Raw genomic sequence first — 57,671 nt, forward strand, 5'->3', positions numbered from 1 at the left:
ATTAGCTATAACCTGCAATCTGCTCCACTTCAGCCAAACCCTTCATTATAGCATAAAATTATTTTGCAAGAGGTCTAATGTTGTTGAGGGTGTTGGCGACTGCCGTTTGGTCATTTAATTGATAGAATAAGGGCAAAGCTTGGTTATAGTAATCCAGGGCGCTTTTCGGGTCAGCTAAATCGGTGTATAGTTGACCAAAACTGTTAATAATAGCGGCTTCTTCAGCGTTTGCCCCTGCTTGTTTTGATAAGGGTAATGCTTGATTGTAGGAGTCTAGGGCAGATTGAAATTGTCCGAAATGGGCGTAAATTTTACCCATTGAAAGGAGAGTGCGTGTGGCTTGGCCGTAGTTTCTATCTGCACGATAGAGTGCGAGAGCTTCTTCTAACTTTGCCAGTGCAAGTTGTTTAGATTCCACAGTGCTTTGGCTAGAAAGTTGAGTTCCTTTGATAAATGCTACTTCAGCCGCAGAAACTTTGATGCCGGTAGCAATATCCCAGACACGGGCAGTTCTATCCTGACTGGCTGTGAGGATTTGCCGCCCATCGGGGCTAAATTCTGCATGGTTGACCCCATCCTCATGTCCTCGAAATATCGCTAGAAGATTGCCTTTGGCATCCCACAGACGGGCGGTTTGATCCTCACTGGTGGTGAGGATTTGGCGACCGTCGGGACTAAATACTGCGCTGTTGACAGAATTGTCATGATCTCGCAATACTGCTAGGAGATTGCCAGAAATATCCCACAGGCGGGAAAGTCTATCGTTACTGGTGATCAGGATTTGACTACCATCGGGGCTAAATACTGCACTCTCATCATGACTGGAACCTTTATATACATCCTTCTGCCCCCGAAACTCTGCTAGGAGATTGCCTTTGGTATCCCACAGGCGGGCATTTCCGTGGAAATCAATGCCTAGAGTGAGAATTTGGCGACCATCTGGGGTAAAGATTGCACTTTCGACACTGTTCTCATGCCCTCGGAACACAGCCAGGAGATTGCCTTTGGTATCCCACAGACGGGCGGTTTTATCTAAACTGGCGGTGAGGATTTGGCTGCCATCGGGACTAAAGACTGCACTGTTGACATCAATCTCATGTCCTTGGAATATAGCCAAGAGATTACCTTTGGTATCCCACAGACGGGCGGTTTCATCCATACTAGCGGTGAGGATTTGACGACCGTCCGGGCTAAATACTGCACTTTCAACATCATGCTTGTGTCCCTGGAACTCGGTGAGGATATTACCTTTGGTATCCCACAAGTGGGCGGTTTCATCACTAATTGTAAGGATATGGCGACCATCGGGGCTAAATACTGGTTTGGATACACTTTTTTTAGGGACTTGAAACTCGTTGAGGATATTGCCTTTGGTATCCCACAAGCGGACGGTTTTATCGGTGGCGGTAAGAATTTGGCGACCATCCGGGCTAAAGACTGCACGCCTGACTCGATACTTCTCGTCCCGTAACTCTGCCAGTTGAGCGTTATTTTTAGATACGCTTTCCCGAAAAGTTTGCAGCGCTGCCATTTGCTGGGCTTGGGCAGCAATTGCTACTGATACATCCCACAGACGGGCGGTGCCATCAGAACTAGCGGTGAGGATTTGACTACCATCCGGGCTAAATACGGCACTTCTGATACCTCTTTCATGCCCTCGGAACACAGCCAGGAGATTGCCTTTGGTATCCCAGATTCGGGCGATTGGGTCAGTTCCATTTGGAGCCTCAATACAGGCAGTGAGAATTTGGCTACCATCGGGACTAAAAACAGCACTGTGGAGATATCTTTCATGCTCCTGAACTGTGACCAAGAGATTGCCTTTGGTATCCCACAGACGGGCGGTTTTATCTAAACTAACCGTGAGGATTTGACTCCCATCCGGGCTAAATACGGCTGTTGTGACTCTCTCTCTATGCCCCCGAAACTCTGCCAAGAGAGTCCCTTTGAGATCCCACAGGCGGGCGGTTTCATCATCACTGGCAGTGAGGATTTGACTACCATCGGGGCTAAATAGTGCACTTCTGACCCCCTTCTCATGCCCCCGAAACTCTACCAGGAGATTACCTTTGAGATCCCACAGGCGGGCTGTTTTATCGTTACTAGCAGTAAGGATTTGGCTGCCATCAGGACTAAATACCGCACTTGTGGCTATGCCCCCCCATACTTTCTCAGGTGGTTGCAACTCAGCCTTGAGATTACCTTTAAGATCCCACAGGCGGGCGGTATCATCACCACCCCCACCATAAAAACTAGCTGTGAGAATATGGCGACCATCGGGGCTAAATTTTGCACTGTAGATTACTAGAGACTTACTCCCTTGCAACTGTGCCAGGAGATTGCCTTGGGTATCCCACAAACGGGTAGTGCTATCATTCGCATCAATACTACCAAAACTAATGGTGAGGATTTGACGACCATCGGGGCTAAATATTGCACTGGCATCATGTTCCTGTAACTCAGCCAAGAGATTACTCTTAGTATCCCATAGACGGACTTTATCTCGACTAGCGGTGAGGATTTGCCGGCCATCGGGACTAAATACGGCACTGGTGAGAGAACTATTGTGTCCTCGGAATATTGCCAGTTGAGCGTTATTTTTAGACACGCCTTCCTGAAAGGTTTCTTTGGCAGCTATTTGCTCGGATTGGGCAGCAATCGCGGCTGACACGTCCCACAGGCGGGCGATTTCACCTCCACTGAAGGTGAGGATTTGCCGGCCATCGGGACTAAATACTGCCCTCACGCCATTGTTATGCCCCCGCAACTCGGTTAGCAGATTGCCTTTGGTATCCCAAATTTGAGGGGTTCCATCCCAACTAATGGTAAGGATTTGGCGACCATCCGGGCTAAATCCTGTTGCAATCGAGACAGAACTCCAGTGGGAATCTCCATGCTTCCCAAACACAGTCAAGAGATTACCTTTGGTATCCCAAATGCGGGCAGTTTGAGCCGAACTAATGGTAAGGATTTGGCTACCATCGGGGCTAAATATTGCACTTTCGACATGATTTTCATGCCCCTGGAACTCGGTTAGGAGATTACCGTTGGTATCCCACAGGCGGGCAGTTTTATCCTGGCTGGCGGTGAGGATTTGCCGGCCATCGGGACTAAATTCTGCACTGAGGACAGGCTGCCTATGCGCTTGGAATTCTTTGAGAAGATTGCCTTTGATATCCCATAACCGGGCGGGCTCATCCCAACCAGTGGTGAGGATTTGGCGACCATCGGGGCTAAATACGGCTTTTACCCAGCTTTGTGAGCCTCTTCTGACCTGGAACTCTGCTTTGAGATTGCCTTTGGTATCCCACAAACGGACTTTACCCCACCTGCCGGCTTTATCCGCAAGCATACTAACGGTGAGGATTTGGCTACCATCGGGGCTAAATACGGCACTTCTAGTGCTACTTCTATTTCCAATAGTAGACTGATCGTCAAACGCCCGGAACTCGGTTAGCAGATTGCCAGAAGTATCCCACAGGCGGGCGGTTAGATCCTCAGTGGTGATGAGAATTTTTCTGCGATCGGGACTAAATACGGCACTGGTGACATCATCCTCATACCCTGGGAACACACTCAGGAGATTACCTTTGATATCCCACAAGCGGGCGGTTTGATCTCGACTAGCAGTGAGGATTTGCGGACCATCGGGGCTAAATACTGCACTCATGACCATCTCCTCATGCCCCACAAACATGGCGAGTTGCCCGCCAAATGCTTGCACGGGTTGCTGCGTTCCTGATGCGCTTGGTTTTCCCGTTGTCGGTGACTGGGATGGTGTGGCAATCCTGGGTTGGCCGCTGATGGGGATGCTGTAGGTAGTAGCGAATACAACTCCCATCACCAGAGGGAGACAGCGATGCACTTTTCCGTATTTATCTGGCAGCATAATTGTTTTTTGGAAGAGTTAAGAATTGGGAGAGGGGGGTCAACTAAACCTGTCTCTAGCGAATCCCTAAAAGCCAAAAGCTATAGTTTTTTGGATAGGCAAATCTGCTTAGCGTTGGCTCTTTTTTTTACCGAGGTCATCAAAAGTAAGATGGGCTGGGGGTTAGTTGTCAGAAAAAATTATTTATGTTAAGGACAAACTCTATCATTTTTCATAATCTTTGTCTGTCATTGGCTGCGTCAAGGATGAGGCAAAGACGTTAAGAGATGTAACTTGAATCGGCGGCGGGGCGTTGGCTCGTCGATGTTATTATCTTTTGACAGGCTGAGTGTGGTGTGTAAAGCGAGCTGATTTTTCTCAAGGGACTGCTACCTGGGTGTAATACCAACTCCGGTAGCGTGGGAATTAATATTACCCCCAGTCAGGACACCGCGAGTGCCTAAGTCCTCATATGTTGCACCATTCTCAATTAGCCTTTTAGGAACAGGCAAGATGCCTGTTCCACAAGAAAATTTATATTTTGTGGAACAGGCATCTTGCCTGTTGCTGACAATGCTGCCAGATATCAGTAACTCCCTTTAGGGCGTATAAATTATGTTGAAGTAAATTCCCTTATCTTGCAGATTGTCGCCTTTATCGCTAATTCTCACCAAAGGAAAAGCGTAATCTACGCGCAAGTTCACCCGCTGTATCGGTTCCCAGATTACCCCCAAACCCACACCAGCTAAAAAGGTCTGATTGGTTAATGTATTAGGATTGTTCGCCACGTTCCATACAGTACCTGCATCCAAAAATGGAGCCAATTGAAGTTTGGGATTTCCCGAAGCATCGCGCTGCAAAGTAATCCGATCTTCGATGGAAACTCGGAAGCCGTTATCGCCAGAACGGACATTTTGGCGGTAGCCGCGCAAAGATTGCCCGCCGCCAATTACAAATTGCTGCGAAGGCAACAAACTATTAGCTGACAACTGCAAGTCTGCCTGCAAAATTAATAAATGTTTGTCATTCAATCGCTGTACTCGCTGCACTTGACCCAGCCAACTCAAAAATTGTCCGTCGGGATCGGAACCTTCGTTTTGAGTAGCATCAAACAAGCTAGTGCCGATCGTAAATTGCGATCGCACGGCCCAAGCACCCTGCGGGTCGCGGCGAATGTAGTCCTGTCCCAGCTTAATTGCACTCGTAGTGGTGACACCATTGGAGTCCGGGCCGATGCCAAAAGGAACCGGTTCGCCGGCGACAAAAGTTCTGCCTGTCTGATAAGTAAAACCGGCAGACAACGCAAATTCTTCGATCGGCGTTCTCCGCAACGGCTGGCGGTAACTAATTTCAAATAAATGCGATTTTCCCGAAATGTCAGCACGGTTAAAAGGTGGTTGTACGATACTGTTGCGATTCGGCGCCGCCCTCAATTGCAAAGTGCCGTTCATCGCATTTAGCGGCACGCGATAGCTGAAATCAAACACGTCTGAATCGCCGAGCGATCGATAATAAGCCCCTGCCAGTTCGTCGCCATTTCCTGTTATATTGCGGTGCCGCAAACTAACTCCCAATCTTTCGGAACCGACACTGGGAGGCGAGTAATTGTCAATGCTGAAAGTAGGTTGAAACGGATTAGCTTCCGAGACTCGGACGATCAGAATGCTCTCGCCTTCATTATCCCCAGCCCGCAGACTGGCTTCTACATTGTCAAATAAAGGATCGACTCGCAGCAGCCGGAGTTGGTCTTCTAATGAAGCTGTGCTTAAAGGCATTCCGGCACCGAGTCGAATCCGGCTGCGGATGTAATTTGGATTCAATCTTTTAGTTCCTTCTACCTCAATTTTGGCTAGCTTGCCTTCAATCACTTGAATTTGGACTACCCCTGCTGTGATAGTTTGGGGCGGCAAGACTGCTCTCGAAGTGATGTAGCCACGATTGAGGTAAATTTCGGTAATTTTGTCGGCGATTTGTTTGAGCTGTTCTAGGGTGGTAGAACGGCCTTCTAAGGGGTTGACTAAGGCATTAATTTCATCTTGGCTTAAAATTGTGCTGCCAACTACTTGAATTTTCTGCACCTCAATTGGTGTATTCGGCAGCGTTGAGGGAACTGGCGACGGGGACGGCGGCGTTACTGTGGGTGGTACTTGGGGAGGTTCTGGGGAAGGCTGCGGGGCCGGTTGCAGAAATCGATCGCGATTTGGATCTGGCTGAGTCGGTGGCGACGGTAACAGCCGATCTGGTAGTTGATCGCGGTTTAAGTCGGGCGGGAGGTTTCCCGGTGGCGTCTGCGGGTTCTGGGCTAAAACATGATTGCAATGTAGCTGGTTCTGACATTGGGGATCGCTGTCAACCAGATTTGTTTGTTCGGGCAAGATGCCCCCACCACAACCAGTTCCATCGATTGTGGAACAGGCATCTTGGCTGTTCTCGGGGGGGTTCGATTGTGTTTCTGGTTCAGGGTTGCTCTCGATCGAATCGGGAAGCTGATTTAAGTTTGTTGCTGTTTCATCCTGCTTGATTTCCAGTTTTTGCAGTGCTAATACTTGATTGCCCGTATCTGCTGAGTTGTCAGCGGCGACGGGCAACAGAGAAATATCGTTTGTTTGGGATATAGCTTTATTGGCGTAAAAGCAAACCATCGGGAGCGAAGTTAGAAGTGAAATCCCCAACCGAAATAGTGCAATATTTGCATTCGGGCGCATAATTAATAATTTCTCTAAAATAAGTTTGTCGGCTGCTTGACTATGCCAGTTTATCATTTAGTATTAGACGAAATTTGACCATCAAAATTTCCACAGTCCGGCTTTCAAGATGCCAGCAGTCCGAACTGCTTGCTGATCAGTACACAAATTTTAATTGATTTAGGACGATCGACCAAACAACCCGCAACAGCCAAAAATCATCTGTGGCCCTGCCAAATACCGCGCTCGAAACCGAGTTTTTCGTACTTGCTGCACCAGTCATACCATTTGAGATTCGAGATTTGGCAATGACTCGCCCAAAAACGGATACCGTGCCCCGAACGCTCATCAGTGTAGATCATAAAATTTTAGACTCCTGTTCCTCATCCCAGATTCAATGCAGCAAGTAAATCTAAAATCTAAAATCTAAAATCTAAAATCGACTGACTGATGGCAATCACCGTTTGGGGCTTGCCTACCGTTGCATTCTTTTTTGAAACTGGTGTTTAATTATTTTCTTGTGATAGGCATTAACTCACTTGCGACTAAGGGTTCTTGGGCTATTTTGCCGAGTTCGACTGAGTTCAAGAGTGCTGACCACTTGATCGCTAAACTGGCATCGCTGGGAGACTCGATACGCAATTGAGCTAGAGTTGCCAGGTACTCGTACCAAAGACGTTGTTGGGCGAAGATACTGAGCTTGGTGCGATCGGGCGATCGATCCAACTCTGTTTGCACGGTTGGGGCGAGTGCGGTGCGGTTGATCCACCCGGAAACGAGAACATCATCTCTTGTATTTTTTGGGTTGCATTTGATAGTAAAGTACCATTGATAGTTTTTGCCAACTTCCAGCGCTGGCGAGTTGTCGTCGGAGGCGAGGCTGACGCTAACTACACCTGCACGGCTAGTTACCATGCGAAAACTTTTTTTGTATAGTGTTTTGTCCCTTTCGTCTGCTAACTCAAACTGAACTGTTTTGTCGAGGGCTACAGGAAGGTAGTAGAAAAAAGTTGGCTTTGCTGATATGGTTTGCCCCATAGTTGATTGGGGAATCAAGGCAGTTAAGGTAGTTGTGGCCGTGGGGCATTCTAAGCCGCGGGTTCCTCCCCCTTCCCGCCTTCCGGGTACTCCGTCCTCCGGCGGTTGAAAGCTATTCCACGTGGAACCCGTTGGCTGAATGTTCGGTCTGCTTCCGCTGGTTTCAGGGGGTTGAACTGTTTGCCAGTTGAGGGGTAGCTGCCGTGGTGAGGGGCGCTTGACAATGTTTGCGGGGCTGTTGAGAGCCTCTGCTGGTATTAAAACACTACCGGCGGCAACTGCCTCTAAAGACAGAATTAATGAAAGAGCACCGATATTTAGAGCAGACTTCAAAGCCATGACGAACCTGCCTTTTGATGAACCTAGGAACTTTATCGCACGGTTTTATTCTATCCAAGGTTTTGATGGATATAGTAATCTGTTGTACTTAATTTATATCTTTAGGCAGATACGATTATTTTGGTCGCTGTGCTCAACATAGAATTCTGTGTCGCCTTTGTCAGTGGTAGCTTAGTAGTTATACTTACTTCCATTCACGGCAGCAGGTTGGGTTGAGCTTGTTAAACCCAACTTTGACAAAGACTCATATTCGGGTTCTTTTAACTCTAGCAAGAGGATACAAGGCGCCTTTTCGTAAAAACACCCGGTTGATGCGTCAATCCTGGATATCAGGAAACTCGGCAATTTTTCTGGTGAACCTCAAGCGATCGGCTACAAGTCAAAAATCAGGTTTTCTGTACAATAGCGGCAAGAAATTTAGCATGAATCTCGATTCACCTGTTCTCTCGGACAAACAGCCTTCGGGGCTGCGGATGGTAAGACCCATCGGAGTCTTGGCACTGCACGGCATTGCTTTTTTAGGAAATAGGTTGTTCGCTGTCGATCGCGCCGAAGGGCTGCTATTGGAGATCGATCGAGAAAGTGACAACACTACTGTTTTGAATCCTTATCAAACGGCTAAGTTTGCGGGCGCAACCGGGCTGGCTATTTCGGAAGATACTCTCTGGTTTGCGCGGGATGAGGATATTTGTTGCTGTCGGGGCGCAGTTCGGGACGGAGCGATCGCTGAACTTAAACCAGAACATTTTGTTTCACTTTCTTATCCTGCTGACGGGATTGCTGTGTGGAAATCTACGCTTTATGCGACTTGCCAGAGATTAAACTCGATTCTGGTTTTTGACCTGAAAACTGGTCGGGAAATTACTCGGTTTTACGCTCCCGGTATAGGGGTGGAAAATATCACAGTCCGGGATGAGGAAATTTGGGTTTGCGACAAGACTGAGCAAACTGTTTACTGTTTGGAACGGGCAACTGGGGAGATTAAATTTAGCGTTTTGACTCCCTTTGAGTCGCCTTCTGGTTTGGCTTTTCACAAGGATTCCGAAACGGGAGAGGAGGTTCTGTACGTGGCTTATGCCGGGGATGAACTTTACATCCGAGATGACCCGAATTCGGAAGATCCTTTTCAGTTGACGAAGCGCGATCGCACTTTTATTCAGCCTTTGTCTTTTCACTACAATGAAGCCGAGCGCTACGCTCTGTCAAACGGTTTTTTGATGGAAATGTCTTATGTGGAGGAACTGTCTCCTCTCGATGAGGTAGAAATCGAAAATTTGGAGTGGCGGATTGCTTTGCCTTCGGAAACTCATCGGCAAAAGGTAAGGAGTGTTACGCCTATCGGAATGCCTTTTACTGAGGAAATTCAGGAAGGGGAACGGGTGGCGGTGTTTAAGTTCGATCGACTGCGCCCTGGGGAACGCCGGATTTTTGGCTGGAAGGCATTGTTAGAAGTTCGATCGATTAAGTATCAGTTGTCACCTAGGGATGTCGAAAAGATTCCTAAGCTGTCGCCGGAGTTTGCAGCTAAGTATTTGGTGGATAATGACAATTTGGCTATGGATACGGAGATTGTGCGATCGGCTGCTGTGGCTGCCATTGGCTCGGAAACTAATATTCTGAGGCAGTTACTGAGCATTCGCAATTTTGTTTACGACCAACTTTCTTACGGGATTAGGCCTCACATTGACACTCCCGATATTGTATTACGCCGCGGCATCGGTTCTTGCGGCGAGTACGTGGGGTTGTTGTTGGCTTTGGCAAGGTTGAACGGGATTGCTTGCCGCACGATCGGGCGCTACAAGTGTCCGGCTTTTGCTGACAGAAAAGGTGTGTCGCTGGAGCCGGATTTCAATCACGTTTGGCTGGAATTTTACATTCCGGGTTTTGGCTGGGTGCCGATGGAATCTAATCCTGATGATATTCAAGACAGAGGCCCTTATCCTTTGCGATTTTTTATGGGTTTGGCTTGGTATCACGTAGAAATTGGCAAGGGAATTCGGTTTCAAAGTCTCACGAGCGGCGGTCTTCCTTTGAACAAGGAGGATGTTTCCGTGGGGAGTCTGGCAATTAATCATGTGAGGTTTACTATTTTGGAAGATTTGCCAGCAGTTTGAATCGAGTGTTAACAGTTAACAGTTAGCCGTCTATATTCAACTGTTAATTGTTAACATTTTTCATCTAAAATCGAAAGTAGACAATGTAACATCAGAGGAAGAGGGGTTGTGGAATTTTCGATTGCTAATTTTCTCGTTTTAGTGGCCTTTGTACTGCTGGTGACGGTGACTGGCGGGGTCGCTTATTTGACTTCTGTTGAGTGGCGCGATCGCAGGCGGTTAGATAAGGCTAAACGGAAAAAAAAGTAGCTTTTGGCTGTTGACAACGTGCATTTTTTATGATAATAAACAAGGCGACCTGGTGCGATCGCCTTGTTTTGTGATTGGAGGTATTTTCACCGCAGATGATATTAAGTTTGGTAACATAAACGTTGTAGGTTCGTAGTGAGGACTTGAGTTTTCATACAAAACTATGATTCATATCGTTTCCGGTTGGATCGGAAGGATTTAACCACAGAGAACGCAGAGAACACAGAGGGAGATAAGAGAGATGAATAATTCCGATGAAGCGTGGATTTGAGATCGCGGGCGTCTCGCCCGCGACACAATAAATACACCAAAACGAACACACAGGAAAAAGGAGATTTTGGAGTTGGTATTTTAAGTCCACTGTCTGAAAAATGTATTTTCTTGCCAAGCCGCAGCGGTGCGTTTTTCAAGTGCTGCCATTTCTGTTTGGTTCAGGGGTTTGAATGCTTGGGCGACTTTGAAGTTTTCTTCTAATTGCTTTACTGAGTCGGCGGCGATGATGCAGCAGTGCACGCCGGGAAGTGAAAGCGTGTAGCCCATTGCTTGGTGCATTCCATCTAAAACACCGTTCTGAAATAATTTGCCATAAGCTGGTACTTTCATGGCTATGACGCCGATATTTTTGGCTTTGGCAATTGGTAAAGCGCTGGTAACAAAGGAGCGCGGGTGATGTTTTTCGGCGGCGTTGAGGGAGATTAATGTTGTGTCGAAAGGATAGCGCTCCAAGCCGGCCACAATGATAGCAGGTTCGTGGTGTCCGGTGATGCCGGAAAAACGAATTATTTTTTGCTCTTTGGCTTCTTCGATCGCCTTTATTGCTCCTTTGGCACTGAAAATTTGGTCTAATTCTGTTTGGAATGAGACGTGGTGGAGTTGCCACAAGTCGAGCCGATCGGTTTTCAATCTTTTGAGCGATTGCTCTAACTCTCTCCAGGCGCCATCTCTGTCTCTGGCGGCGGTTTTTGTGGCTAGGAATAGCCGATCTCGATATGGTGGCAAAACTTTGCCTAAGTTTTCTTCGCTGGGCCCGTACTCGGCCGCCGTGTCAAAATAGCGAATGCCTAGTTCGATCGCACGTTCAATTTGTACCGCCGCTTCTGCTTCTCTTCCCGCCTGCGACAGCGGTGTTTGTCCGCCTCCCCCCAAACCGAAAATCGGCACTTTCACGCCGGTGTTGCCTAACAGTCGTTCTGGCATTTTTATTGTGGTGGCTACCTGGTTATTGGGTGCGGCTGCGATTTCCAGATCCTGCTGTTCGATCGCCTTAGCACCTGCAATGCCGCTGGCAACAGCTATACTGCTCAATATAAAATTGCGACGAGTCTTTTTGCGGGTCATTGTTTCCGTCTCCTCAGAATATATGAGAGAAATTAACCGCGTTTGTGTTGGCACAATACATAAAATTTTACTGCAAATCTGATAATTTTCTCCCTCTCCGAGGGAGGAGAGGGCCGTGGGAAAATTATCTATGTGCCGATCGACTATTGGTCAATTATCCATGCGCGAATCAGTTCGTTTATCTGTTCTGGTACTTCGTCGTGGGGACAGTGACCAGCTTTGATAAAGTGTTCTGTTAACTGCGGATAGTGTTTGCGAAATTTAGCGCTTCTGTCTGTGGAATTCATCCACGGATCGCCTTCTCCCCAAAGCATTAGCAACGGGCAGGTTAATTGACTAAGTAATACGTCAATTTTTTCGCCTTGGGGTGTTCGGAATACGGAAGCGAATACTTTGGGGGCACCGGGATCGCAGGAGGGAAGGTAAATTTCTTCTACTAATTGGTCTGTGACGGCGCTTTGGTCGAGATAAACTTTTTCTAGGGTTTTCCGAATTGTCGATCGCTGGCGCACGTACTGGAACAGCAGAAAACTTGCCCAATCTTGCTGAAATAAAGTTTTAGCTACTGCTGATATGGCTTTTTGCAATGGCGGGGCTTCGGGTGCGGGCTGCGGTTCGCTGAAGGGGCCGGCGCTGTTGATTAATATGAGTCCGGCTGCTGATTCGGGGCGCTGGGCTGCTACACACAAGGCGGCGTAACCTCCGAGGGAGTTGCCCGCTAGTACGGCGGGTCGGCCGATGATGTTAGTGATAAAGTCGTGGAGTTGGTCGCGCCAGAGGTCGCCGCTGTACTGTAATTCGGGTTTTGCCGATCGCCCAAATCCGATCAGGTCGATCGCCCACACTTCAAAGTCTTTGCTCAGCCCGCTGATATTTTTGCGCCAGTGGTCTGTGGAGGCTCCAAAACCGTGAATTAACAGCAGGGGAGGGCGTTCTGGATGCCGATCGCTGGATCGAACGTAGTATACTGAATGCCCCCGCCACTGCCAGTAAGTGCCGGCTATGGGGGCTGTGGTGATGGCTGGGGTTGTTTGCATGATGTAAAGAAATAATTATTTACTTTAACTATTGTATCGCGACGCTCAGATTTATAAAGTTTGGCATCCGCGCCGGGCTTCCGCTAGCAAAGGATTCGTCAATGTGAGCGAGTTGGGATCTGGCGATCTTCCGCACTCAGGATTAATAAGTTTTGTAACGAATATTGATTTTGTGAGGGTCGCAGCAAGGGGAGATGTTTTGCCCGATCGCATTTAGGAAAATAAATCGGGTTTTGGCTGCAACATACCTAGGTATGATGATTTTGCTGTTTGGCGGCCTGAGCAAGTTCTGGGCAATGGCGCTTGCCCAGGGGCTGCGAGGGTCGAATCTGATGGGCGAGGGTCAAGGGATCGACTTTTTTATAGTTATTTACGAGCTTTTCAAGGTGGGGATCGTTTATTCAAGAGGTGTTGACGGCTTCGCGGATGCAGCTAGCCTCAGCGTTGCTAGTTGGCAAAAGTCAACCTCAAAAATTTCGCTGCTAGGAGAACTTATAAGTAAAATTACTGATGGTTCTCTGCAGAAGTTTCTCAGAATCGCTGAATATTTTGTGACGTTGTTTGCTGTTCTTAATTGCTTTGATACTCTAAGATAGAAGTAGAGCTGCGCCGCTCAATTAATTAGCATTTTGAATACTAGGGAGCCAACTATGCAGGGTGTGAACTTTATCCACCTGAAAGTTAGGGAGTTTTCTGAGTGATTGCTATTTCACCTCGTCCCGTCGGACGCAATTGGATTACGATTAGCTTCGCTTCTACCCTATACCTTTGTCCTATTTTGGATCTGCTCCTAGCAGAGCTTCCGGATCACTGGCAAGCGGAATTGCGGTTGGGGCTTCAAGAAGCTTTGGTAAATGCTGCTAAGCATGGAAACAAATTAGACCCCGGTAAAACTGTTGGAGTCCGTTTTTCGATCGTCCAAAACCAATATTGGTGGGTGATATCGGATGAAGGTTCTGGCTTTAAGGCTCCTTGCAGTTGCAACCTTTATACCGATGATTGCGACAGTCTCCTAGCAGAGGATGTTGCAGATGACTCTGGACTACCCCATGTGGAACAGGAATGCGGTAGGGGGTTGTTTATTCTTTACCAAATATTCGATCGGGTAGAGTGGAATTCTCAAGGTACAGAGTTACGGCTGTGCAAAGAACTTCCCAGTCGCTACCGACTGCCTCGCTTGCGCTAGCACCGCTATGAAAGCAGCAGTTTTCACCTCAGCTAGACCTGGAAATTTTTTCGTTTCCGGACTGAAGTTTGCAGTGAGAATTTGAACGCTCTGGCTATTGATAGCTGATCATAATGCAAAATGTGAGTTTTGAGTTAAAAAAGTATAAATCTTTTGAACTCACAATCGCGCTGCTCGATCGAGCGGCGCGATTGTCTAAGTTTTGAGCGACTAATCAAGTCAAAACTTCAAACTCTAAACCGCCCAGCGTTACGAACAACGGAGCAATCTAATTATTTGCCGTGGGTGGGACAGGGAGGAGCAGATATCGATCGATCCAGCCATCCTGCTGCTTGGTTTAAGCGCGGGAGAGCTTCTTCAGGCTGTTTTTTAAGCAAAAACACCAAAGCGGCCGCAGCTTGCTCGCAGGCCCGCGCCGAACGGTTGGCTTTGAGGCGGTGCCAATCTTTTTCGTGGATGGCGAGGCGCGCGGCTAGAGCTTGGGCTAGTTCTACCGTGCTCAGCTCGTTGAGGTTGACAGTTTGGGTTGTTTGTGTAGTTTCAAGCATAATTGGCAATTATACGGATTTGGCTGCCGTTTCTGAATTTAAAAAATATACTGCATATAATAACAACTTAATTGGAAATCGGTTTTTTTTATTATTATTGTCAGGTTTGCAGATCGAAATGCCTCAACAGCCGTCAGAGTTAAATCCGGAAGAGCAAGAAAGTGAGTTTGTTCAAGCGATCGCAGCAGTTGAGCGATCGCTCGCAGCACTCAAAGAACGGTACACTCAAATTCAGGTCGATCGACAGCGCCAAGTCGAACTCGGCCATCGGCGCGAAGAAATCCGCCAGTCGGGACGCCGAAATCCATTGCCGCAACTCAAAAAAGAATTGCGGGAAATTGAGCAAGAATTGGAAACTATCGAGTTGAATTTAGAAAGCAGCCTGTTTTCTTGGGGAAGCATAAAACAACCTTTTTGGCAAGCAGTTCGCTTTGGGGGACTCGGTATTTTGATCGGTTGGATTTTGAAATCCTATGCAGGTTGAACAATGTGGGGATTTTTGATTTTTTTATTTACCGCAGAGGGCGCAGAGGACGCAGAGGAAGAGAAAAGAGAGAAAGATGGTGCAAAATAAATATTAAATAAACAGGAGTGGATATGACAAATCAACGAATTGCAGCAATTTTGCGCGCAGGTGAACCCGACGAAACTGTAACTGTTCAAGGTTGGGTTCGTACCAAACGCGAATTGAAAGAATTTGCCTTTGTCGAAGTCAACGATGGTTCGGCCATGGCTAACTTGCAAGTAGTCATCAATTCCGATTTGCCAGACTTTGAAAATGTACTGAAACAACTGAATACAGGTGCATCTTTAGAAGTGTCGGGAGTGCTGGTAGCATCTCCGGCGAAGGGACAGCGAATAGAGTTGAAAGCCTCACAAGTACAAGTTTACGGCGATGCAGACCCGCAAACTTATCCGCTGCAAAAAAAGCGGCATTCCTTTGAATTTTTGCGGACAATCGCGCATTTGCGGCCGCGCACAAACACCCACGGTGCTGTCTTTCGAGTCCGCAATGCTTGTTCGGCGGCGGTACACCAATTTTTTCAAGAACGCGGTTTTTTGTGGGTTCACACTCCGATTATTGCTGCTAGCGACTGCGAAGGTGCGGGGGAAATGTTCGCCGTTACCAACTTTGATTTAAAGAATGTGCCGCGCACTGATTCGCAAGAGGTTGATTATGCTAAAGACTTTTTTGGAAAGCGCGCCTATTTAACAGTTAGCGGCCAGTTGGAAGCGGAAGTTATGGCGATGGCTTTCGGAAATGTTTACACTTTTGGTCCGACTTTCCGAGCCGAAAATTCTAATACTTCGCGACATTTAGCTGAGTTTTGGATGATTGAACCGGAAATGGCTTTCTGCGATTTGCAGGGAGATATGGATTTGGCTGAGGCGTTTTTAAAGTACATTTTTAAATACGTTTTGGAGCATTGCCCCGAAGATATGGAGTTTTTCAACGAACGCATTGACAAAACGGTTTTGGCTACTGCTGAAAATATCATTAATAATCAGTTCGAGCGGATTACTTATACAGAGGCGATCGCACTTTTGGAAAAAGCCGACAAAAAGTTTGATTTTCCAGTGAGTTGGGGTTTAGATTTGCAGTCGGAACACGAGCGTTATTTGGCTGAGGACTTGTTTAAAAAGCCGACGATTGTCAGCGATTATCCCGTCGGGATTAAAGCATTTTATATGCGTTTAAATGAGGACGAGAAAACCGTCCGAGCCATGGATGTTTTGGCTCCTAATATTGGGGAAATTATCGGCGGTTCGCAGCGGGAAGAAAGGCTGGATGTGTTGGAGCGGCGCATGGAAGCCCAGGGTATGAATAAGGAGGAATTGTGGTGGTACTTGGATTTGCGCCGCTACGGTACTGTGCCTCACGCTGGGTTTGGTTTGGGATTTGAGCGCTTAGTGCAGTTTATGACTGGAATGGGGAATATTCGGGATGTGATTCCGTTTCCGAGAGCGCCTTTGAGTATTGATTTTTAGTTGAAAATTGTGAGCCAAAGAGGAGGGACACGGCATTGCCGTGTCCTTACTCGAATCTGCGAGTCCTAATCACAAATAAATTAAGTGGCTGGGGGAATTGTGATATCAACAGATTGCACTTTTACCGAAGTTCCCAAACTCGATAACGGCGGTTCAATTGCCGCACTATTTCCCACTACTAATGTTACCAAATTCTCCGGTTTCAAGTAAGTCTTAGCTACGCGCTGCACGTCGGCAATTGTTGCTGCTTCGATGCTACGGCGGTAGCGAAAAATGAAATCTTCGGGATAACCGTAGTATTCGTAGCGCATTAATCGCGACAAAGTTTGACTGGGATTTTCAAATTTGAAAATGAAAGAATTCAGGGTGGAATCTTTAGCAAAAGCTAATTCTGCCGGGGTAATTGGTTCGGTGCGGATACGATCGATCTCGGCGCGAATTGCCTGGATAAACGGTACTGTTGCGTCCGATCGCGTTTGGCCTCCAGCGACAAACACCCCCGGATAGTCATATCTCGGACTCCAAGCCGCGTATACTGAATAAGCTAAGCCTTGGCGCGATCGCACGTTATTAAACAAACGGCCACCGAAACCATTGAGAACCCCGTTCATCACGTCCAAAGCACCGTAATCTGGACTGCTGAGCATTCCGCCCAAATGTCCCATTTGCACGTAACTTTGACTTAATTGCGGCTGATTTACCAAAAATATGCCGCCCCCATTTGCGGGCGATACGGTTGGTAGTGCAGGCACTTCTGCACTTTGACTCGGTTGCCAGTTGCCGAATTTTTGCTCGACGAGCGATCGCATTTTAGCTGTATCAAAATCGCCAGAAATACCCAAAATCATATTCTTGGGATGGAAATATTTCTGGTAGAAACTCACCACATCGTCGCGGGAAATATTGGCGAGGGTTTTGTATTCTACCGTGCGCGCGTAAGGACTGCGAGATCCATAAATTAACTTTTCAAACTCGCGGCCGGTAATATCGTCAGGATCGTCATTGCGGCGGGCGATCGCACCTTGAGTTTGATTCTTCGCTAAATCTAACTTTTCCTGAGCAAATATTGGCTCCCGAATCACTTCCGCAAATAAGTCAAACACGGGTTCCACATCTTCAGCTAAAGCACTAAAATTAGCGCTGCCCGAACTAACATCAATCCCCGTTTCTACGGAAGCTGCTCGCTGTTCTAGCAATTGATTTAGTTCATCAGCCGTATGTCGGCTCGTGCCCCCAGTTCGCATCACTTCTCCCGTCAATCCTCCCAATCCAATTTTCTCGGCAGGTTCAAAGCGCTCGCCAGTGCGAAATAGCGCAGTTCCCCCGACTAACGGGAGTTCCCGGTCTTCCATCAGATACACCCGGATGCCATTTTTTAGCTCGAATCGAGTATATTTAGGTAATTTAATTTCTGGCACCGCCGGGAATGTTAATTCGTCGTAGTGTTTGGGTGCCGCTGCAAAGGAAGGTAACAAATTAAACGTGCCCAGTGAAACAGTAAAAAAGCAAAGCGACAGCAGAAATAACTTTACTTTTTTCAGTCTCAATTTAGTCCTTTTCATTCTTTCTCCAATGTTTCATAAGTTGACAATTCGAGGCAGAGCCTCGCCCATATGCGTTCCCAGGCAGAGCCTGGAAACGAGTGTTTCTTCCCTCTTCCTTCTTCCTTCTTGCTTCTTCCGACGGACATCGGACTGACATCCGTTACATCCGTTACATCTTGTACAGTGCTCGTTGCCGAACCTTCTGATTACAGTGGCAAAAGCTTACCAATCGTGCGATTTTCCGGGCGGAAAGTTGCCTGAGCGACACGTTGAATGTCAGCGGGAGTAACAGCCGCGATCGCATCCAATTCCTTGAACAAATTTCGCCACGAACCGGTGTTTACTTGATAGTCCACCAGCGAAAATGCCATGCCCATATTAGAATCGAGCGATCGCAACAAATCGGCTCTCGCCTGAGTTTTCACGCGATCCAATTCCAAAGCAGAAACCGGCTCAGTTTTCAGGCGCTCGATTTCCTTGCTCAAAGCTGCAGCTACTTCATCAACCGTACGGCCCGGAGCAGTTTGAGCGTAAAATAACATCAAATTTGGATACTTTTCCCCCGGATAACCGCTGAAACCTTGAGCCGCGAGCGCCAATTGCTGTTGTTCTACCAAAGATTTGTAAAGCCGAGAAGTGCGGCCATCGCTGAGCAAAGAACCAATCATTTCATAAATCGCATTGTCGGGATGATTCATCGCCGGTTTGTGGTATCCTTCCAAATACCAAGGTTGAGTTTTTAATTTCAGCGTGACTTCCTGAGTTTGAGTTTGGGGAGGTTCGACAATCTGCAATTCTGGAGGCGCTGTTTTCGCCTTGTAACGGCCGAAATAAATTTGAGCGAGTCGCTTCACCTCCGAAGCTTTCACGTCTCCTACCACCGCCACAGTCAGCTTGCTGGGGACGTAGTGAGTCTCGAAAAACTTCTGCACGTCGCTGCGGCTGAGGTTTTTAATGTCTTCAGTGTAGCCAATTACGGGGCGGCGGTAGGGATGAGCAGAGAAAGCTTTGTTGGCAAAAACTTCAACCATTTGCCCGATCGGAGAATTCTCGGTTCGCAGCCTGCGCTCTTCTAAAATTACCTGTTTTTCTTTGTAAAATTCCCGAAATACTGGTTCTAGAAATCGCTCGGATTCCAGCGACATCCACATTTCTAACTTGTTAGCTGGAAGGCTGTAAAAATACATTGTGGCGTCGGTGGAAGTAGCGGCATTTAGTCCGACTCCGCCTGCTTGTTCCACTATTTTGCCGAGTTCATTGCGCTTGACAAATTGCGAAGCTTCGGCTTCAACTTTGTCAAATTCTGCTTTTAATTGGGCGACTTCTTCAGTTTTGCCGCTGGCCTTGGCTGCTTGCATTTGCTCGAAGAGTTGGTCTTGTTTTTCTAGCAGCGGCTTTTCGGCTTGGTAGTCGGTAGTGCCGATTTTTGGCGTGCCTTTGAATGCTAAATGTTCGAGATAGTGAGCGACACCTGTTTGACCTTCGGGTTCGTTTGCGCCGCCGACATCGGCGTGAATCAGAAACGATGCTACGGGGGCTCTGGGCCTTTCGAGTACGATGAATTTCATGCCGTTGTCGAGCTTAAATTCGCTGACTTGGCTGATTACTCGATCGAGCGACGGTTGAACAGAGACTGCTTGGGAGCCGCTAGCGGGGTTGGGGCGGGCGAGGGCGATTTCGGGAGAAATGCCCCACCACAGCAGTACAGCGGCCAGCAGGGAGGCGATGAATCGAGTTTGGCGATCGGGCGATTCCCTACGGGATAGCTTCGCTTCACGGGGTTTTTGGAACTGCGGGGTCATTCGATTTTGGATTTTAGATTTTAGATTTTGGATGGTCAAACAAAAAAATGTTTGTGCTCGGTGGCCAGAGATTCTTTTCTCAGGATAAAGATTTTTGGAGGCATAAGCGATCTGTTGCGCCGCAGATGTTAGGCTGATACAGCAAATCTCAAAAAGGGTCTGGGGCCCGGCGAGGAGTTTTAAGTTTGGGATAAAAGCCGCGCACAACTTAAAACTTAACATTATTTAGCGCTTCAGTCCCGAACCCGTAGTTCCAAGTCGCAAATTACCGATTGCAAAGCCATGCGAATTTTTAATCAGTCTCCTCCTTCTGAAACAGAAACCAAGAAGCGGATTTTACAAGCCGCTCAGCGGTTGTTTGCCCGCAGCGGATACGACGGCACGACAACTCGCGATTTAGCAGTGGCGGCGGGGGTGGCAGAGGGTACGCTATTTCGGCATTTTGATAATAAAAAAGCGATTTTGATTGAGGTGGCGACGGAAGGATGGGTGGAGTTGCTGACGGATTTGCTGACAGAATTGAGCGAGATGGGCAGTTACAAAGCAGTGGCTCAGGTGATGCGGCGGCGGATGCTGAATATCCGCGAGAATAGCGACATGATGCGGGTGTGTTTTTTGGAGGCGCAATTTCACCCGGATTTGCGCGACAGAATTCAGTTGGAAGTCATCGGAAAAATGAGCAATGTGGCTGAGGCTTTTTTTGAAACGGCGATGGAAAAAGGAGTTTATCGGCAGATGAATCCGAAGATTGTCGCTCAGGTATTTTTGGGAATGTTTGCAGTCGCGGGTTTCAGTCAAAATACGATTATGGAGCCGAATGCTTCTCCGCAGGAAATGCAGGAAATGGCTGAAGGACTCGCAGATATTTTTCTGAATGGGGTTTTGCTGAAAGATGAATAATTAGGGCAACAGGGAAAAGTTGTTATGGGCAAAATTTTGCACTATTCTATTCGGCCGCTAACCCAGGAAGACGAGCCTTTTCTCTGGAAAATGCTGTATGAAGCGGCGCACATGGCAGAAGAAGGCGAATCAACGCTGCAAGGGGTTGTGAATCATCCTTTAATTGCGAAATATGTCAAGAATTGGGGACGTGCAAACGATTTGGGCTTCGCAGCAATCGAATTGAACGGGAGCCAGCCAGTAGGAGCCGCCTGGCTGCGTTTGTTGACAGAGGATGACAAGGGGTTTGGCTGGGTTGATGATACTATCCCGGAATTGGCGATCGCCGTTCTTCCAGAATATACAAATCAGGGTGTAGGAACGCAGTTGCTGAGTCGTTTGCTCTCAGCAGCAAAAGCCTCTTATCGATCGGTATCCCTGAGTGTCAGAAGCTCGAATCGAGCCCTGAGTTTGTACGAGCGATCGGGATTTAAAGTAATTGAGGGAAGCGAGACAATGAACCGCACAGGAGGGACATCATTCACCATGAAAGTGGATTTTAATTAAGTGAATTATTACTCGATAAAATCGTACATCTTTTGTACCCACTTCTCGCGATTATCCTGCCATTCATCTGTCACTACTTCCCAAGTTGTATTGCTTTCCAGTTCCAGCAATAGACTTGATACTTCTTCTAGCGTCGATGCTATATGACATTCTTCTACCCAACTTTCACGGATCATTTTCCAGAGACTTTGTACCGCTTCTCGCTGAAAATTGGATTCTAATTCAACTAGCAATTTTGCTAAATGTTTTTCGTCAATTGCTGCTGACACCTCGCTCATCCAACAGTTGCGACGTTCTTTCCATTCTTCCGTCACTGCGTCCCCGTTTAGGTGGGCTTGAAACTCTAACAGTAATTGGTTTAGTTCTACCATATTAAATTTTGTCTTGTTTGCAGTTTGTGCTATTATTGTACAAATTTTAGTAATTTAGACTGTGGGTTTTTTATAATGAGATATGTGGCTGAGGCTTTATTTGGAAACGGCGATGGAAAAACAAGTTTATCCAAAGACGAATCCGAAAATTGTCGCTCAGGTATTTGTGGGAATGTTTGCAGTCGCGCCCTTCAGTCAAAATACGATTATGAAGCCGAATGCTTCTCGGCAGCAAATGCAGGAAATGGCTGAAGGACTCGCTGATATTTTTCTGAATGGGGTTTGCCAGAAAGATGAATCATTAGTCATTAGTCATGAGGAAATTTTAGAGCCTAAAAACGCAATATCTAAAGGCTCTGGATCCTCGACACTACTCGTTAAACTTGTGCATTTGCTGTACCCAATTATCGCGATTCTGCTGCCATTCATCAGCCATAGCTTCCGAATTTATATTGGTTTCTAGTTCCAGCAATAAACTTGATACTTCTTGAACAATCGATGCTGCCAGACATTCTTCTACCCAAAGGTTCCGACGTTCTTCCCACTGAATATCCACCGACTTACCCTGCAAGTTAGATTGCCATTCAACTAGCAATTCTGCTAGATATGTCAGGTTAACTGATGCTGCCACATCGCTCACCCAACTTTGCCGACGCTCTTTCCATTCTTTTTTCACTCCTTCCGATTTGAGGTTGCTTTCAAGCTCTAACACTAACTGATTTAGTTCTACCATCTTAAATGTTTGATTTTTTGTAGTTTGTGCTACAATTATACCAAAATTTTCACTAAACAGAGTGTTAATTTTTTTTTAAGATTGCGGCCGCAGTGAAACTACAGAATAGATAACTGAATAATGAGCGATGAATTCACTTTAGATATGCTAGACATTCCCAGCGGTTGGAGTCGAGGCGAAGGGGACTGGACTGGAGTAGCGGCAGCTATTGCTGGAGGGGAAACTGTCGAAGTAATTCAAGAAGTTGGTTCTACTTTGTGGCAAAACAGTCTGCCAGAAAAACATTCTTTGTATTGGGAGGGGGAAAATCTCTCAACTATCAAAGCCCGAATTTGGATTAGTTTCACCCAGAGAAGATTTTCGCCCGAATCTGTTTTGCCAAAGGTTCAGTGGCATCCAAGAGTGTTGTGGATAGGGATAGGTTGTGAACGCGGAACAGGGCGAGAATTAATCGAAACAGCGATTAAACAAGTATGTCGCGCTAACCATTTAGCGGAAAGTGCGATCGCAGGTATTGCTACAATCGACACTAAAGCTGGTGAAGTCGGCTTGTTAGAACTTTGTCAAGCGCGAAACTGGCCGTTAAAAACCTTTGCTGCTGACATTTTAAGTTCCGTAGAAGTCCCCAACCCTTCAAATATTGTAGTCAAAGAAGTCGGCACGCCCAGCGTAGCAGAAGCTGCCGCACTTTGTGCGATCGAAGAAATTTTAACTGCAGATGAACACAAAGATATGCAGATATCCATCCACCATCTGCGTTCATCTGCGTTTATCTGCGGTTCAAATCCCCTCTTAGTTCCTAAACAAATATTTCGCACCAAAAATCCCCCCCTTTCACAAGGAGGGGTTAGGGCGGGTTCTGCGGTAACAGTAGCGGTTGCAGTTTGCCCGATCGAGTATCTGGGATAATATATTACTGAGACAAAGTATTGGCATTCACAAATCGACCAATCAACCCAGAAACAAATGACAACACAATGGAACCCACCAAAGCCGGCCAAAAACCGCCAACCACAAAGCCGATATTGAACGCACCCGCCAACCACGAAGCCAGGGAAAGCGAAATTGCATTCACAACGAATAAAAACAAACCTAAAGTAATAATCGTCAAAGGCAGCGTCAGCAATGTAAGAATCGGTCTGACAACCGCGTTCACCAATCCGATAACAACAGCAGCCAGCATCGCCGCCGGAAAGCTAACCACCGAAATACCTGGTACAATGTTAGCGGTAATAATCAGCGAAACCGCTGCTACTATCCAAGTTAAGAAAAAACTTAGCATATCTTTTTTTCCCTCTCCATCACTATTAATTAAGATTGTACCTGTTTAGTCGATCGACCAAAGTTCGGGATACACTACGAAATACCCACCTTGCGAGAATATCAGACTTATGAAACTCCGGCAACTAGCAGCAGTCCTCTTGGCACTAACTATCTTCATCCTGCCGCGGCCAGCGCTGGCTCAATCTAAATATTACGCTCCGCCGTTGTCCTTTAGCAACGCCGAACTGACAAGACGCGATTTTTCTGGTCAAATGCTGCGGGCGGCTGAGTTTTCTAACGCTAATATGGACTTGACTAATTTTTCTAATGCCGATTTGCAGGGAGCAATTATGAGCGCTTCGGTGATGACTCAGGCGAATTTGCACGGAGCGAATTTAACTAATGCAATGATAGATCAAGTTAAATTTACTAATGCCGATTTAAGTGATGCAATTTTAGCAGAAACAATTTTGCTGCGTTCTACTTTTGACGGAGTTGATATCACCGGCGCTGACTTTACGGACGCAATTATGGACGGATCACAAGTTAAAGAATTGTGCACAAAGGCAAGTGGGATTAATTCTCAAACTGGGATTTCTACTCGCGATTCCTTGGGATGCCGCTGATATCATCTCCGGTCAATTACTAATGATTGTTTGTTTGGTGGGGGCGGGTTTTTCAGATTGTTTGTTTGGGGCGATTATGGTTGGTGGAACCTGCCCCTACGAAACCATATTTTGTAGGGGCGGGTTCCACCAAAAAGATATAACGATTACCAACAATTTAGATAAAACCGCCCCCACACCACGAATAATTCACTTTACTTTTTTCTGAGCAGCCGCATAATGCTCACTCATTAACTGATTAACTTCTGGATTGTAAATCCGCAGATAATTCCAGTAATTCTCAAACACCGATTTCACGTATCCTTTCGTTTCAGGAAACGGAATCTTTTCCGCAAAAGCATCTGGGTCACTAAAATTAAACCTCTTCAACCAATCTGATACTGCATTTGGCCCGGCATTGTAACTCGCGACAGCTAACATCGAGTTATTCTTGTACTCGTCGTGAGTGTGATCCAAATACCACGTACCAAGTTTAACGTTGTCGTCCACATTCTCCAATGAATACTTTTTGAGGCTGATTTGTCCAGCAACCCAAGCGGCTGTTTCGGGCATTACTTGCATTAAACCGGTGGCGCCAACTGATGATTTGATAGCGGGCATAAACCGCGATTCTTGCCGGATTAATGCTGTTACTAATACTGGATTTATTTTGCGTTCTTGCGACCATTTGACAATGCTTTCTAAGTAAGGAAAAGGATAAAGTGCTTGCCAATAAATCGGTTGCTGTCTGAGTTCGAGGTATTGGGTTCTATCATCTGGTTTATCGCGCTGCCGCAAACTACCAACCATCCACAAACCGTCTAAATTGTCTCCGACTGCAACTCGCATTAAACCGTCGGTAAACTGTTCCGCAATACTTGGTTCTACGCGGTCGATAAACTCTACTTGCCACAGCGTCCAAGCATCCCTATCTTGACCTAATTGATAGAGTTCTTTCAACGCAGGAGAACCCGCAGTTGGTTCGGGGCGCTGAGGTGGCCGCACTACATTGGGAGACAAATCTCTGACTGTGGTAAAGTCGCCTACGGGCCAGCCGAGAAGTACAGCCGATCGCCACGCAAAATATGATTCTGGATAGCGTAAGATCGTATAGTCAAATGCAGTCTTGGCGTCTTGTTCCCGGCCGAGTTGCTGTGCCCATTTCCCGACCCAAAATGCTGCTTCTGGAGCTTGTTCGCTGTCGGGATTGTGGGTGGTTAATTCTCTCGCCCACTGCCAAGCTGATTTTAAATCTCCGCCTTTGGCAAACTGCTGGGCGATCGTCCACCGCAATTCGCCTGCTTTATCAGAATTATTGTATTTTGTCAATAGCAACTTCCGGGTATCTGAGGCGGATTGACCACTGCGTGCTTTGTCGAGAATTTGCGATTTATCTAACAAAGCTTCGGGGGCATAATTGGGGAATTTGCTAATAACTCGATCGAGCAAAATGATCGCTTCTTTCGGTTCGCTCAGCCGCGACAGCCGAATTAAACCCAAACCACTATCTTCGGCATCGGGAAACTCGCGTACTAATTCTTGATAGGCAATTCTCGATTCCGGGATTTTTCCGTCGAGCCACAAACCGCGAGCTTTGCGGTAAAGATTTTTGGCATTGCGGGGAGCTTTCCCGTAAGCAATAGCTCCTTTGCCGTAATTTTGTTTTTCCCAATAGCCAAAGGCAATTTCTTCCCAATCTTCCGGTTTCAAACCGGCGCTGTTTCGCTGCACCAGTTGTTCCAAAATTGTCCCGTAATCTTTGACATAATGACCGTGTTTTGCTACGAGCAGCATCAACTGCGGCTGATTCGGATTTTCTTTTAACTTGCGGAGGGCAATTTCTACGCTGCGGGGATGACCAGGAAATTCAGTAATTGCCTGTTGCCAATATTCCGGTTTTGACTTGCCTAAAACATATAAAGCTTCCGCTGCTACGGGGTCGCTCGGATAGTTTTTGAGCAGTTCTTCCCAAGCTTTTTGAGTTTTGCCTTTGTCGCCGATCAATTGGTAAGCTTGCGCCCTTTTTAGGGCAATGTGAGCAGCTAAAACCGGATATTCTTGCTCTAATTTGTCCAATAATTTTAATGCTTTGGCGGCATTTCCTTGCTGGATTAAATCGCTGGCAAGCAAGTAGCGGGCGCGGCTTTGAGGGGAGATTGGCTGCTGCGGGTTCGTATTTACAGACTCACTGGCTGCGAGTTCAACTAATTTCGCCGATCGCTCGCTCGGTGACAGCGATACCAGCATCTTGACTTCCGATTCGGAATTCGCTGCATTCAGCGGCTGCTCGGCCTTCTGGACCGAGCCAAAACCCATCCATTTCATCGCAGCAACCAAAGAGCCGATCGCAATAACGCAAACTGAAACGCTGATTAAAACAGAAAATCGGGCCCGGCGTCGTTTTAGCATGGGAAAATTTAAGAGAATAACAATAGATAACCGATCTTTTGTCAAAAGCCATCAGAGGCAGGATGGGTGTTCCACGCCATCACAGGCAGGATACCTGTTTAACGAGAAATAAATGTTAAGAGTGGGGCAAAAACGGACAGCCAACCCCCAAACAGATGATAGAGATTGGTGGAAGATCCGATCGCAGGCGGACTTGGCTGATATAGTAGCAGAATTTATTTTGATGTGGAGCGGAAAATTTGTGCGATCGATCTATTTGCCCGCACAAAGGAAAAACGACAAACCACTAACTACCAAAACTTATGCTTAGAGCCTCCGTGCTGGCGCCGGGGGAGGAAAGCTAACAACAGGCTGTCTTCCCGCAGTATGGGTCGGATATTTAACCATTCTTCATATCCTACGACTATTTGCAGGATACAATTAACAGGTCAAGTTAAGGTCGTTCTTAATATGGCTCAGCTAACACTAACGTTAAAGCTTCCGTTTCACAGGTTGAATGCCTGCAAAGCACTTGAATTTGAGCGGCTTACCGCCCTCAATACGGCTGTTGCAAATGATTTGCTGGCAGTTGACAACAAGGATCGTAAAAAGCTGACGAGTGCCGCGTTTAGACATATTGAGATTGGATCGATGTGGATCAATCAAACCATTCGGAACACCCATGCAAAAACTAAGGTGAAGCACTTTAAGCAAATGTGGCTTGAAGTGAACAACCAAGGTTATGAGGTTCTCAAGTCGGGCAATTTATTCACTGTCTCTTTCAGTCTCTATCGAGGGCGGAAAGGAAGAATTCCTCTTGATGTTCATGCCGCCTCGCATACCGAAGTTTTGGATAAAGCGATCGAAGGTTCTGTCAAATTAGGCAGTCTGAAGCTATGCAAGTCCAAAAAAGGTGTTTGGTATGCACTCATTTCTGTATCGATGGAAGTTCCCGATGCAGGTGATGTTAAAGGTTGGATTGGAGTCGATCGAGGACAAAACAATATTGCAGTCGCAGCACTGCCCAACTCCTTCGGCAAGTTCTGGAATGGTCGCAAAGTTAAAGCCGCCCGACGACGGTTTCAGAAAACCCGTAAGGTTCTCCAAGAAGCGAAAAAGCTGAAAAAGGTTAAGCAGCTAGAATCGCGTGAGCGTCGCATCATGACGCAGATCAATCACGAGATTTCTAGGCAGTTGGTTCAGTTTGCTTCATACTTCGGAATGGGATTGCGGTTTGAGGATCTTTCTGAAATCAGAAGTACCTCAAAGCAACGCAAGAAAACCAAATCGGATGCAGCTCAGAACCGAGATGCTTGGGCGTTCTATCAGCTTGAAATCTTCACCCGCTATAAAGCGATTCGTGCAGGTGTTCCCGTTGAGTCGGTGCCGGCACCCTATACCAGTAAATCGGATCATCGAAATGGTGTTATCGGCAAACGAGTCAAGCACCAATTCAAAGGATTTGATGGGTATCGCTGTAACGCGGACTGGAACGCTTCGCAAAATATTGGGCAGTGGGTAGGATTTGCGTGTCCTTTGAATCTTCAGAAAGCGGTATCTGCAATGGAAATCGTTGATTCAGAGGATGGGGTCAATGACAGTCCCTTAACTGGTGATGCGTCTTTGACGACGGCTTCAGCCTCGTCTTAGACAACCGCTAGAATCCCTCGCGCTTGGGCCGGGGGAGTGTCAAAAAGTACAATCTAAAGTCTAAAATCTCAACTCTAAATCAAAACATGGAATTTCTAGTCACCGATACGCCCCGCTCTGTTTGGACCGGAGACGCCTTGGCAATTGGTCTATTTGAGGACGCCCTGGAACTCACCGGCGAGCTGGCACAATTAGATGAAAAGCTGGCAGGCACTTTGAAAGAGCTGCTACTGGAAGTAGATTTTAAGGGCAAAGTGGGTACGAGCGCCATCACCCGCGTCGGCGGCAATAATCCCATTCGCAAAATTGCGATCGTGGGTTTGGGCAAAACAGAGGACTTAAAATTAGACACCGTGCGGCAAGCTGCGGGCGTTTGCGCCAAGTTAGCCAAAAAAGAGAAATGCAAAACTCTCGGAATTAGCTTTCCGGTGTGGAAAAACGCGCCGGATTCTACAGCAAGCGCGATCGCCGAAGGTGTAGAACTCTCCCTGAATCAAGACAACCGTTTCAAATCGGAACATGAAGACAAAAGCCCGCAACTCGAACAAATTCATTTGCTCGGTTTTGCCGGTACCGAAAGTGCGATCGCCCGCGCCCGCCAAATCACTGCCGGAGTCATTTTAGCACGCGAATTAGTCGCAGCGCCGGCAAATTTTGTCACCCCAATTACCATGGCAGAAACTGCTCAAAGTCTGGCTGCAGAATGCGGTTTAGAATTAGAAATACTGGAGCGGGAAGACTGTGAAAAACTAGGAATGGGAGCCTTTCTCGGCGTAGCCCTAGCATCGGATTTACCACCCAAGTTCATCCATTTAACTTACAAACCAGAGGGCACACCGCGCCGCAAAATAGCAATTGTGGGCAAAGGATTGACCTTTGATTCCGGCGGTTTGAACATCAAAGGTGCGGGCAGCGGCATTGAAATGATGAAAATAGATATGGGCGGCGCTGCGGCTACTTTGGGAGCGGCAAAGGCGATCGGACACATCAAACCCGATGTGGAAGTTCACTTTATCAGCGCCGTCACTGAAAACATGATCAGCGGCCGCGCCATGCGCCCTGGAGACATCCTTACAGCTTCCAACGGCAAAACAATTGAAGTCAACAATACCGACGCTGAAGGTCGTTTAACCCTGGCTGATGCTTTGGTATTTGCTGATAAATTGGGAGTTGACGCGATTGTCGATTTAGCAACTCTAACCGGCGCCTGCGTAATTGCTTTAGGTGACGATATCGCCGGTTTGTGGAGTCCTCAAGATAGCGTCGCCGCCGAAATAGTCGCCGCCTCAGAATTGGCAGGCGAAAAATTTTGGCGGATGCCGATGGAAGAGAAGTATTTTGAGGGCTTGAAAGCATTGCACGCCGACATGAAAAACACCGGCCCACGTCCCGGCGGTTCGATTACGGCGGCGCTATTTTTGAAGCAGTTTGTAAAGGATACTGCATGGGCGCATTTAGATATTGCCGGTCCGGTTTGGAGTGACAAAGAAAATGGCTACAATGGTCCTGGGGCTACCGGTTTTGGAGTTCGGACTTTGGTGCATTGGGCGCTGGGCGGTGCTTAATGGTGGATTTCCAGCGCAAAAATTGAGATTTTTTCTGCCTTAAAAGTCTGCTAGTCCATCTGTGAGCCAGGGGTTAAAAACTCCTGGCTCACTGCTTAAGTAATCTAAAAGAAAATTTAATAGCGATCATTAACAATTTAAATGTTTCTGAATCAATAGGTAGGCGAACCTATGTATTCCGTCACAGGGAGCAACGTAAGCGTTGCTAGCCGTGACGCTCACCATTGCTCATACTTGGGAAAAGCTTCGTTCCTAGGGCCCCACCTCGATAGTTTTGAGATTTCCTGAAAAAATAGCTGTTTCATAAAAAATGAAAAAAGTATATAATTATGTAAATATTTCACTAGCCGAAATCAAATAATTAGATTTGATCTGATTTGCATTGGTACAGATAATTTTTTTCTTGAACTTTATGCAAGAACAATTAACAATTTTTTTTTCCACACTTGCTGTATCTTCTACACTCGCCTGCAACGTGGTGCCGGAGTTGCGATTGTACGCTGTTTTTGACTCGCTGACGGCACTGGCTTATTGCTCGATCGCCCTATCTTTAGTTTATTTTACCCGCCAAGGTTCTCACCGCAAGATTTTCCGGGTATTTGCCGTTGTTTTTTTTGCCTGGGGCGCTGCTAAATTGACGGAAGTTTGGACGCTGTGGCACTCGATATATTGGCTGTCAGTAACTCTCAAAGCTGCAAGTGCTTTGATTGCGTGGTTTTTAGTCGCAGTCGCCCTTGCCCTCATGCCCAAAGCACTTGCCGAGTCTGGTTTTAATCAAAAAGAAAAACTTCAAAAACAGTCGTTAAAACAGGTAGAGGAACATCAGCACCACCATGATATCCAGAAAGGAGAATTGGCAAAACAAGCGCTCAATTTTTACCCTTCAGATACTATTGTCGATCGCGCTTTAGCTCTCAATTCGCTTAATGAACAGTTAGAAAAAGAAATTGCCGATCGCCACCGGGTTGAGGAAAAGTTGCAACTGACTCAATTTGCGATCGACCGATCGGCAGATGCGATATTCTGGATCGGGCCCGATGGTAAATTTTTGTACGTCAACGACGCTGCTTGCACTTCATTGGGATATTCTGCCACTGAATTGCTCTCGATGACCGTGCACGACATCAATCCAGATTTTCCCCAAACTGCTTGGAGTTTGCACTGGAAAGTCTTAAAACGCTGCGGTTCGGTTAATATTGAAGTTCACCACCTCACTAAGTACGGTCGCATTTTTCCGGTAGAAATTACGATCAACCATTTGGAATTTAACGGCAAAGAATATCAGTGCGCGTTTGCTCGCGACATTAGCGAACGCAAGCGGATTGAGGCAGCTTTGCGAGAAAGAGAAGAAGAATTTAGGTCATTAGTTTCTAGCATTCCCGGTGCGGTTTACCGGTGCAGTGCTGCTGGGCGATCGAGCGTAACTTTTATCAGCAGTGGCATAGAAGCTATTTCCGGCTATCCTGCCGCTAACTTTATGCAAAAACCGGTGCAGGCTTTTTCGAGTATAGTTCATCCCGATGACGTTGAGCAGATCGAGACAATTATCGATCAAGCTATTAAGACACAACAACCTTACATGATCGAATATCGCCTAATTCACTGCGACGGAAATGTGCGGTGGGTTGCAGAGAAAGGTCAAGCCATTTTCAACGCAGACGGTAAAGTTTTATCCCTCAACGGGGCCATTTTTGACATAACAGAGCGCAAAGCAGCGGAGGATGCTTTGCGGCTCTCCGAGGCGATCGCCAACAACAGAGCCCAGCAGCTAGAAATCGCTCTCAAAGAACTTCGAGAAACTCAAGCTCACCTAATTCATACCGAAAAAATGTCAAGTCTCGGTCAAATGGTAGCTGGAGTAGCTCACGAAATTAATAACCCTGTCAGTTTTATCTACGGCAATATTTCCTACGCCAGCCAATATATCCGAGACTTGTTGCAGCTTGTGGAACTTTACCAAAAACACTATCCTCAGCCCGTGGTAGAAGTTCAAGAATGTATTGACAAGATCGATTTAGACTTTCTGAGAGAAGATTTACTAAAAATATTATCTTCGATGAAAATGGGAGCCGATCGCATTCGCGAAATAGTTCTGAGCTTGCGAAATTTCTCGCGTTTAGACGACTCGGTTAAAAAACCTACGAACCTTCACGAAGGCATAGATAATACCCTCTTAATATTGCACAACAAACTCCGAGCCAGAGGCGACTATCCAGAAATAAAAATAATCAAAGATTACGGTCAACTCCCTTTAATAGAATGTTATGCAGGTCAGCTCAATCAGGTATTTATGAATCTGCTTAGCAACAGTATTGACGCATTGGAAGATGCTTGCAACCAAAAAAGGCGATCTGCGGCGGTCGGCGACGATTGGAAACCAACTATTAGCATTCGCACAGAAGCCCTAAACGAAAATAGTATTTGCATCCGCATTGCCGATAACGCGATCGGCATGACAGAAGACGTGCGTAGCCGATTATTTGACCCGTTTTTCACGACAAAACCGATGGGAAAAGGCACTGGTTTAGGGTTAGCCATCAGTTACCGAATTGTCGCGGAAAAACACGCCGGAGCCTTGAGCTGCCGTTCCACCGTAGGAGAAGGTACGGAATTTGCGATCGAGATTCCTTTATAAATTAGTGCGACGCAAGTATCAAGACTTTGGCAGAAGTTATCGCTCACTATAAATTGTAAAGTGGGGTGTAAAAAACTTTCAATTTTCAAGAAAAATCCCAAAATTGGCTATAAATTACCCAGCTAATGCTCAACATGGCAGTGAAATTATAAATTCTGTACCGCGACCTAAAGTTGAGTTGACTTCGAGCATACCAAAGTGTTGCTCAACTACAATCAACCGTGCGATCGCCAATCCTAATCCCGTTCCTTTCCCTACCGCTTTCGTCGTAAACAAATGATCGAATATTTTCTCTTTGACTGATTCAGTCATACCCTTTCCATTATCAGTAATGGTAATTTTCGCCTGGTTATCTTCTAGTGAGGTTGTAATTGTAATGCGGTTGGGATTCGCCTGAATTTCCGCAAAACTTCGACCAGTATTTGATTCATCTAACGCATCAATCGCATTGGCTAGAATGTTCATAAACACCTGGTTAAGCTGTCCGGGGAAGCATTCGACCGCCGGAATATTGCCGTAGTCTTTCACTACTTCAATGGCGGGTCGCTCATCGTTCGCTTTCAATCGATATTTGAGAATTAAGAGCGTACTATCTATGCCCTCGTGGATGTTGAAGGGCGCTTTATAGTCTTTGTCAGCTCTAGAAAAGGTGCGGAGCGAAGTGCTGATACTTTTAATGCGATCGCATCCCACTTTCATGGAGTCAATCATTTTAGGCAAGTCTTCGATGATATAGTCTAAATCGATATCTTCGGCATGGTCTGCAACCTCTGTTTCTGGAGCGCGATCGCGATAGAGATTGAGATGCTCCACTAAGTCTTCCACCGTTTGCTGAGTTTCATTCAAATTGCCCCAAATAAAGCCCACGGGGTTATTGATTTCATGAGCAACACCTGCTACCAGATTTCCGAGTGATGCCATTTTTTCGCTTTGCACCATTTGCAGTTGGGTGTTCTGCAAATCTGCCAGAGTCTGTTCGAGTTCCTGTGATTTTTGAATCACACCTGCTTCTGCTTGCTTGCGATCGGTAATATCAATCAGCATTCCATCCCAAACGGTTTCTCCGTCTTCTCTACGTTCTGGCTGAGCAGCGGCTTTCACCCATTTCACTTTCCCACTGGGAGTAATAATCCGCCACTCATGTTGAAATGGGGTGAGCGTTTGAGCGGACTCGATAACTGCCCGAAACGCCTCTGCTCGATCGTCGGGATGTTCAAAATCGCGTAGGCTGTATTTTCCTACCATCACATCCTCTGCCGCCACTTCATAGAGTGTTTGACATCCAGAACTGACGTAGGGCACTGAAGCAGAACCATCGGCTTGAATCCGAATCTGATAAATCAAGCCAGGTACGTTATTGGCAAGTTTCTGAAAGCGGGCTTCACTATTCTTTAACTCTTCCAGAGATTGTTCTAGCTGTTGAGCATAGTTCTGAGATCGCTCGTAAAGTCGAGCATTTTCTAAGGAAATCGCCGCTTGAGCGCAAAGTAAGTTAAGTAGTTCAACGCGATCGCTTGTAAATGCTCCCGTAACTAAATTGTTTTCTAGATATAAAATGCCCATCAGCTTCCCTTGATGCAAAATCGGGCTACACAAGATACTCTTCGGCTGCTGACGCATGATATATGGGTCATTTATTAAAGTCCGCTCGGTCGTCGCATCCAGCAGCACAACAGTCTGCCTGTTGTGCTTGACTTTGTAAATCAGCTTCAGGGGAATTTCTTCACTCTCTTCAATGGGAAGACGCTGCAAGACAACTGGCTTTGAACCCTCGGTAATTGACCCTTTAATTAACAGGCGATCGTCTCGCAAGAGCATGAACACGCATTTATCAGCCCCCGCATTTTCGATGACGATTGAAAGTAACGATGAAAGTAGCTTTTCGAGTTCGATTTCACCGGATATTGCTTGGGAAGCTTTGAGAATAGCAGCTAAATCTAACGCCACAGAAACACTACTACTGGATGTGGCAGAACTGGTGGAGGTAATACTCCCCAAAGTGAAGATAGTTTCGTGAGTGGAGAGAGGAGAACGGATTTGTTCTAATATAGGTGCAAGCAGTTGCCGATAGCGAGCTTCTAGGTCAGCAACTTTGGCTTTTGCACCCCAACGAGCATAGGCATAGTAGGCTGCAATCATGTATTCCCCGGCTATGCGCTCTTTGCCCCAATCTAGGTAGAATTTAGCAGCCAGTTCGTTAGCAAGTGCTTCTTCTTGGGTATATTCGTTGGCTTTGGCAAGAGAAATCGCCTTGTCGTAAAACTCAATTGCTTCGGCTTTTTGTCCTAACACTCGACATTTTTCTGCCGCTACCAAATCAACCTTATGTTGATAATTCATGGGTGCATGAGACGCCCATTGCTGTAACTTGGTTTGGTTTTGTATGACACCGTGCAATGCTTCTGATGTTTCATCTAACTGTGGATTCAATTGTGCCAGAGTTAGCAGAGAATCATAAAGATAAAATACTGGTTCGCTGACTAATCCTGCACCAGCCATAAAATAGCGCCTGACTTCAATAGCATGATTTTTCGCTGGCTCAATTTCTCCAAACAAGAAACAAAGCATCAGTTTATACAAATGGAAAATATACAATCCATATCCATCCTTGGCAGATTGTAGCTGCTGGAGAAATTCTGTTTCTTCAAGGGCTTTCCCAGACAAAAGGGTGGTATGTTCTGCAAGACCTAGCAAATTTAAAACAGGCTGCCAATAGATCCGGCAATAATTTGCGGTTGTCAATTGATTTAATTGCATCAAACTATGGCAGTAAGCGCAAATATCCTGCTCTAAGGTAGCCAGGGATTGACCACACCAAAAAGAATTGAGGCAAAAACTGTGGCCATTATACCCAGCAAGTACCAAGTTCCCAAATTCTATGGCAGTGGTGTAACCTTCTTGCAACAGGGGTAGTGTTTCTTGAATGTGAGAGTTTCGGTGTACAACAAATAACCCCAAGAGCATCAAAACATCTGTTTTACTTGCTTTGGCATCGAGTTTTGAAATAATCTGGAGTGCCAAGGAACCAAACTGTGTTCCTGTATCCACGACTTGGAAGAAATTGCAGAGAATATTGCCATAGTTCACATAGCCGTAAGCAGAAATCGATGTGTTACCGTACTGAATGGAAAGTTTAACCGACAAAGTACTCAGCAATGGGAACAGCGCAGAGCCAGTGAGGTAAGCTGCTGGGCTGATGATATTGGCAATCTTAATAGTACCGAGTTTTTCCACATCCCTCATCTCAGGCAAGTTAACCAAATCGGCAATTTCCCTATTTCCAATAAGTTCCTCAATCTCTTGGATTTCCTGTTGAAGATCTGATGGTGTTGGTGTTTCAGGAAAGGTGACGCCAAGCTGTTGTAAAACTGGTTGGGCGATCGCGATCGCTGAGGTTAATTTACTTTGGGAAATATGAGATTGAATTCTAAAGCAGTAAACGTTGACTTTTTCAGGTAATGAGCGTGCCTGTTGAATGACAATATCAATGAACTGTTCCATCGCCTCAAAATTACCGTTTAGCATTGCCACTTCCGCTGCTAATTCATACAAGGCTAGGGTCATTTCATACTGCTGCTGCCAAGTATTTTCTGCCAACAAAGACAATCCCACTGTGGCATATTCATGGGCGGCTTGATAGGCGGTTGAAGTTTTGGCTTTGCGACAGGCAATTAAATTGAGTTGGGCTAATTCTTCTCGTTCTGTTGGTTTGGTAATTAAAGCAGTTCCGTGATTTAATTGATTGACAATTTCAAAAATACGGTCTTCTCTTGCTTGTGCCGAAATCTGTTGCAGCAGCAGTTGTCCGATTTGGTAATGAGTCGCCTGTTTTTGGTCGTGTGGAATTAGGGAATAGGCTGCTTGTTGAACGCGATCGTGTAAAAATTTGTACGTAACATTTTGAGACTTTTCTGACGTAACAGCTTGACTTTCTTCCCCTACATAAAATTTATAAACATCACCGATCGGTAAAATCAAACCTTCTTGTAATGATTTCCATAAATTGGCTGCGGTTTCTACATCTGAGTTTTCTGAAACAATTGCTAATGTTGCTAGATCGAACTGATTGCCAATACAAGCGGCTAACTTCAGAATATTCTGGGTTACTAAGGGTAACTTCTCTAACTGCAACGCCATAAATTCTACAACATCATCGGTCAAGGCTTGTTGATTAATTTTGGACAGATCGCATTGCCAACAGCCTAACTCCAAGTTAAATTGAATGAGACTTTCTTCGTGTAGGGCTTTGAGAAATTGGGTGGCAAAAAATGGGTTGCCTTTAGTTTTTTGAGAGACTAATTGTGAAAGGGGTAATGCCAAATTTTCTGTAATTTTTAGGGTATCAGCGACTAATTGATTGATTTGGGATTGACTCAGGGGTGTTAAAGTAATAGTATTAATGGCTGCTGGGTTTTTTTGAATTTCGCTCAAAGTCAGCATTAATGGATGGGCTGGATTGACTTCGTTATCCCGATAGGCACCAATGATGAAAAGATGATCTGTATCAGCCATTAATAGCTGCATCAACTTTAATGATGCTGAATCAGCCCATTGTAAATCATCTAAAAACATCACTAATGGATGTTTGGCGCTAGTAAAGACTTGGGTGAATTTTTGAAACAATAAATTAAAGCGATTTTGGGCTGCTGTTCCTGATAATTCTACTGCTGGTGGTTGTTCACCAATGATTTTTTCTAATTCGGGAATGACTTCAATAATTACCTGACCGTTGTTTCCGACAGTTTCTAATATTTGATTTTTCCATTGCTCTAGTTGGACATCACTTTCGGTTAACAATTGCCCCATTAAATCCCGAAATGCTTGGACAAAAGCTGAGAAGGGAATATTGCGTTGAAATTGGTCAAATTTTCCTTTGATAAAATAACCGCGTTGCCGAACAATTGGTTTATGAACTTCATTGACAACGGCGGTTTTTCCAATTCCCGAAAAACCTGCTACCAGCATCATTTCTGTTGCACCAAGACTGACTCGCTCAAATGCTTGCAGTAAAGTTTCTGCTTCGGTTTCTCGTCCGTAGAGTTTGTCGGGGATGATGAAGCGATCGCTCCTATCCCGTTGTGCAATTTTAAAGCTCTGAATTTTCTCAGTTTTTTGTAGTTGATGTAAACATTTTTTTAAATCATATTTCAGTCCTAATGCACTTTGATATCTATCTTCAGCGTTTTTTGCCATCAATTTAGTGACAATCTCTGAGACTACCGAGGGGAGTTGTGGGTTATTTTCATGTACTAATGGTGCTGCTTTGGCAATATGACAATGTACCAACTCCATTGGGTCATTTGATTCAAATGGTAATTTACCTGTAAGTAATTCGTAGAAAGTCACACCCAAAGAATAAAAGTCACTTCGATAGTCAATCCCCCGATTCATTCGACCAGTTTGTTCTGGGGAAATATAAGCAAGTGTCCCTTCTAATACATTGGGATTTATCAAAGTTTGTGTTTCTCTTGGAAGTAAAGACGCAATACTAAAGTCAATTAATTTGACTTGTTTGGTTTCGGGATTAATTAAGATATTGCTGGGTTTGATGTCTTTGTGAATAATGCGCTCTCGGTAGAGAATATCTAAGGTATTGCATAGCGCGATCGCGATTTCCAAAAACTCTCTCAAAGATAGTGCGTTTTTCCCTTTAATCGCCCATTCCTGAAGCGAAATTCCCCCAAAGTCTTCCATGACTAATGCATAGCCATTTCGAGAGGGTTCGAGACTATACGTTTGGATAATTCCCGGTTGACAAAGGTTTTTAGCTATGGTATATTGATTGCGAAATTGCACCAGCTCGCTAAAGGTGGGATACTCGTTTTTCAGCAGTTTGATGACGACAGGTAATCGGTCACTGGTACGCATGGCCCGATAAACTAAGGTGCGACTTCCTGAATAAACTGTTTGGAGAATTTGATAGTTGGGAATTTGAATGCTTGTGTTTTGGTTGCGGTTTTGGTGAGAGTTATTCATGGTTGTTGTTATTTAATAATTGGTGGGTTAACGAGCGGTTAAATGGGTCTGAAGAAGATAAAAAAATTAACTTTTTTGTTAGGCATTAGTGGGTAATGTGATGATAAATTCTGTTCCGGCTCCCAGTCGAGAGTTGATGTGAATAGAACTGCTATGTTTTTCAAAAACGATTTGACGTGCGATCGCCAATCCTAAACCCGTTCCTTTGCCCACTGCTTTCGTCGTCAATAAATGATCGAATATTTTTTGTTTGACATCCCAACGGGCCTAGCAGTAAGAAGCTTGTTTAGGTTCTAATATAGCTGATAGGAATCTCGATCGCTAACTCTGTACCATCTCCCACTCTAGAATTACAGGTTAATTTACCGCCATGTTTTTTGACAATACCATAGCTAACAGATAAACCCAAACCTGTACCGCTACCAACTGGTTTAGTTGTAAAAAATGGATCGAATATTCGGGATTGAATATTCGCCGGGATACCGGAACCATTATCAGAGATTTTAATTCTAACCCTGTCTTTTTCTATGACTTCAGTCTGAATCCTGATTACAGGATTTTTTTCTGTTTTATTAATTGATTGAACAGCATCAATAGCGTTACTGATAATACTCAGAAATACTTGATTTATCTCACTAGCATAACAAATGACATGGGGCAGATTTCCATAATCTTTAATAATTTGTATTTCTGATTTGCCATCGCTCAGTCTTAAGCGAGTTTGTAAAATTAGCAAAGTGCTTTCAATTCCGGTATGTAAATCTACTGCTTTCATCTCTGCTTCATCTAAGCGGGAAAAATTACGCAAGCTCAGGATAATTTGGCTAATGCGATCGCTCCCTGCTTTCATAGATGCCAGAATTTTAATTAAATCTTCCCAGATAAATTCTAAATCCATTTCTTCTATTTTCGCTTGAATTACTTTACTGGGTTCAGGATACTCTTGTTGATAAATATCAAGTAAAATAAGCAAATTTTTGACATAATCCTCTATATGTGCAACATTACTACGAATAAATGTTACTGGATTGTTGATTTCGTGAGCAATGCCAGCTACCAGTTGACCGAGAGATGACATTTTTTCGCTCTGAATTAATTGGGATTGGGTTTGTTGTAAGTTTTTAAATGCTTGCTCTAAATCAAAAGCTTTTTGGCTTAAATCTTCCGTTTTTTGCGCTACTTCTGCTTCTAAGCTTTGGGAATATTTCTCTATTTGTTTATATAAACGAGAATTCTCAATAGAGATCGCCGCTTGAGCTGCGAGTATCTGGATAATTTCTACTCGCTCATTAGTAAATGCTCCCAGTGTTAAGTTATTTTCTAAGTACACAATACCGACGAGTTTTCCTTGCCGAATAATTGGAGTACATAAAACTGATTTAGGTTGATGAGCGATAATATAGCGATCGCCTGCAAATTGGTCGGCTGTACTTAAGTTGTCAAAAACAGCAGTCGCTTGAGTTCGTGCCACGGCATAAATCAAACTCTGAGGAATTTCCTGATATTGTTCCAGAGGAATTTCTAATATTTTTGTCTGCTTTTGTGCGGCTTGAGCGACGACTAACCATTGTCGGTCTTGGCGAAGCACTAAACAACCGATTTGTGCTCCCCCATTCGCCAGCGTAATCTGCATCAAAGTGGCTAACAGTTTCTCTAATTCAATTTCTTGTGAAATAGCTTGTGCCGCCATCATTACTGCTGGAAAATCTAACCATAAATTCTCGCTACTACTGACGCTAGCTAGGCTTCCCATCCAGGTAGGGTTGATTGTTGTCCCAGATGTTATTACAAAGTTAGCAGGTTGGAGAATAGCTTTTAGTAGTTGTGGATAGTGTTGTTCTAAATAAGCGACTTTAGCCTTTGCACCCCAACGGGAATAACAGTAATACGCCTCAATCATGTAAGATTGTGCAACTTTTTCTTTCCCCCAATCTAAGTAGAATTTTGCAGCTAGTTCGTTGCCTAAAGCTTCTTCTTGGATATATTCGTTTTTCTTGGCTCCGGCAATTGCGCGATCGTACCAATCTCCAGCTTCATAATTCTTGCCTAAAACCCGGCATTTTTCTGCTTCTACCAAGTCAATTTTATGTTTGTGATTCATCGGCGCCTGGTGTGCCCATTGAGCCAAAGTGGTTTGATGGGTTTCTGCCAAAGCGAGACTGTTCGCTTGCTCAATTTCTGACTGCGTAGAGCAGACTGCCAAGTAGGTTAACCCGGCATAGAAATGGAAAACCGGAGTATGAATCATTGCTGCCGCCACCCTCAAATAGAGGCTTGCTTGAGCAATGTAGTCTAGGGCGTTGGTGTAGTTGCCAAAGAGATAGGCAAGCATTAGTTTGTAGTTATAGGCAAGAGCGAGTGCAGTAAGCTCTCTATTCTGATTATGCTGAGGAAACATCACTGTTTCATCATAAGCCTGACCGATTAATAAATCCGGTTGATTGACAATTTCCCTCAAGTTATGCACCGCCTGTTGTGCCATATTCACGTAAACCATAGGAGAATATTGCTTCACAGTCGTTAAGACAACACAATAATTTTCTATTTCTGCGTGCCAATCATCAATCTCTACCCCCGAAAAAAAATTATTATATAAATAACTACTGACGCAGTAGCCAGCATTGAGAAAATCACCTGTTTCCATTCCGACTAAATACCCTTCTTTCGCAGTTGGGATTGTTGCCCTCAGTGGTTCTTGACGATGCTGAATAAAACAGCCAAACCAAAGTAAAGTGATACATTTAAATTCTGGCCAATTCAACTGATTGAGTAAGCTAAGTGCTACTCGCCCAAAGCGATAACCTTTTTCTACTTCTGAGAAAAAACCAGACAGCACAATGCCATAACCCACATACCCGATTGTTGATGCTGGTGCATTGCCAAATTGAAGTGATATACTGACCATTGTGGCACAAAGCAGAGGCTGCAAGGCAGGATTTCCCATAAAAATAGCCGGAAACAAGATGCCTAACAATTGCATCGCCGCGATTGTCCGAGGATCGCTCATCACGGGAAGGTTAACCAGTTCCTCGATCTGTTTGCCCTCCAGTTGGTTGGCAAGGTTTTGTAATGCAATGCGTGTCAATGCTTCGTCAGTTTCATAGGGGAGTTCAATCCCCAATTGTGCTAGGGCATTGGTGCCGATCGCGATCGCTTCTAACATCTGACTCTGAGTTGTCAGTGCGTTGATTTGAATCTCAAATATCTTGACTTTATCTAGTATTGTTTTCGCCGATCGCAAAACCTGGGCTGCCATTTCTTCCATGCCATTAAAATCGGCATTTAAGTAAGCCGTTTCAGCCGCAGCCACATAAAGATTCAGGGTTAATTCATACTGAGTTTGCCAACAGTTTTCAGTGAGTAACTCCCGCCCTGTTTTCACAAAACTTCTGGCGCCTGCATAGGCTGTAGAATTTCTGGCTTTTTGTCCGGCTGCTAAGTTCAATCTGGCTAAGGCTTCCCGTTCCTCTGCTTGAGTCATGAACTCAATTCCTAAATTTAAATGCCCGACAATATCAAACAGCTTTTCCTCTTTTTCTATCTCTGATAAGTTTTGTTGGAGTAGTTGCCCAATATGGTAATGGGTCTGCTGTTTTTGCTCGTCAGGAATCAATGAATAAGCCGCTTGTTGGACGCGATCGTGTAAAAATCGATAAGTCGGATTAGCGGAATCATTGAAAAGTTCCTCGCTATCAGATTGGGTAAAGAACTTATAGATTTCGGTAGTAGGAATTACCAAACCTTCCTGCAAGGCTTTCCATAAAGCTGTGGCGCTACTGTCTGGTGATTTCTCACTGACAATTGCTAAGGTATTCAAATCAAACTGCGCCCCTATACAAGCCGCTAGTTTGAGACTATCCTGAGTTTCTCTGGGCAATTTCTGTAATTGCAATGCCATGAACTCAACGACATCATCAGTAATTGCTAAGGCCTTCACTTGGGCAATATCGCATTGCCAATATTGAATCTCGAAATCAAAGCTAATTAACTTGTCATCATGTAATGCTTTGAGAAACTGGGTCGCAAAAAAAGGATTACCTTGAGTTTTTTGATAGACCAATTTTGTTAAAGGCTGGGCTAGAGATGATTTACAATTCAGTGTATCTGCCACCAACTGATTCATATCAGGTTGCCTTAAGGGTGGTAAAGTAATTGTATGCACCGTTGCCCCAGTTTTGACAATTTCATCCACTGTTAAAATGAATGGATGTACGGGAGAGACTTCATTATCTCGATACGCGCCTAATATTAATAGATGCCCAGCATCTTGCATCAATAATTTCAGCAAGTTAAGTGATGCGGAATCGGCCCATTGCAAGTCATCTAAAAACATGACTAACGGATGTTCTTGACTGGTAAAGACTTGCACAAATTTTTGAAACAGGAGATTAAAGCGATTTTGGGCGGCTGTTCCCGATAATTCAAGGGCGGCTGGCTGTTTACCGATAATATTTTCCAACTCAGGAATTACGTCAATTAAGACTTGTCCGTTGTCTCCTAATGCAGTTAATATCTGGCTTTTCCATGTTTCTAATTGCCAATCTGATTCTGAGAGCAATTGCCCCATTAAATCGCGGAATGCTTGCACAAAGGCGCTGAAGGGAATGTTGCGATGAAATTGGTCATATTTTCCTTTAATAAAATAACCACGTTGCCGCACTATGGGTTTATGAACTTCGTTTATAACTGCGGTTTTTCCAATTCCTGAAAAACCCGCAACTAGCATGATTTCTGTTGCACCTTCGCTGACTCTTTCAAAGGCTTGTAGGAGCGTTTTTACTTCGGTTTCTCGTCCATAGAGTTTGTCGGGGATGAGAAAGCGATCGCATATATCCCGCGTTCCTAATTCAAAGCTTTCAATTTTTCCAGTTTCTTGGCACTGCTGCCAACACTTTTCTAAGTCATGTTTCAATCCCAAGGCACTTTGATAGCGTTTTTCGGCATTCTTTGCCATCAGCTTCATCACCATATCCGAAACCACCTGCGGAATTTCTTGGCTGTTTATTGCAGGAGGTTGTTTGGCTATATGGCAGTGAACCAACTCCATCGGGTCGTCACATTCAAATGGCAGTTTTCCTGTCAGCAGTTCGTAAAAAGTGGCTCCCAGAGAATAAAAGTCAGTGCGGTAGTCGATGCCTCGGTTCATTCGTCCAGTTTGTTCGGGAGAAATATAGGCGAGGGTTCCTTCTAAAACGTTGGGATTTTGAATTTCTTGAGTTTCTCTCGGCAGTAGGGAGGCGATGCTGAAGTCAATCAGTTTGACTTGTTTGGTTTCGGGATGAATCAGAACGTTAGCTGGCTTAATATCTTTGTGAATGACTCTGTTTCGGTACAGTCCGTCAAGGATATCAGTTATTTGAATGGCAATTTCCAATATTTCTGCTAGAGTCAGCTTGCGTTCTTGGGCGTAGTCTCGCAGAGAAATACCGCCAAAATCCTCCATTACTAGGGCATAGCTGTTGCGGTAGGATTCCAGACTGTAAGGTTCAACAACTCCCGGCAGACGTAGATTTTTGGCGATGGTGTACTGGTTGCGGAATTGCAGCAGTTCGCTGAAACTGGGATAGTCTCGATTTAATAGTTTAATGACAACCGGAATCTGGTCTGTTTCTCGACTGGCTCGATAAACCAGGGTTTTAGAACCACTGTACAGTTGCTCGATTAGACGGTATCCGGCAATTGGACTGGTTAAATCTATACCTGCATTCATTTTGGCTATCCTCATCTTAAATATTGACTGCTAAAAATTAATGTGCGCCTCTGTGTGTAAGAGTTAAATGCGGCGATCGCATAATTAACTTCATCCGTTTGTAGGCAATGATATCGTAAACTCCGTCCCTTCTCCCCATAGAGAATTTACCTCGATTGTACCGCCGTGTTTTTCAACTACAATCTGCCGTGCGATCGCCAATCCCAACCCCGTGCCTTTCCCTACTCCCTTGGTAGTAAATAAATCATCAAAAACCTTCTGCCTCACCGTCTCACTCATGCCAATACCGTTATCTTTTATCCGAATTATTGCTTTCTGCCGATCTTCCGATAATTCAGTCTTGATAATAATTTGATTATGATTAATTTTGATTTCTGCATAACTACGTCCCGTATTTGCTTCTTCTAAAGCATCTATCGCATTAGCCAACAAATTCATAAATACCTGATTGAGCTGTCCTGCATAACATTCTACTTCCGGTAAATCACCATACTCTTTAATTACCCGAATCTCAGGGCGAGTGTCGTTTGCCTTGAGGCGATGTTTGAGGATCATAATTGTGCTATCAATGCCGTCGTGGATATTGCAGGCAACGGGGCGATCGCTATCGGCACGCGAGAATGTCCGCAAGCTGATGCTAATGTCTTTAAGCCGGTTTACTCCTTCTTGCATCGAGCCAACTAACTTAGGTAAGTCTTCACGGATGTAGTCGAGGTCAATGGCTTCAATTTCCTCTTGAATTGCCACACTGAAATTAGCAGATTCTTGCTGAAATAGATCGAGCAATCCAAACAAATCTTTGATGTAGTCTAAAGCGGGCTGAATATTGCCATAAAGAAAGCCAACGGGGTTATTAATTTCGTGGGCAACACCAGCCACCAAGTTGCCCAAAGCAGACAATTTTTCGCGTTGAATGACTTGGATATGAGCTGCTTGTAATTCAGCAGTTTTTTGAGCCACTTGCTGTTCTAAGTTTTGAGTCAAGAGACGCAACTGTAAATGAGTTTTCACTCGCGCTAACACTTCTTGTTCTTGGAAGGGCTTGGTAACGTAGTCTACTGCACCAAGGTTAAGCCCTTTAATTTTGTTGTCTACATCAGCCAGAGCGGTCATGAACATAACTGGAATATCGCAAGTTTTGGAATTAGCTTTAAGGCGTTGACAGGTTTCAAAGCCATCAATTCCCGGCATCATCACATCCAGTAAAATCAGATCGGGCGGTCGCCGCTCAACTTGTTGCAGAGCGCGTTCGCCACTGGTAGCGATAGCCACCTTATACCCCGCATTACTCAACGCTTCCGAGATGACATCCAAATTGGTGGGAGTATCATCAACAATTAAAATTAAGCCAGTTAAACCTGTGGTCATAGTCATAGCCATCCAACTTTTAACTATTATTAGTGAGATGTTGTTGAATTAATTCCTCGATCTTCTCAGTTTGGAATTGCTTAGCTAATTGTATTACTTGCTGAATAAAAAGCTGATAGCGCTGATCCTTTTGCCCAATTTGAGCGGCGGTTTCTGCCAATTCTATGAGGAAGCCATCCTCTGCCAGTTCTAGTAAAATTTGCAAGTCCGCCGCCGATGGGGGAATTAGTTCTTTCGTGGATACTTCATTATTGCTTGTTGTTAACTCAGTTACATCATATTTCCAGATGAGTTGTAAATGTTTGGCAAGCAAAGTCAACAATTCCTCTGCATCAACGGGTTTGGCCAGAAAGTCATCTCCACCCATATCTAAGCTTTTCTGCTGGTCTATTTCTGCCACCGATGCCGAAGATACTATCACCCGTAAATGCTTGATATCCTCCGATTTTCGTAACTGTTTGAGCATTTCAAAGCCATCCATTACTGGCATCGCTAAGTCAGTTATAACTAAATCTGGCAGTTTTTCTATAGCTTTTTCTAAGCCTTCTTGACCATTCTCTGCTTCAGTAAATGTGAACCCTAGAGGCTCTAGCAGGTTCGCCAATACTGACCGATTTTCCCAACGGTCATCCACGATCAATATGTGGCGTGGTGGCCCTTCATAGCCGATAATTGTGCGCCCGTCTTTGACTGAACTTTTTTGAGCCCAGTCGGTGGCGATCGGCAGTGCTATTTCAAAGTAGAAGTTACTGCCTATTCCCAGATGGCTTTCAACTTGAATTTTTCCGCCCATCAATTCCACAATTCTTTGACTGATGGCTAAACCTAAGCCTGTGCCTTCCGCGTGGCGTTTGCGATCGCCTACTTGTTCAAATGCTTGGAATAGTTTGTTTACTTGGTCAGATGCGATGCCAACTCCTGTATCGATCGCTTGAAATTTAAGCTGAGGCAATAGCCTCGCTGCATTTGATTCTATCACTTCTACCTTGAGGGTCACGCTGCCTTTATCGGTGAATTTAATCGAATTTCCTAAGAGATTGAGTAGCACTTGGCGGAGTCGTTTTTCGTCAGTTATAATTCCTGTGGGTAAGTTTGTATCTGGTTGATAAATGAACTCGATACCTTTTTGGTCTGAACGCACTCGACAGATTTCTACTACTCCTTGCAAGAAAAATGGCAAGTAAATGGCTTGGGAGGTAAGTTCTAGTTTGCGGGCTTCGATTTTGGAAAGATCTAAAATATCGTTGATTAATGTTAGTAGATGAGAACCGCATTGGTGGATGATATTTATACCATGACGTTCTTTTTCGGGTATAGTTTTAGTACGTTCGAGAATTTGGGCATAGCCGAGAATCCCGTTGAGAGGTGTGCGAAGTTCGTGGCTCATGTTGGCGAGGAAATCGCTCTTGGCTTGGTTGGCATTATCGGCAGCTTCTTTGGCAATAGTGAGTTCGGCGGTGCGTTCTTCTACACGAGTTTCTAGTTCTGTAAAGGAAGTTCGCAATTGTCCTGCCATTTGGTTAAAGGAACCAGCCAGGGCTTCTAATTCATCAATCCCTTTAACTGCCACTGTTTGGTCAAGAGAGCCAGATGCGATCGCCTCACTTGCCTTTTGTAATTTCAGAATCGGACTGGTAATCCAGCGAGAAGTATAGATGCCTAGAATAGTTGCCAAACCCAACGCCACCAAACAGAGCAAAATAGTGGTGCGGGTGTTGGCATTAATTTGTGCCATGAAATCTGATTCGGGCACGACAATGACGCTGAGCCAATCGATACCTCGTTCGTCTCGAATGGCTGAAACTTGAACTAACTGATGCTGATTTGCCAGCCAAAAATCAAGCTGTTGACTCTGTGTAATGGCGTTAAAGTTACCAAATCGATCGAGGATTGCTTGCGCTGTGGCACTAATTACATAATTTTCCGACTTGACGGCAGGAATTTGTTGCAAATCCTGTTTTTTAAGGTCAATAATGTAAGGATTTTCGATCTTTGAACTGGCAATCAAGTTGCCGGATTGATCGATGATAAATGTTTGTCCTGTTTGGCCCACCTTTAGCTGACTGAGAAAGGTATGAATCTTGCTAATCCGAAAGTTACTGTTTTGAATTCCCAACAATACTCGATTGTTGTCGTAGATTGGCTGAGATAGAGAAATTGTCACCAATTTATCCACCTGGCTTAAATAGGGCTGAGATGACCAGGTTGGTTTTCCGGCTTTCTGTGCAGTTTTATACCAGGGTCGAGTCCGGGGGTCAAACTTTGCTTGAGTTTCTACCAACCTAGTTTGTTGACCTCGATCGTTCAGTTGGTAGATTTCACGCTGAGGTAGATTCGCTTTGGAACCAATACGAGAAACGATGCCGTCCTTGGGTGTATTCTCTAAGGTGATACCCGTGCCATCAGCCAAGCCAATTTGCATAAATTCGATCGTACCTTGGCTAACTAACCGCCAGAAAGTCCGTTCTAGTTTAGTGACATCTGTTAAATCTAACTGCCCCTCTTGAGCAGCCGCGACGATCGCTTGTCCAGCAATATAAGGTCTTTCCAAATAGCTCAGGACTTGCTGGTTAATGCGATCGCCGATCTCTTCACGCAACTGACTAGAAACATCATTGACGGCTATCTGTCCATTTCGCAGGGACAGATAGCCAGTCAGTCCGACGGTGGCAAAGACTTGCAATACAAACGGAACTACTAGCACAAGTCTTAAAGGTATGGTTTTATTTGGATTCATGTTAGACCTAGATAATGATCCACTTGGAAATTTACCGAAATAAGGTGAGCCAGCCTGATGTTTGGCAATCGTTAATTTGGTAGTGTTTCAAATGTGTTGATATCATATTTAATTCTATTCTATTCCCTTAGATGACAGGGATAGTGATCGAAAACACAGTCCCCTCGCTTGGGACAGAATCAACTTTGATTTCATCGTTAATTTAGTAGTGTTTCAAATGTGTTGATATAATATTGAGTTCTATTATATTCCCTTAGATGACAGGGATAGTGATCGAAAACACAGTCCCCTCGCTAGGGACAGAATCAACTTTGATTTCTCCGTGATGTTTTTCAACTACAATTTGACGCGCGATCGCCAATCCCAATCCCGTGCCTTTCCCTACTCCCTTGGTAGTAAATAAATCATCAAAAACCTTCTGCCTCACCGTCTCACTCATGCCAATACCGTTATCTTTTATCCGAATTATTGCTTTCTGCCGATCTTCCGATAATTCAGTCTTGATAATAATTTGATTATGATTAATTTTGATTTCTGCATAACTACGTCCCGTATTTGCTTCTTCTAAAGCATCTATCGCATTAGCCAACAAATTCATAAATACCTGATTGAGCTGTCCTGCATAACATTCTACTTCCGGTAAATCACCATACTCTTTAATTACCCGAATCTCAGGGCGAGTGTCGTTTGCCTTGAGGCGATGTTTGAGGATCATAATTGTGCTATCAATGCCGTCGTGGATATTGCAGGCAACGGGGCGATCGCTATCGGCACGGGAAAAGATGCGAAGACTGGTGCTGATGCCTTTGATTCGCTTCACTCCTTCGCTCATGGAACCCACTAACTTTGGTAAGTCTTCCCGGATATAATCGAGGTCTATCGCTTCAATTTCCTCTTTAATGGCCGCAGTGTAATTAGGATATTCTTGCTGAAATAGATCGAGCAATCCAAACAAATCATTAATGTAATCTAAAGCAGGGGTAATGTTGCCAGCAAGGAAGCCTACAGGGTTGTTAATTTCGTGAGCCACCCCAGCTACTAAATTGCCTAATGCCGACATTTTTTCACTTTGGACTATTTTTAGTTGTGCCTGTTTGAGGTCTGTAAGGGCTTGTTGGGATTCTTGATAAAGACGGGCATTTTCCAAAGAAATGGCAGCTTGAGAGCAAATTAGATTCAGCACTTCAACGCGATCGCTGGTAAATGCCCCCACCGTCAGGTTATTTTCGAGATATAAAATTCCAATCAACTTGCCTTGATTAAGAATTGGACTACAAAGAACACTTTTCGGCTGATGCTGTTCAATATAGCGATCGCCTGCAAACTGAGGATTTATCCTCGCATCGACAAGTACCAGAGGTTTCAAACTCCGTTTGACAGTATTAACCAAACTAATCGCCACATCCTGACTTGATTGTAGAGGCATTGATGGTAATAGTTGCGGTTCCTGTGCCTCTTCTACAAGGGCTACTACTTGTAACTCAACATCTTGTTTTAGCAATAAGACACACTTATCGGCCCCAGCGTTCGTAATTACTATTTTTAGGAGAGTAGTCAGGAGTTTATCTAGTTCAATCTCCCCAGAAATGGCTTGAGAGGCTTTGACTAGAGTAGCTAAATCTAGAACTTCAGAGACGCTACTAGAAGTGTGACTTGAAGCGATCGTTCCCAGAGAGATAGTTCCCTGGAACGAGGTCAAGAAACGAGATTGCTGAAAGATGGGAGCGAGGAGTTGGGGATAACATTTTTCCAGATCGTCAACTTTAGCTTTTGCTCCCCAACGACTGTAGGCGTAGTAAGCCTCAATCGCATAAACTTGGGCAAATTTTTCTTTATCCCATTCCAGGTAAAATTTCGCTGCTAGTTCATTAGCTAGTGCTTCTTCGTTGAGGAATTGATTTTCTTTAGCGAGGGAGATTGCGCGATCGTACAAATCTATTGCTTCTACTTTATTGCCCAAAACACGTTTCCGTTCAGCCTCAACTAAATACCATTTATGCAGATGATTCATCGGAGCATTTTGCGCCCACTGTTGCAGAGTGGTTTGATGGGTTTCCACAGAGGCAAGAATTTCAGGTTGCTCAATTTCTGGCTGTGTGGGGAAAAGTGCTAGGTGGGTGAGGGCGGCATAGAAATGGAAAGCGGGAACAAAAACCAATCCCGATACTGCCATCAAATACTGTTGGCTTTGAGCCATGTGGTCTAGGGCAGCCGTGTAATTACCCCATAAGTAAGCAAGCAACAGTTTGTAGATGTAGGCACAAGCGATCGCGGTGAGTTCATTATTCTGATGGTGCTGAGGAATCATCACCGTTTCATCGTAGGCAGAGCCCATTAAGCAATCCGGTTGACTTACAGTTTCCCTCAAGTTATAAACCAACGGCTGCGTCATATCCAACAAAGCCTGGGCAGAATATTGCTTCACCTGAGCCAAGGCAGCGCTATAACTTACTATTTCAGTTTCCCAACTGTCTAGTTCTACCCCACCGAAGAAATGGGCATAAAAGTAAACATTTATGTTGTAGCCAGCGTAGAGAAAAGCGGCAGTTTCCATGCCAGCTAGATAGCCATCTTTCAGAGTCGGTATCGTTGCCCTTATAGCTTCTTGGCGATGCTGAATAAAACACCCAAACAGAACCAGAATTATAGACTTGAATTCCCGCACATTCAACCGCTCTAGCAATGAGAGTGCCAATTTACCAAAGGCATAGCCGGTTTCCACATCTCCCAAAAAGGCACACAGCACCAGTCCGTGAATCGCATACCCTACCGTCGATGCGGGTGCATTCCCAAATTGGAGCGATAAACTCACCATCGTGGAACTCAGTAGGGGCAGCAAACCGGGGATTCCCTGGAAAATGGGTGTAAACAACAGTCCTAACAGTTGGAGGGCTGCTGGCGCTTGGGGATCGGCGATTGGTGGCAGGTCAGCCAGTTCCTCAATCCGTCTGCCGTTTAGTTGGCTAGCCAGGGCTTGTAGCGCTTTGCCAATCGTGGCTTCGTCAGGTTCCGTAGGGAATTCAACTCCCAATTGCAAGAGTGTATCTCTTGCTACTGCGATCGCCTCCAACACCTTGCCTTGGGCTGACCGTGCGGCGATTTTAATTACATAAATTTTAACTTTCTCTAAAATTGTCTCAGCTTCTTGCAACACCAGTGCTGCCATCTCTTCCATGCCATCAAGGTCAGCATTCAAATAGGCGGCTTCGGTGGAGGCAACATAGAGGTTCAAAGTCAATTCATACTGGCTTTGCCAACAATCCAGTGATAATAGCCCAATTCCCATTTGCAGATAGACTCTTGCCGCAGCATAAGCTGTAGAATTTCGGGCCTTGCGTCCGGCTTCTAAATTTAGTTGAGCTAATTTTTCCCGTTCGCTCGGTTGAGTAATTAACTCAATTCCTCGATTCAAATGACCGACAATATCAAATAGTTTTTCCTCTTGCTCTATTTCTGAATAATTGTGCTGAAGTAATTGTCCGATTTTGAGATGGGTTGCTTTTTTATCTAAATCAGGAATTAGCGAATAGGCAGCTTGCTGGACGCGATCGTGTAGGAATTTGTAATTTGCATTAGCAGCTTGGTTGACAGTAGCGAAATTATCAAGGTTAGTGAAGAATTTATAGATTTCGGTGGTGGGGACGAGCAACCCTTCTTGTAACGCTTTCCACAAATCAGCCGCCGTTTCTTCGGGTAACTTTTCGGAAACGATCGCCAAAGTAGCTAAATCAAACTGAGCGCCAATACAAGCCGCCAACTTCAGGACAGCCTGAGTTGCGATCGGTAGCTTCTGCAATTGCAGTGCCATAAACTCCACCACATCATCGGTGATAGCTAAAGCTCTGACTTGAGCAATATCGCACTGCCAATACCGTATATTCCCATCAAAGGTAATCAACCCATCGTCATGTAATGCCTTAAGGAACTGTGTGGCAAAGAAGGGATTACCCTTAGTTTTTTGATACACCAATTCTGTCAAGGGTTGAGCAATAGGCAAATCGCAGTTCAGCGTCTCTGCCACCAACTGATTCATATCCCCTAAACTCAACGGTTGTAGCGTAATCGTATTCACCCTCGCCCCAGACTTAACAATCTCATCCACTGTCAAAATCAACGGATGAACTGGCGACACTTCATTATCCCGATAAGCACCCAACACCAATAAATGCCCTGTATCCTCCATCAACAGTTGTAACAGCTTTAGTGATGCTGAATCCGCCCACTGCAAATCGTCCAAAAACATCACCAAGGGATGTTCTTTTGTGGTAAAAACTTGCACAAATTTCTGCATTAGCAGATTGAAGCGATTCTGTGCCGCACTTCCTGATAGTTCTTGTGCAGGAGGTTGAGTGCCAATAATGCTTTCTACTTCAGGAATTACGTCAATCAAGACTTGCCCGTTGTCTCCAACTGCTGACAGAATCCTGGTTTTCCAGCTTTGTAACTCAGCATCAGATTCTGATAGCAATTGTCCCATAAAATCCCGGAAGGCTTGCACAAAAGCAGAAAAGGGAATATTGCGGTTGAACTGGTCGAATTTGCCTTTGATAAAATAGCCGCGCTGCCGGACAATCGGTTTATGTACCTCGTTGACGACTGCCGTTTTACCAATCCCGGAAAAACCCGCAACCAGCATTAATTCTGATGTGCCATTTACCACGCGGTCGAAGGCATTCAACAGGGTTTGTACTTCAGTTTCTCGACCGTAGAGTTTTTCAGGAATCAGGAAGCGATCGCATATATCTCGCGTTCCTAACTCAAATGTTTCAATCTTTCCAGTTTCTTGGTACTGCTGCAAACACCGTTCTAAGTCATACTTCAATCCCTTGGCACTTTGATAGCGTTTTTCGGCATTCTTTGCCATCAGCTTCATCACCATATCCGAAACTACCTGCGGGATTTCTTGGCTGTTTATTGCAAGAGGTTGTTTGGCAATATGGCAGTGAACCAACTCCATGGGGTCGTCACATTCAAATGGCAGTTTTCCTGTCAGCAGTTCGTAAAATGTGGCTCCCAGAGAATAAAAGTCGGTGCGGTAGTCGATGCCTCGGTTCATTCGTCCAGTTTGTTCGGGAGAAATATAGGCGAGGGTTCCTTCTAAGATGTTGGGATTTTGAATTTCTTGAGTTTCTCTCGGAAGTAGGGAGGCGATGCTGAAGTCAATCAGTTTGACTTGTTTGGTTTCGGGATGAATCAGGACGTTAGCTGGCTTAATATCTTTGTGGATGACTCGATGCCGATAGAGTCCATGGAGAATGTCAGTTATTTGAATGGCAATTTCCAAGATTTCTGCCAGAGTCAGCGCTTGCTTTTGGGCGTAGTCTCGTAGAGAAATACCGCCAAAATCCTCCATCACTAGGGCATAGCTGTGGCGATAGGACTCTAAATTGTAGGGTTCAACGACTCCCGGCAGACGTAGGTTTTTGGCGATGGTGTACTGGTTGCGGAATTGCAGCAGTTCGCTGAAGCTGGGATAGTCTCGATTTAATAGTTTAATGACAACCGGAATCTGGTCTGTTTCTCGGATAGCTCGATATACTAGGGTTTTAGAACCACTGTACAGTTGCTCGATTAGACGGTATCCGGCAATTGGACTGGTTAAATCTATACCTGCATTCATTTTGGCTATCCTCATCTCAAATATTGACTGCTAAAAATTAATGTGCGCCTCTATGTGTAAGGGTTAAAGGCAGCTATCGCATAATTAATTTCATCCGTTTGTAGGCAATGATATTGTAAACTCCGTCCCTTCTCCTAATACAGAATTTACCTCAATTGTACCGCCGTGTTTCTCAACTACAATCTGCCGTGCGATCGCCAAACCCAATCCCGTCCCTTTACCCACACCTTTAGTTGTAAATAAGTGATCAAAAATCTGACCTTTTATCTCCTCTGATATCCCTGGCCCGCTGTCAGAAATGCGAATCGTCACCCACTCCTTAGACTGTCTTTCGGTGCGAATCGTAATGCAATTGGCTGGGGCTTTAATCTTCTCTAAACTCCGTTCCCGATTTGATTCTTCCAGTGCATCAATGGCATTTGCCAATATATTCATAAACACCTGATTTAATTGTCCGGGGAAGCAATCCACTGAGGGCAAGTTCCCGTACTCTTTCACAACTTCAATCGCTGGACGCTGTTCGTTCGCTTTCAATCTGTGTTTGAGAATCAAAATCGTACTGTTAATTCCGTCATGAATATTGAAAGGCACTTTGTAATCTTTGTCGGCTCGGGAGAAGGTACGAAGACTGGTGCTGATACCTTGAATGCGATCGCACCCGATTTGCATCGAATTCAACATTTTGGGTAAATCTTCTAAGATATATTCAATGTCAAGTTCTTCTGCTATTTGCTCGATGTCATCTCCAGGATGGGGAAATTTTTCTTGGTAGACTTGCAGGTATTTAGTCAGATCCTTGACGGCGGCGATCGCTTCATGAATATTGCCAGAAATAAATCCGACTGGATTATTAATTTCATGGGCAACCCCGGCCACTAAATTCCCCAAAGCCGACATTTTTTCGCTCTGTACTAATTGCAGTTGAGATTGTTCCACCTGGTGGGCATAGTCCTGGGCTTGCTGATACAATCGCGCATTTTCTAGGGAAATGGCAGCCTGAGTGCAGAGGAAGTTGAGGATGAGGAGACGATCGCGAGTAAACACTCCTTTTGTCGATCGATGTTCGAGATAAAGTATGCCAACTAAGTTCCCGCGATCGAGAATCGGAGTACATAGCATACTCTGAGAGTGATACTGGAGCGTACAATCATTCATTAAACCCGGAATATCGGTCTTGCCACCTTCAACAACCACAGTTTCCAGGGTGTGTTTGACATAATAAACCAGCTTGAGCGGAATCACCGCCGAGCCCTCTATAGATTGGGTTTGCAGCAGGGTAGTGGGTGTCTGGTTATCTGGGTTGATGTGAGTTATTGCCCGGATTTGCCATTCATCCTGATGGGGGAGTAGCAAAGCACAAGTTTCGGCGCCCGAAGTTTTTAAAATAATTTGGTTGAGGGTGTCGAGCAATTCATCAAGCTGAATTTTACTGGATAAAGCTTGAGCAGCTTGCACAATAGATGCGAAATCAAGAGCCTCGGAAATACTGGTGCTGCTATTACTGGAAGTCTGCGAAGAGTGGCTAATCGTTGCTAGCGTCTCTAGAGGATTAAAGCGGAGTTTGGGCTGATTCAGGATGGGATGAAGTAATTTGGGATAGCGTTGTTCTAAGTCTTCAACCTTGGCTAGTGCTCCCCAGCGGGCATAACAGTAATATGCTTCCTGCATATAGCTGGCGGCAACTTTTTCTTTGCTGCAATCAAGGTAGAACTTGGCAGCTAATTCGTTGGCGATCGCTTCTTCTTGGAAATATCCGTTTTCTTTGGATCCTGCTATCGCGCGATCGTATAACTCTAATGCTTGCCAATTAATCCCTAATACCCTAGCCTTTTCCGCTTCAATTAATTCATATCTATACCGATTTACTTCGGGTGTATTTTCTGCCCAAAACTTCATTTTTTCCTGATTAACATTGACTTGTTCCAAGTAGCTTATTTTTTCATCTACCGTGACTTCAGCATACAGATTTAACAATGTTAGCGAATGGTAAAAATTGAGAACTATGACTTGCATAAAACCAAAAGCCGAGCCGGATTGCTCCTGTGCTAGACTCACATTTTTTAAGGCTTGGCTACTATCGCCTAACAAGTAACCTAGAATAGTTTTAGCCAGATAAAACATAAATAAAACTATTCCCGATTTAGCAGCAATAATGCGGGGCAAATTTTTATCTTCATCAAAGCTTTTACCGATCAATAATAGGGGATCTGCGGCATGACCCTGTAAATTCAAACCTAATTGTCGCCATACTTGCGAGAAATGCGTAGAACTTTCTTGTTTAAAGTTAATACAAAAATTACCATAAAATTCTTGTTGCTGGATGGCTGCTTCTAAGTTATCTTCCGTAAAAAATAAGTAACTACACAAATTTGCAGCACAATATCCACCCCATTCAAAATCACCTACTTCTAGCCCTGCTTGTAGTCCTTCTCGCAAAGGTTCCACACTATTTTTTGCTGGTTCTTTCCAAGTGCGAATATTGCCATTAAACAAGTTATAAACTTGGGCTTTTAGCTCTTTAGCGTTGAACTTATCTAATAAGTTTAAGGCAATTAAACCTGCATAATAACCTCTATCTAATTGACCCAATCCTACTAATAATAACCCGTAAAAACCATAGGCAAAAGATGATATTGCTGAATCTCCATATTTAATACACAACTTAATCATAGTGATGATTAATTGCGGAAAAATCTCTGGCCTTGCTACAAATACAGGAGTACAGAGTGTTCTTAAAATTTGCATAGCTGCCAGCTTATATGGATCTGTCATAAGTGGCAAATTATCTAAATCGTCAAGATTGGGTAAATCAATTATTAAATCCTTTTCCAAGTCAATTGTTAGTAAAGAGATTGATAGTTTTTCTAACACTTCTAACCCAATCTCTACTGCCGCAAGCATTTCTATTTGCTGAGCAATATGAATTTGCATTTGTAATTCATAAATTCTCACTTTTTCGAGTAAACTCTTGACTGCTGTCAGCGCCAATTCAGCTAATTTTAATGATTTCTCAAAGTTAAGGTTTAAATATTCAGCTTCGGCAGTAGCAATGTAAATATTTAGGGTCAGTTCATACTGATTTTGCCAACAGTCTGTTGTCAGTAACTCCATCGCTGTTTGTAAATATACCGTTGCGGCAGCATAAGCGTTAGAAGTTTTGGCTTTCCGCCCTGTCACTAAATTTAATTCGGCTAATTCTTGGCGCTCCCTTGGTTGAGCGATTAAATCTTTACCCTGATTTAAGTGTCTGACAATCTCAAATATTTTTTCATCCTGCTCTATGTCTGAGGAATTTTGTAGTAGCAACTGCCCGATTTTGAGATGAGTGGCTTGCTTTTTGTCATCGGGAATCAAGGAATAAGCCGCTTGCTGGACGCGATCGTGCAAGAAGCGATAGGCAACCGTTCGAGAAATCGGTTGAGAAACATTCTGTTCTATTCCTACATAAAACTTATAAACTTCACTTTGGGGCAAAACCAAACCTTCTTGTAACGCTTTCCATAGCGCCGTTGCAGTTTCAGTTTCAGAACTTTCTAGAACAACTGCCAATGTTGCTAAGTCAAACTGGTTGCCAATGCAAGCGGCTAATTTCAAAACAGACTGAGTTTCTCGGGGCAATTTCTGCAACTGCTGCGCCATAAATTCCACTACATTATCTGTCAGTGCTGCCTCTCTCACTTTGCTAATATCGCACTGCCAATGTCCCGATTGGATCTCAAAAGTAATCAATTCATCCTGATGCAAGGCTTTGAGAAACTGCGTTGCAAAAAATGGGTTTCCTTGAGTTTTTTGATAGACCAATTCTGTCAGCGGTTGTGCCAACTTCGGATCGCAAACTAGCGTATCCGCTACCAATTGATTTAAACTG

Annotated in this window: 33 protein-coding genes and 2 pseudogenes (1 of these 35 running past the window's edge); 15 read left to right on the forward strand and 20 right to left on the reverse strand. The window is 44.9% G+C overall.

What is annotated here, in order from left to right; genetic code table 11:
* Positions 1–58: 58 nt before the first annotated feature.
* The 4 genes from QUA77_RS04355 to QUA77_RS04370 form a co-directional block, all read right to left on the reverse strand.
* Positions 59–3,889 (reverse strand): eIF2A-related protein, encoded by a 3,831-nt coding sequence (locus QUA77_RS04355; protein ID WP_333449364.1) that lies wholly within the window; start codon positions 3,887–3,889, stop codon positions 59–61.
* A gap of 578 nt (positions 3,890–4,467) precedes the next feature.
* Positions 4,468–6,630, reverse strand: a complete 2,163-nt coding sequence (locus QUA77_RS04360) for a ShlB/FhaC/HecB family hemolysin secretion/activation protein (protein WP_333449365.1) — start codon at positions 6,628–6,630, stop codon at positions 4,468–4,470.
* Between the two features lie 140 nt (positions 6,631–6,770).
* Positions 6,771–6,914, reverse strand: a complete 144-nt coding sequence (locus QUA77_RS04365) for a hypothetical protein (RefSeq protein WP_333449366.1) — start codon at positions 6,912–6,914, stop codon at positions 6,771–6,773.
* Positions 6,915–7,062: 148 nt separating this feature from the next.
* A complete protein-coding gene (locus tag QUA77_RS04370; protein ID WP_333449367.1) occupies positions 7,063–7,929 on the reverse strand; it encodes a DUF928 domain-containing protein in 867 nt (288 codons plus the stop codon).
* Between the two features lie 422 nt (positions 7,930–8,351).
* Between QUA77_RS04370 and QUA77_RS04375 the strand changes: the two genes are divergently transcribed.
* Together QUA77_RS04375 and QUA77_RS04380 are read left to right on the forward strand one after the other, a co-directional pair.
* Positions 8,352–10,043, forward strand: a complete 1,692-nt coding sequence (locus tag QUA77_RS04375) for a transglutaminase domain-containing protein (protein ID WP_333037006.1) — start codon at positions 8,352–8,354, stop codon at positions 10,041–10,043.
* Positions 10,044–10,151: 108 nt separating this feature from the next.
* Positions 10,152–10,292: a hypothetical protein gene (locus QUA77_RS04380; protein WP_190736053.1), complete on the forward strand. Its 141-nt coding sequence runs from the start codon at positions 10,152–10,154 to the stop codon at positions 10,290–10,292.
* Positions 10,293–10,643: 351 nt separating this feature from the next.
* On the opposite strand, the gene QUA77_RS04385 is transcribed toward QUA77_RS04380, so the two are convergent.
* Both QUA77_RS04385 and QUA77_RS04390 read right to left on the reverse strand, forming a co-directional pair.
* Complete coding sequence (locus QUA77_RS04385) at positions 10,644–11,630, reverse strand: aldo/keto reductase (protein WP_333449368.1); 987 nt, start codon at positions 11,628–11,630, stop codon at positions 10,644–10,646.
* 143 nt (positions 11,631–11,773) lie between these two features.
* Positions 11,774–12,667, reverse strand: a complete 894-nt coding sequence (locus QUA77_RS04390) for an alpha/beta fold hydrolase (protein WP_333036927.1) — start codon at positions 12,665–12,667, stop codon at positions 11,774–11,776.
* Between the two features lie 233 nt (positions 12,668–12,900).
* Between QUA77_RS04390 and QUA77_RS04395 the strand changes: the two genes are divergently transcribed.
* Both QUA77_RS04395 and QUA77_RS04400 read left to right on the forward strand, forming a co-directional pair.
* Positions 12,901–13,263, forward strand: a complete 363-nt coding sequence (locus QUA77_RS04395) for a hypothetical protein (protein WP_333449369.1) — start codon at positions 12,901–12,903, stop codon at positions 13,261–13,263.
* A 101-nt stretch (positions 13,264–13,364) separates the two neighbouring features.
* Positions 13,365–13,853, forward strand: coding sequence for an anti-sigma regulatory factor (locus QUA77_RS04400; RefSeq protein ID WP_333036929.1), 489 nt, complete (start codon positions 13,365–13,367; stop codon positions 13,851–13,853).
* Positions 13,854–14,125: 272 nt separating this feature from the next.
* On the opposite strand, the gene QUA77_RS04405 is transcribed toward QUA77_RS04400, so the two are convergent.
* A complete protein-coding gene (locus QUA77_RS04405; protein ID WP_006631172.1) occupies positions 14,126–14,401 on the reverse strand; it encodes a DUF6439 family protein in 276 nt (91 codons plus the stop codon).
* Positions 14,402–14,519: 118 nt separating this feature from the next.
* Between QUA77_RS04405 and QUA77_RS04410 the strand changes: the two genes are divergently transcribed.
* Together QUA77_RS04410 and asnS are read left to right on the forward strand one after the other, a co-directional pair.
* Entirely contained in the window at positions 14,520–14,885 is a 366-nt protein-coding gene (locus QUA77_RS04410; protein WP_333036930.1) for a DUF2203 domain-containing protein, read from the forward strand.
* A gap of 113 nt (positions 14,886–14,998) precedes the next feature.
* Entirely contained in the window at positions 14,999–16,390 is a 1,392-nt protein-coding gene (asnS, locus tag QUA77_RS04415; RefSeq protein WP_333036931.1) for an asparagine--tRNA ligase, read from the forward strand.
* Positions 16,391–16,470: 80 nt separating this feature from the next.
* Here the strand turns inward: asnS and QUA77_RS04420 are convergent, their stop codons facing one another.
* Both QUA77_RS04420 and QUA77_RS04425 read right to left on the reverse strand, forming a co-directional pair.
* Positions 16,471–17,952, reverse strand: coding sequence for a pitrilysin family protein (locus QUA77_RS04420; protein ID WP_333059833.1), 1,482 nt, complete (start codon positions 17,950–17,952; stop codon positions 16,471–16,473).
* Positions 17,953–18,140: 188 nt separating this feature from the next.
* Positions 18,141–19,736, reverse strand: a complete 1,596-nt coding sequence (locus QUA77_RS04425; protein WP_333449370.1) for a pitrilysin family protein — start codon at positions 19,734–19,736, stop codon at positions 18,141–18,143.
* A 282-nt stretch (positions 19,737–20,018) separates the two neighbouring features.
* Here QUA77_RS04425 and QUA77_RS04430 point away from each other — a divergent pair, with 282 nt between their 5' ends.
* On the forward strand, positions 20,019–20,636 hold the full coding sequence (locus QUA77_RS04430) for a helix-turn-helix domain-containing protein (RefSeq protein WP_333449371.1): 618 nt from the start codon (positions 20,019–20,021) through the stop codon (positions 20,634–20,636).
* 24 nt (positions 20,637–20,660) lie between these two features.
* Entirely contained in the window at positions 20,661–21,182 is a 522-nt protein-coding gene (locus QUA77_RS04435; RefSeq protein ID WP_333449372.1) for a GNAT family N-acetyltransferase, read from the forward strand.
* Positions 21,183–21,190: 8 nt separating this feature from the next.
* Here QUA77_RS04435 and QUA77_RS04440 read toward each other — a convergent pair whose 3' ends face one another.
* Complete coding sequence (locus QUA77_RS04440) at positions 21,191–21,553, reverse strand: hypothetical protein (RefSeq protein ID WP_333036936.1); 363 nt, start codon at positions 21,551–21,553, stop codon at positions 21,191–21,193.
* Between the two features lie 97 nt (positions 21,554–21,650).
* Between QUA77_RS04440 and QUA77_RS04445 the strand changes: the two are divergent.
* Positions 21,651–21,851, forward strand: a pseudogene (locus QUA77_RS04445) (TetR/AcrR family transcriptional regulator); the annotation flags it as partial.
* Between the two features lie 72 nt (positions 21,852–21,923).
* Here the strand turns inward: QUA77_RS04445 and QUA77_RS04450 are convergent.
* Positions 21,924–22,286, reverse strand: a complete 363-nt coding sequence (locus tag QUA77_RS04450) for a hypothetical protein (protein ID WP_333449373.1) — start codon at positions 22,284–22,286, stop codon at positions 21,924–21,926.
* A 120-nt stretch (positions 22,287–22,406) separates the two neighbouring features.
* On the opposite strand from QUA77_RS04450, the gene QUA77_RS04455 reads away from it, so the two are divergent.
* Complete coding sequence (locus QUA77_RS04455) at positions 22,407–23,195, forward strand: cobalamin biosynthesis protein (protein ID WP_333449374.1); 789 nt, start codon at positions 22,407–22,409, stop codon at positions 23,193–23,195.
* A 4-nt stretch (positions 23,196–23,199) separates the two neighbouring features.
* On the opposite strand, the gene QUA77_RS04460 is transcribed toward QUA77_RS04455, so the two are convergent.
* Positions 23,200–23,568: a phage holin family protein gene (locus QUA77_RS04460; protein ID WP_333036939.1), complete on the reverse strand. Its 369-nt coding sequence runs from the start codon at positions 23,566–23,568 to the stop codon at positions 23,200–23,202.
* Positions 23,569–23,677: 109 nt separating this feature from the next.
* Between QUA77_RS04460 and QUA77_RS04465 the strand changes: the two genes are divergently transcribed.
* A complete protein-coding gene (locus tag QUA77_RS04465; RefSeq protein WP_333449375.1) occupies positions 23,678–24,175 on the forward strand; it encodes a pentapeptide repeat-containing protein in 498 nt (165 codons plus the stop codon).
* A gap of 189 nt (positions 24,176–24,364) precedes the next feature.
* On the opposite strand, the gene QUA77_RS04470 is transcribed toward QUA77_RS04465, so the two are convergent.
* A complete protein-coding gene (locus QUA77_RS04470; protein ID WP_333449376.1) occupies positions 24,365–26,563 on the reverse strand; it encodes a transglycosylase SLT domain-containing protein in 2,199 nt (732 codons plus the stop codon).
* Between the two features lie 112 nt (positions 26,564–26,675).
* Here QUA77_RS04470 and QUA77_RS04475 point away from each other — a divergent pair, with 112 nt between their 5' ends.
* From QUA77_RS04475 to QUA77_RS04490, 4 genes are all read left to right on the forward strand, one after another.
* Positions 26,676–26,873 (forward strand): hypothetical protein, encoded by a 198-nt coding sequence (locus tag QUA77_RS04475; protein WP_333449377.1) that lies wholly within the window; start codon positions 26,676–26,678, stop codon positions 26,871–26,873.
* A 140-nt stretch (positions 26,874–27,013) separates the two neighbouring features.
* Positions 27,014–28,192, forward strand: a complete 1,179-nt coding sequence (locus QUA77_RS04480; RefSeq protein ID WP_333449378.1) for a transposase — start codon at positions 27,014–27,016, stop codon at positions 28,190–28,192.
* Between the two features lie 86 nt (positions 28,193–28,278).
* Positions 28,279–29,757 carry a leucyl aminopeptidase gene (locus QUA77_RS04485; RefSeq protein WP_333449379.1) on the forward strand — a complete coding sequence of 493 codons (1,479 nt, stop codon included), beginning with the start codon at positions 28,279–28,281 and terminating at the stop codon, positions 29,755–29,757.
* A gap of 412 nt (positions 29,758–30,169) precedes the next feature.
* The gene (locus QUA77_RS04490) at positions 30,170–32,392 is read left to right on the forward strand and encodes a PAS domain S-box protein (RefSeq protein ID WP_333449380.1); all 2,223 of its coding nucleotides are present in this window, start codon (positions 30,170–30,172) and stop codon (positions 32,390–32,392) included.
* Between the two features lie 129 nt (positions 32,393–32,521).
* Here QUA77_RS04490 and QUA77_RS04495 read toward each other — a convergent pair whose 3' ends face one another.
* The 7 genes and pseudogenes from QUA77_RS04495 to QUA77_RS04525 all read right to left on the reverse strand — a co-directional run.
* Positions 32,522–38,368, reverse strand: coding sequence for an AAA family ATPase (locus tag QUA77_RS04495; protein WP_333449381.1), 5,847 nt, complete (start codon positions 38,366–38,368; stop codon positions 32,522–32,524).
* A gap of 78 nt (positions 38,369–38,446) precedes the next feature.
* Positions 38,447–38,623, reverse strand: a pseudogene (locus QUA77_RS04500) (ATP-binding protein); the annotation flags it as partial.
* Between the two features lie 31 nt (positions 38,624–38,654).
* Complete coding sequence (locus QUA77_RS04505) at positions 38,655–44,078, reverse strand: AAA family ATPase (RefSeq protein ID WP_333449382.1); 5,424 nt, start codon at positions 44,076–44,078, stop codon at positions 38,655–38,657.
* 90 nt (positions 44,079–44,168) lie between these two features.
* A complete protein-coding gene (locus QUA77_RS04510; protein ID WP_333449383.1) occupies positions 44,169–45,452 on the reverse strand; it encodes a response regulator in 1,284 nt (427 codons plus the stop codon).
* A 13-nt stretch (positions 45,453–45,465) separates the two neighbouring features.
* Complete coding sequence (locus QUA77_RS04515; protein WP_333449384.1) at positions 45,466–48,183, reverse strand: ATP-binding protein; 2,718 nt, start codon at positions 48,181–48,183, stop codon at positions 45,466–45,468.
* 253 nt (positions 48,184–48,436) lie between these two features.
* Positions 48,437–53,803, reverse strand: a complete 5,367-nt coding sequence (locus QUA77_RS04520) for an AAA family ATPase (RefSeq protein ID WP_333449385.1) — start codon at positions 53,801–53,803, stop codon at positions 48,437–48,439.
* Between the two features lie 90 nt (positions 53,804–53,893).
* Positions 53,894–57,671, reverse strand: partial view of an AAA family ATPase gene (locus QUA77_RS04525; RefSeq protein WP_333449386.1) — the 3' portion only. Its footprint extends 1,589 nt past the window's final position; the window shows 3,778 of its 5,367 coding nt (coding positions 1,590–5,367); its start codon lies off the right edge, out of view; the stop codon is at positions 53,894–53,896.

It is taken from the genome of Microcoleus sp. K5-D4 (assembly GCF_036704575.1).
Lineage (GTDB): Bacteria > Cyanobacteriota > Cyanobacteriia > Cyanobacteriales > Microcoleaceae > Microcoleus.

What these genes read in the sequence shown, in the direction of transcription:
- QUA77_RS04425 (WP_333449370.1), bottom strand. Translation starts at nt 19,736, where the DNA reads ATGACCCCGCAGTTCCAAAAACCCCGTGAAGCGAAGCTATCCCGTAGG.
- QUA77_RS04365 (WP_333449366.1), bottom strand. Translation starts at nt 6,914, where the DNA reads ATGATCTACACTGATGAGCGTTCGGGGCACGGTATCCGTTTTTGGGCG.
- QUA77_RS04435 (WP_333449372.1), top strand. Translation starts at nt 20,661, where the DNA reads ATGGGCAAAATTTTGCACTATTCTATTCGGCCGCTAACCCAGGAAGAC.
- QUA77_RS04455 (WP_333449374.1), top strand. Translation starts at nt 22,407, where the DNA reads ATGAGCGATGAATTCACTTTAGATATGCTAGACATTCCCAGCGGTTGG.
- QUA77_RS04420 (WP_333059833.1), bottom strand. Translation starts at nt 17,952, where the DNA reads ATGAAAAGGACTAAATTGAGACTGAAAAAAGTAAAGTTATTTCTGCTG.
- QUA77_RS04515 (WP_333449384.1), bottom strand. Translation starts at nt 48,183, where the DNA reads ATGAATCCAAATAAAACCATACCTTTAAGACTTGTGCTAGTAGTTCCG.
- QUA77_RS04505 (WP_333449382.1), bottom strand. Translation starts at nt 44,078, where the DNA reads ATGAATGCAGGTATAGATTTAACCAGTCCAATTGCCGGATACCGTCTA.
- QUA77_RS04430 (WP_333449371.1), top strand. Translation starts at nt 20,019, where the DNA reads ATGCGAATTTTTAATCAGTCTCCTCCTTCTGAAACAGAAACCAAGAAG.
- asnS (WP_333036931.1), top strand. Translation starts at nt 14,999, where the DNA reads ATGACAAATCAACGAATTGCAGCAATTTTGCGCGCAGGTGAACCCGAC.
- QUA77_RS04480 (WP_333449378.1), top strand. Translation starts at nt 27,014, where the DNA reads ATGGCTCAGCTAACACTAACGTTAAAGCTTCCGTTTCACAGGTTGAAT.
- QUA77_RS04490 (WP_333449380.1), top strand. Translation starts at nt 30,170, where the DNA reads ATGCAAGAACAATTAACAATTTTTTTTTCCACACTTGCTGTATCTTCT.
- QUA77_RS04385 (WP_333449368.1), bottom strand. Translation starts at nt 11,630, where the DNA reads ATGACCCGCAAAAAGACTCGTCGCAATTTTATATTGAGCAGTATAGCT.
- QUA77_RS04370 (WP_333449367.1), bottom strand. Translation starts at nt 7,929, where the DNA reads ATGGCTTTGAAGTCTGCTCTAAATATCGGTGCTCTTTCATTAATTCTG.
- QUA77_RS04375 (WP_333037006.1), top strand. Translation starts at nt 8,352, where the DNA reads ATGAATCTCGATTCACCTGTTCTCTCGGACAAACAGCCTTCGGGGCTG.
- QUA77_RS04520 (WP_333449385.1), bottom strand. Translation starts at nt 53,803, where the DNA reads ATGAATGCAGGTATAGATTTAACCAGTCCAATTGCCGGATACCGTCTA.
- QUA77_RS04510 (WP_333449383.1), bottom strand. Translation starts at nt 45,452, where the DNA reads ATGACTATGACCACAGGTTTAACTGGCTTAATTTTAATTGTTGATGAT.
- QUA77_RS04495 (WP_333449381.1), bottom strand. Translation starts at nt 38,368, where the DNA reads ATGAATAACTCTCACCAAAACCGCAACCAAAACACAAGCATTCAAATT.
- QUA77_RS04470 (WP_333449376.1), bottom strand. Translation starts at nt 26,563, where the DNA reads ATGCTAAAACGACGCCGGGCCCGATTTTCTGTTTTAATCAGCGTTTCA.
- QUA77_RS04390 (WP_333036927.1), bottom strand. Translation starts at nt 12,667, where the DNA reads ATGCAAACAACCCCAGCCATCACCACAGCCCCCATAGCCGGCACTTAC.
- QUA77_RS04355 (WP_333449364.1), bottom strand. Translation starts at nt 3,889, where the DNA reads ATGCTGCCAGATAAATACGGAAAAGTGCATCGCTGTCTCCCTCTGGTG.
- QUA77_RS04440 (WP_333036936.1), bottom strand. Translation starts at nt 21,553, where the DNA reads ATGGTAGAACTAAACCAATTACTGTTAGAGTTTCAAGCCCACCTAAAC.
- QUA77_RS04485 (WP_333449379.1), top strand. Translation starts at nt 28,279, where the DNA reads ATGGAATTTCTAGTCACCGATACGCCCCGCTCTGTTTGGACCGGAGAC.
- QUA77_RS04410 (WP_333036930.1), top strand. Translation starts at nt 14,520, where the DNA reads ATGCCTCAACAGCCGTCAGAGTTAAATCCGGAAGAGCAAGAAAGTGAG.
- QUA77_RS04460 (WP_333036939.1), bottom strand. Translation starts at nt 23,568, where the DNA reads ATGCTAAGTTTTTTCTTAACTTGGATAGTAGCAGCGGTTTCGCTGATT.
- QUA77_RS04465 (WP_333449375.1), top strand. Translation starts at nt 23,678, where the DNA reads ATGAAACTCCGGCAACTAGCAGCAGTCCTCTTGGCACTAACTATCTTC.
- QUA77_RS04475 (WP_333449377.1), top strand. Translation starts at nt 26,676, where the DNA reads ATGTTAAGAGTGGGGCAAAAACGGACAGCCAACCCCCAAACAGATGAT.
- QUA77_RS04405 (WP_006631172.1), bottom strand. Translation starts at nt 14,401, where the DNA reads ATGCTTGAAACTACACAAACAACCCAAACTGTCAACCTCAACGAGCTG.
- QUA77_RS04450 (WP_333449373.1), bottom strand. Translation starts at nt 22,286, where the DNA reads ATGGTAGAACTAAATCAGTTAGTGTTAGAGCTTGAAAGCAACCTCAAA.
- QUA77_RS04360 (WP_333449365.1), bottom strand. Translation starts at nt 6,630, where the DNA reads ATGATAAACTGGCATAGTCAAGCAGCCGACAAACTTATTTTAGAGAAA.